Source organism: Staphylococcus sp. HGB0015 (genome assembly GCF_000411275.1).
In the GTDB taxonomy this organism is placed as follows: Bacteria; Bacillota; Bacilli; order Staphylococcales; family Staphylococcaceae; genus Staphylococcus; species Staphylococcus schleiferi.
Window position 1 is genome coordinate 658,491 of record NZ_KE150418.1, and the last position, 57,671, is coordinate 716,161.

50 protein-coding genes and 2 pseudogenes are annotated in these 57,671 nt (G+C 37.1%); 39 read left to right on the forward strand and 13 right to left on the reverse strand.

Features of this window, described 5'->3' with window-relative positions:
• Window positions 1–658 precede the first annotated feature (658 nt).
• From HMPREF1208_RS09500 to HMPREF1208_RS09535, 8 genes are all read left to right on the forward strand, one after another.
• The gene (locus HMPREF1208_RS09500) at window positions 659–1,318 is read left to right on the forward strand and encodes an NAD(P)-binding oxidoreductase (protein ID WP_016426167.1); all 660 of its coding nucleotides are present in this window, start codon (window positions 659–661) and stop codon (window positions 1,316–1,318) included.
• A 274-nt stretch (window positions 1,319–1,592) separates the two neighbouring features.
• Window positions 1,593–3,314, forward strand: coding sequence for an oligopeptide ABC transporter substrate-binding protein (opp4A, locus tag HMPREF1208_RS09505; RefSeq protein ID WP_016426168.1), 1,722 nt, complete (start codon window positions 1,593–1,595; stop codon window positions 3,312–3,314).
• A 174-nt stretch (window positions 3,315–3,488) separates the two neighbouring features.
• Window positions 3,489–4,502 carry an ABC transporter ATP-binding protein gene (locus HMPREF1208_RS09510; protein WP_016426169.1) on the forward strand — a complete coding sequence of 338 codons (1,014 nt, stop codon included), beginning with the start codon at window positions 3,489–3,491 and terminating at the stop codon, window positions 4,500–4,502.
• Complete coding sequence (locus HMPREF1208_RS09515; protein WP_016426170.1) at window positions 4,492–5,481, forward strand: ABC transporter ATP-binding protein; 990 nt, start codon at window positions 4,492–4,494, stop codon at window positions 5,479–5,481. Before HMPREF1208_RS09510 ends, HMPREF1208_RS09515 begins: the two co-directional genes overlap by 11 nt.
• Complete coding sequence (gene opp4B / locus HMPREF1208_RS09520) at window positions 5,478–6,440, forward strand: oligopeptide ABC transporter permease (RefSeq protein WP_016426171.1); 963 nt, start codon at window positions 5,478–5,480, stop codon at window positions 6,438–6,440. The genes HMPREF1208_RS09515 and opp4B overlap by 4 nt, the downstream gene beginning before the upstream one ends.
• A gap of 12 nt (window positions 6,441–6,452) precedes the next feature.
• Window positions 6,453–7,346 (forward strand): oligopeptide ABC transporter permease, encoded by an 894-nt coding sequence (opp4C, locus tag HMPREF1208_RS09525; RefSeq protein WP_016426172.1) that lies wholly within the window; start codon window positions 6,453–6,455, stop codon window positions 7,344–7,346.
• A gap of 219 nt (window positions 7,347–7,565) precedes the next feature.
• A complete protein-coding gene (locus tag HMPREF1208_RS09530) occupies window positions 7,566–7,826 on the forward strand; it encodes a hypothetical protein (protein WP_207554598.1) in 261 nt (86 codons plus the stop codon).
• Window positions 7,827–8,148: 322 nt separating this feature from the next.
• Window positions 8,149–8,892 (forward strand): trypsin-like serine peptidase, encoded by a 744-nt coding sequence (locus HMPREF1208_RS09535; RefSeq protein WP_016426174.1) that lies wholly within the window; start codon window positions 8,149–8,151, stop codon window positions 8,890–8,892.
• 304 nt (window positions 8,893–9,196) lie between these two features.
• Here the strand turns inward: HMPREF1208_RS09535 and sdaAA are convergent, their stop codons facing one another.
• The 3 genes from sdaAA to HMPREF1208_RS09550 are packed head-to-tail and all read right to left on the reverse strand — an operon-like array spanning window position 9,197 to window position 11,835.
• Window positions 9,197–10,096, reverse strand: coding sequence for an L-serine ammonia-lyase, iron-sulfur-dependent, subunit alpha (sdaAA, locus tag HMPREF1208_RS09540; protein ID WP_016426175.1), 900 nt, complete (start codon window positions 10,094–10,096; stop codon window positions 9,197–9,199).
• Window positions 10,097–10,110: 14 nt separating this feature from the next.
• Window positions 10,111–10,788 (reverse strand): L-serine ammonia-lyase, iron-sulfur-dependent subunit beta, encoded by a 678-nt coding sequence (gene sdaAB / locus HMPREF1208_RS09545; protein ID WP_016426176.1) that lies wholly within the window; start codon window positions 10,786–10,788, stop codon window positions 10,111–10,113.
• Between the two features lie 15 nt (window positions 10,789–10,803).
• Window positions 10,804–11,835 carry a PTS sugar transporter subunit IIC gene (locus HMPREF1208_RS09550; protein WP_016426177.1) on the reverse strand — a complete coding sequence of 344 codons (1,032 nt, stop codon included), beginning with the start codon at window positions 11,833–11,835 and terminating at the stop codon, window positions 10,804–10,806.
• A gap of 464 nt (window positions 11,836–12,299) precedes the next feature.
• On the opposite strand from HMPREF1208_RS09550, the gene HMPREF1208_RS09555 reads away from it, so the two are divergent.
• Window positions 12,300–12,479 (forward strand): hypothetical protein, encoded by a 180-nt coding sequence (locus HMPREF1208_RS09555; RefSeq protein WP_016426178.1) that lies wholly within the window; start codon window positions 12,300–12,302, stop codon window positions 12,477–12,479.
• Window positions 12,480–12,705: 226 nt separating this feature from the next.
• Window positions 12,706–13,551, forward strand: a complete 846-nt coding sequence (locus HMPREF1208_RS09560) for a metallophosphoesterase (RefSeq protein ID WP_016426179.1) — start codon at window positions 12,706–12,708, stop codon at window positions 13,549–13,551.
• Between the two features lie 197 nt (window positions 13,552–13,748).
• Here the strand turns inward: HMPREF1208_RS09560 and HMPREF1208_RS09565 are convergent, their stop codons facing one another.
• Entirely contained in the window at window positions 13,749–15,236 is a 1,488-nt protein-coding gene (locus HMPREF1208_RS09565) for an aldehyde dehydrogenase family protein (RefSeq protein ID WP_016426180.1), read from the reverse strand.
• Between the two features lie 719 nt (window positions 15,237–15,955).
• Between HMPREF1208_RS09565 and HMPREF1208_RS09570 the strand changes: the two are divergent.
• From HMPREF1208_RS09570 to nreC, 18 genes and pseudogenes are all read left to right on the forward strand, one after another.
• Window positions 15,956–16,657 (forward strand): annotated as a pseudogene (locus HMPREF1208_RS09570) (PTS transporter subunit IIC); the annotation flags it as partial.
• A 95-nt stretch (window positions 16,658–16,752) separates the two neighbouring features.
• Window positions 16,753–18,284 (forward strand): annotated as a pseudogene (locus HMPREF1208_RS09575) (SLC13 family permease); the annotation flags it as partial.
• A 478-nt stretch (window positions 18,285–18,762) separates the two neighbouring features.
• A complete protein-coding gene (locus HMPREF1208_RS09580; protein ID WP_016426183.1) occupies window positions 18,763–19,338 on the forward strand; it encodes a hypothetical protein in 576 nt (191 codons plus the stop codon).
• 12 nt (window positions 19,339–19,350) lie between these two features.
• Complete coding sequence (locus HMPREF1208_RS12250) at window positions 19,351–19,527, forward strand: hypothetical protein (RefSeq protein WP_016426184.1); 177 nt, start codon at window positions 19,351–19,353, stop codon at window positions 19,525–19,527.
• Between the two features lie 219 nt (window positions 19,528–19,746).
• The gene (locus HMPREF1208_RS09590; RefSeq protein ID WP_016426185.1) at window positions 19,747–20,565 is read left to right on the forward strand and encodes a formate/nitrite transporter family protein; all 819 of its coding nucleotides are present in this window, start codon (window positions 19,747–19,749) and stop codon (window positions 20,563–20,565) included.
• A 171-nt stretch (window positions 20,566–20,736) separates the two neighbouring features.
• Entirely contained in the window at window positions 20,737–21,288 is a 552-nt protein-coding gene (locus tag HMPREF1208_RS09595) for a GNAT family N-acetyltransferase (protein ID WP_016426186.1), read from the forward strand.
• Between the two features lie 343 nt (window positions 21,289–21,631).
• A complete protein-coding gene (locus HMPREF1208_RS09600) occupies window positions 21,632–22,372 on the forward strand; it encodes a sirohydrochlorin chelatase (RefSeq protein WP_016426187.1) in 741 nt (246 codons plus the stop codon).
• Window positions 22,354–22,815: a precorrin-2 dehydrogenase/sirohydrochlorin ferrochelatase family protein gene (locus HMPREF1208_RS09605; protein WP_016426188.1), complete on the forward strand. Its 462-nt coding sequence runs from the start codon at window positions 22,354–22,356 to the stop codon at window positions 22,813–22,815. The genes HMPREF1208_RS09600 and HMPREF1208_RS09605 overlap by 19 nt, the downstream gene beginning before the upstream one ends.
• On the forward strand, window positions 22,808–25,213 hold the full coding sequence (gene nirB, locus HMPREF1208_RS09610) for a nitrite reductase large subunit NirB (RefSeq protein WP_016426189.1): 2,406 nt from the start codon (window positions 22,808–22,810) through the stop codon (window positions 25,211–25,213). Before HMPREF1208_RS09605 ends, nirB begins: the two co-directional genes overlap by 8 nt.
• 5 nt (window positions 25,214–25,218) lie before the next feature.
• A complete protein-coding gene (gene nirD / locus HMPREF1208_RS09615) occupies window positions 25,219–25,533 on the forward strand; it encodes a nitrite reductase small subunit NirD (protein WP_016426190.1) in 315 nt (104 codons plus the stop codon).
• A complete protein-coding gene (gene cobA / locus HMPREF1208_RS09620) occupies window positions 25,521–26,465 on the forward strand; it encodes a uroporphyrinogen-III C-methyltransferase (RefSeq protein ID WP_016426191.1) in 945 nt (314 codons plus the stop codon). The genes nirD and cobA overlap by 13 nt, the downstream gene beginning before the upstream one ends.
• A gap of 516 nt (window positions 26,466–26,981) precedes the next feature.
• Window positions 26,982–30,653, forward strand: coding sequence for a nitrate reductase subunit alpha (locus HMPREF1208_RS09625; protein WP_016426192.1), 3,672 nt, complete (start codon window positions 26,982–26,984; stop codon window positions 30,651–30,653).
• Window positions 30,643–32,199 (forward strand): nitrate reductase subunit beta, encoded by a 1,557-nt coding sequence (narH, locus tag HMPREF1208_RS09630; protein WP_016426193.1) that lies wholly within the window; start codon window positions 30,643–30,645, stop codon window positions 32,197–32,199. The genes HMPREF1208_RS09625 and narH overlap by 11 nt, the downstream gene beginning before the upstream one ends.
• Entirely contained in the window at window positions 32,192–32,767 is a 576-nt protein-coding gene (locus HMPREF1208_RS09635; RefSeq protein ID WP_016426194.1) for a nitrate reductase molybdenum cofactor assembly chaperone, read from the forward strand. The genes narH and HMPREF1208_RS09635 overlap by 8 nt, the downstream gene beginning before the upstream one ends.
• Window positions 32,760–33,437, forward strand: coding sequence for a respiratory nitrate reductase subunit gamma (gene narI, locus HMPREF1208_RS09640; protein ID WP_016426195.1), 678 nt, complete (start codon window positions 32,760–32,762; stop codon window positions 33,435–33,437). Before HMPREF1208_RS09635 ends, narI begins: the two co-directional genes overlap by 8 nt.
• Window positions 33,438–33,452: 15 nt before the next feature.
• Window positions 33,453–33,914 carry a nitrate respiration regulation accessory nitrate sensor NreA gene (gene nreA / locus HMPREF1208_RS09645; RefSeq protein ID WP_016426196.1) on the forward strand — a complete coding sequence of 154 codons (462 nt, stop codon included), beginning with the start codon at window positions 33,453–33,455 and terminating at the stop codon, window positions 33,912–33,914.
• Complete coding sequence (locus HMPREF1208_RS09650) at window positions 33,911–34,954, forward strand: sensor histidine kinase (protein WP_016426197.1); 1,044 nt, start codon at window positions 33,911–33,913, stop codon at window positions 34,952–34,954. The genes nreA and HMPREF1208_RS09650 overlap by 4 nt, the downstream gene beginning before the upstream one ends.
• A gap of 12 nt (window positions 34,955–34,966) precedes the next feature.
• On the forward strand, window positions 34,967–35,617 hold the full coding sequence (nreC, locus tag HMPREF1208_RS09655) for a nitrate respiration regulation response regulator NreC (protein ID WP_016426198.1): 651 nt from the start codon (window positions 34,967–34,969) through the stop codon (window positions 35,615–35,617).
• A gap of 847 nt (window positions 35,618–36,464) precedes the next feature.
• On the opposite strand, the gene lepB is transcribed toward nreC, so the two are convergent.
• A complete protein-coding gene (gene lepB, locus HMPREF1208_RS09660) occupies window positions 36,465–37,037 on the reverse strand; it encodes a signal peptidase I (protein WP_016426199.1) in 573 nt (190 codons plus the stop codon).
• 428 nt (window positions 37,038–37,465) lie between these two features.
• Between lepB and HMPREF1208_RS09665 the strand changes: the two genes are divergently transcribed.
• The gene (locus tag HMPREF1208_RS09665; protein WP_016426201.1) at window positions 37,466–38,635 is read left to right on the forward strand and encodes a nitrate/nitrite transporter; all 1,170 of its coding nucleotides are present in this window, start codon (window positions 37,466–37,468) and stop codon (window positions 38,633–38,635) included.
• Window positions 38,636–38,887: 252 nt separating this feature from the next.
• Window positions 38,888–39,244 carry a DUF3139 domain-containing protein gene (locus HMPREF1208_RS09670; RefSeq protein WP_016426202.1) on the forward strand — a complete coding sequence of 119 codons (357 nt, stop codon included), beginning with the start codon at window positions 38,888–38,890 and terminating at the stop codon, window positions 39,242–39,244.
• A 176-nt stretch (window positions 39,245–39,420) separates the two neighbouring features.
• Here HMPREF1208_RS09670 and HMPREF1208_RS09675 read toward each other — a convergent pair whose 3' ends face one another.
• A complete protein-coding gene (locus HMPREF1208_RS09675) occupies window positions 39,421–40,362 on the reverse strand; it encodes a lactate/malate family dehydrogenase (RefSeq protein WP_016426203.1) in 942 nt (313 codons plus the stop codon).
• 3 nt (window positions 40,363–40,365) lie between these two features.
• On the opposite strand from HMPREF1208_RS09675, the gene HMPREF1208_RS09680 reads away from it, so the two are divergent.
• Both HMPREF1208_RS09680 and HMPREF1208_RS09685 read left to right on the forward strand, forming a co-directional pair.
• Complete coding sequence (locus tag HMPREF1208_RS09680) at window positions 40,366–40,587, forward strand: hypothetical protein (RefSeq protein WP_126496456.1); 222 nt, start codon at window positions 40,366–40,368, stop codon at window positions 40,585–40,587.
• A 188-nt stretch (window positions 40,588–40,775) separates the two neighbouring features.
• Window positions 40,776–41,849 (forward strand): M42 family metallopeptidase, encoded by a 1,074-nt coding sequence (locus tag HMPREF1208_RS09685; protein ID WP_016426205.1) that lies wholly within the window; start codon window positions 40,776–40,778, stop codon window positions 41,847–41,849.
• 89 nt (window positions 41,850–41,938) lie between these two features.
• On the opposite strand, the gene HMPREF1208_RS09690 is transcribed toward HMPREF1208_RS09685, so the two are convergent.
• Entirely contained in the window at window positions 41,939–42,295 is a 357-nt protein-coding gene (locus tag HMPREF1208_RS09690) for a DUF4889 domain-containing protein (RefSeq protein ID WP_016426206.1), read from the reverse strand.
• Window positions 42,296–42,565: 270 nt separating this feature from the next.
• Between HMPREF1208_RS09690 and HMPREF1208_RS09695 the strand changes: the two genes are divergently transcribed.
• Window positions 42,566–42,772 (forward strand): YozE family protein, encoded by a 207-nt coding sequence (locus HMPREF1208_RS09695; protein WP_016426207.1) that lies wholly within the window; start codon window positions 42,566–42,568, stop codon window positions 42,770–42,772.
• A gap of 158 nt (window positions 42,773–42,930) precedes the next feature.
• Window positions 42,931–44,124: a CynX/NimT family MFS transporter gene (locus tag HMPREF1208_RS09700; RefSeq protein WP_016426208.1), complete on the forward strand. Its 1,194-nt coding sequence runs from the start codon at window positions 42,931–42,933 to the stop codon at window positions 44,122–44,124.
• Between the two features lie 82 nt (window positions 44,125–44,206).
• Here the strand turns inward: HMPREF1208_RS09700 and HMPREF1208_RS09705 are convergent, their stop codons facing one another.
• The 3 genes from HMPREF1208_RS09705 to HMPREF1208_RS09715 form a co-directional block, all read right to left on the reverse strand.
• The gene (locus HMPREF1208_RS09705; RefSeq protein WP_016426209.1) at window positions 44,207–46,300 is read right to left on the reverse strand and encodes a helix-turn-helix transcriptional regulator; all 2,094 of its coding nucleotides are present in this window, start codon (window positions 46,298–46,300) and stop codon (window positions 44,207–44,209) included.
• Window positions 46,301–46,757: 457 nt separating this feature from the next.
• Complete coding sequence (locus HMPREF1208_RS09710) at window positions 46,758–47,696, reverse strand: magnesium transporter CorA family protein (protein WP_016426210.1); 939 nt, start codon at window positions 47,694–47,696, stop codon at window positions 46,758–46,760.
• A 23-nt stretch (window positions 47,697–47,719) separates the two neighbouring features.
• On the reverse strand, window positions 47,720–48,157 hold the full coding sequence (locus HMPREF1208_RS09715; RefSeq protein WP_016426211.1) for a MarR family winged helix-turn-helix transcriptional regulator: 438 nt from the start codon (window positions 48,155–48,157) through the stop codon (window positions 47,720–47,722).
• Between the two features lie 476 nt (window positions 48,158–48,633).
• Between HMPREF1208_RS09715 and HMPREF1208_RS09720 the strand changes: the two genes are divergently transcribed.
• The 4 genes from HMPREF1208_RS09720 to HMPREF1208_RS09735 all read left to right on the forward strand — a co-directional run bounded on the left by HMPREF1208_RS09720 (window position 48,634) and on the right by HMPREF1208_RS09735 (window position 53,168).
• Window positions 48,634–50,289, forward strand: coding sequence for a Na/Pi cotransporter family protein (locus HMPREF1208_RS09720; protein WP_126496461.1), 1,656 nt, complete (start codon window positions 48,634–48,636; stop codon window positions 50,287–50,289).
• 369 nt (window positions 50,290–50,658) lie between these two features.
• Window positions 50,659–51,906 carry a copper resistance CopC/CopD family protein gene (locus HMPREF1208_RS09725; RefSeq protein ID WP_016426213.1) on the forward strand — a complete coding sequence of 416 codons (1,248 nt, stop codon included), beginning with the start codon at window positions 50,659–50,661 and terminating at the stop codon, window positions 51,904–51,906.
• A gap of 18 nt (window positions 51,907–51,924) precedes the next feature.
• Window positions 51,925–52,536, forward strand: a complete 612-nt coding sequence (locus HMPREF1208_RS09730) for a YcnI family protein (RefSeq protein ID WP_016426214.1) — start codon at window positions 51,925–51,927, stop codon at window positions 52,534–52,536.
• 161 nt (window positions 52,537–52,697) lie between these two features.
• Window positions 52,698–53,168, forward strand: a complete 471-nt coding sequence (locus tag HMPREF1208_RS09735) for a DUF2871 domain-containing protein (protein WP_016426215.1) — start codon at window positions 52,698–52,700, stop codon at window positions 53,166–53,168.
• Between the two features lie 162 nt (window positions 53,169–53,330).
• Here the strand turns inward: HMPREF1208_RS09735 and HMPREF1208_RS09740 are convergent, their stop codons facing one another.
• From HMPREF1208_RS09740 to HMPREF1208_RS09750, 3 genes are all read right to left on the reverse strand, one after another.
• Window positions 53,331–53,747 carry a GNAT family N-acetyltransferase gene (locus HMPREF1208_RS09740; protein ID WP_016426216.1) on the reverse strand — a complete coding sequence of 139 codons (417 nt, stop codon included), beginning with the start codon at window positions 53,745–53,747 and terminating at the stop codon, window positions 53,331–53,333.
• A gap of 228 nt (window positions 53,748–53,975) precedes the next feature.
• Window positions 53,976–55,328: a sugar porter family MFS transporter gene (locus HMPREF1208_RS09745; protein WP_016426217.1), complete on the reverse strand. Its 1,353-nt coding sequence runs from the start codon at window positions 55,326–55,328 to the stop codon at window positions 53,976–53,978.
• A gap of 322 nt (window positions 55,329–55,650) precedes the next feature.
• Window positions 55,651–56,652, reverse strand: coding sequence for an oxidoreductase (locus HMPREF1208_RS09750; RefSeq protein WP_016426218.1), 1,002 nt, complete (start codon window positions 56,650–56,652; stop codon window positions 55,651–55,653).
• 286 nt (window positions 56,653–56,938) lie between these two features.
• Here HMPREF1208_RS09750 and HMPREF1208_RS09755 point away from each other — a divergent pair, with 286 nt between their 5' ends.
• Window positions 56,939–57,628 carry a hypothetical protein gene (locus tag HMPREF1208_RS09755; RefSeq protein ID WP_016426219.1) on the forward strand — a complete coding sequence of 230 codons (690 nt, stop codon included), beginning with the start codon at window positions 56,939–56,941 and terminating at the stop codon, window positions 57,626–57,628.
• The last annotated feature ends 43 nt before the right edge of the window (window positions 57,629–57,671 follow it).

Below are 57,671 nucleotides of genomic sequence, written 5' to 3' on the forward strand. Positions count from 1 at the left end.
GAGTCGAGACTCCCGAGGCATAGAGCCGAAACCGAAAATCCATTTTGGCTTCTTATGAGCTACAATAAAAGCCAAAATTAGTTGAGGTAAGGCGCCTGGGAAAGCGAGACTCGAAGAAGCAATCGGAAGTTTGCGACTTAATTATTATAGACACATAACCACCATATAAAGTGTACAGCCTTTTAATGATTAAAAAGGGAAGAATATTAATGATACGATGTATTTAAATGTTACTATCCGTTTCAGTGTGATTGAAGGGAGGGATTTAATTGACACGTTTTGTAAACCGGTATTATTTTACTTTAATCTTTTTTACTCTTTTAACTATTTTCTCTTTCCCACTGACACAAAAATTTTCTCAAAATACAAAATTATACTTTCTTATGTATATTGTAGTTATCTTTTTCATATTGGGAATGGAATATTTTTTAAATAGGACTCATGATATTAAGAATAAAAACAAGTGGATGCTATTTACTGTCTATCCACTAGCTTTGATTTTAATATTTGCTTACATGTTGTACGCGCTAATTTAATTGATTGAAAGAGGATGTGATAAGTTAGATCTTATACACGCTTTATTGAGCAGAATCAAAGGCGTGTGTATTGATTTGTACTATCATGAAAAGTGAGATGAACAGATAGAGGAGGAATCTTTATGACAAAGACTTTACTTTTAGGTGCTAATGGTGGCGTAGGTCAACATTTAGTGACGTTATTCCAATCAACCGGTACAGATTTTACAGCGAGTGTGCGTGACCATGCACAAAAAGAAGCGTTAGAATCAAAAGGTATTGCCACAGTTTATATTGATATTGAAAAAGAATCTATCGAATCGTTAGCAAAGTTGTTTCAAGATTATAATCAGGTCATTTTTTCAGTCGGTTCTGGAGGACATACAGGGGCAGATAAAACAATCATTATTGATTTAGATGGTGCTGTCAAAGCGATTAAAGCAAGTGAAGCGGCAAAAGTGGAAAACTTTATTATGGTTTCAACCTACGACTCTCGACGTGAAGCGTTTGATGCGAACGGAGATTTAAAACCTTATACTATCGCAAAGCATTATGCGGATGACTATTTAAGACGAAGTGCACTAACAGCGACTATCGTACATCCAGGTGCATTAACAAATGGTTCGGGTACAGGGAAAATCCGTGCTGCGCAGTATTTTGATCAACCGAATGATAGAAAAATTCCACGAGAAGATGTCGCAGCCGTTTTATTTGAAGTCGCGACGAACCCTCAACACTGGGGGAAAGAATTTCAAATTTTAACAGGTGAAACGCCGATTGCCGAAGCATTATCAACATTGTAAATAACTGTTTTTGTTAGTTGATATTGCGCTACGGTATCACTTTTTTAGAACAATAATGTCTTATATGAATAGAGGTATTATTGTTCTTTTTTTGTGTAAAATATTCTATTTATTGATGATTGAGACTTAATTTATAAGAAAAATATTTACATATGTTGCTATAAATCAATTTCAAAAATTAATTTTAAAAATAGCTATTGACAAAAAATTCAGAAAAATATAATAATAGTAAGGAAAAGACATTTTCTAATTATTATATTAAGGGGGAACGCCAATGAAAAAGGCTTATCGTTACGTGTTGTTTTTAGCACTAAGTGTCGTTTTAATATTATCAGCTTGTGGAAAAGGCGGGGATACGACTAAGAGCGATAATAATAAAACTGCAAAAAGTGATGCTAAAGGAGGAACTTTAAATGTAGGTATCGCTGAAGCACCTGAAGGTAATTTTCAATCTATTTTTGCAGGTTCAACTGGTGACTCAGGGGTGATTGACTATTTCAATGATTCACTGATTGAGGTGGATGACCACTTACAAATCAAACCTAAAATTTTGTCATGGGAAAAGCATAAAGATAATGATCTTACTTATACATTCAAGATTAAAAAAGGAATTAAGTGGCAAGATGGTAATCCTTTAACGATTAATGACTGGATCTTCACTTTAGAAACAATTGCAGATCCTGATTATGATGGTCCAAGATACAGTAGCGTTGATATCATTAAAGGGGCAGAAGAAAAGCATAAAGGTCAAGCACAGAACATCAGCGGAATTAAGAAAATTGATGATTATACTGCTGAATTAACATTTAAAGAACATAAAGCTAATAATTTGTTAGCACTATGGACGTCAGCGCCAATTAGTGAAAAAATATTTAAAAATATTCCAGTGAAAGATATGGCAAAATCTGATGCGGCTCGTAAGCATCCTATCGGTATTGGTCCATATAAAGTTAAAAACATTGTTGATGGAGAGTCTATAGAATTAGTTAAAAATAAAGACTACTGGCAAGGCGAACCAAAACTCAACAAAATCAATTTACGTGTAGTAGAACAAACGTCTATGACGCAAGCACTTGAAAAAGGCGATATTGATATGGCTTCCATTACGGCTCCGATTGCTAAAGAAATCAAAGATAGTGGTTCAAGTAACTTGAAATTGTTAGAGTCACCATCAACATCATATGCGATTATCGGTTTCGTATTAAACGATTATGACAAGAAAAGTCAGAAAATTGGCAAAGAAAGACCGAAATACCAAAATAAAAAATTACGTCAAGCGATGGCTTATGCAATCAATCGTAAAGAATGGATCGATGCGTTCTTTTATGGTTATGGTAAACCATTAAATGGTCTCATCCCATCAGCGCACTGGAGTGGTGCTAAAAAAGGTGACGTGAAGGAATATGAGTATAACGTTAAGAAAGCGAAAAAGTTATTAGATGAAGCAGGTTATAAAGACAAAGATGGCGACGGTTGGCGTGAAGATCCAGATGGTAAACCATTTGTCGTTAAATTGAAACATTATTCGGGCTCTAACCCTACATTTGAACCACGCTCATCAGCACTTAAAGGTTATTGGGAAAAGGTAGGACTTAAAACAAAAGTTGAAATGGAAGAGTTTGGTAAGTATTCTTCTGACTTAGAAAAAGCTGACAAAGATATAGAAGTTTATTTCAGATCATGGTCACAAGGTGCGGATCCAGACCCATCAGATCTATATAAATCTACAGCGTTATGGAATGAATCACGCTATAACAATCCTAAAGCAGATAAACTATTAAATGAAGCGTTGGATTCGAAAGTCGTTGGAGATAGTAATAAAAAGCGTAAAGAAAAATATTTAGAATGGCAAAAGATTATGGCTGAAGATGTACCTGTTATTCCGCTTGTTGAATTGAAAGATGTGACAGTTGTAAATAACAGAGTGAAAAACTTCGAAGTTTCATTGAAGGGCTCTAACCCTATTTATGAATGGACTGTTGAAGATAAAAAGTAACAGTTCAACTGTTAGGATGAATGTGAGAAGGGTGGGGTGACGAATAACGTCCCTCTCCTTTTCTTATATTCAAGTATAAAAGTTGTGATTAATGCATAGCGTTTTGTTTTTAAAGGATCATTTTACGTTTTAATATATGACGAACATTTAAATGGGCAAATTAGGGGTGAAAAAATGAATAATAGCAATTTGTTAGAAGTGAAAAATTTATCAACCGCATTTTACATAGAAGGCGAACCGCATCAAGCGATTTCTAATGTGAATTTGGAAGTAAAGAAAGGTGAAATTTTAGGCATTGTAGGCGAATCGGGATCGGGGAAATCTGTTTTGAGCTTATCGATTTTAAAGCTTCTGCCCGAAAAAATTGCGACAATTGCATCAGGTGAAGTGACATACAAAGGGGAACGTATCGATGATATTCAAGCCGATCAATTTAATCGTGTTCGAGGTAAAGAAGTTGCGATGATTTTCCAAGAGCCTATGACATCTTTAAATCCAGTTTTTACCATTGGAAACCAACTTATGGAAATGTTGACGTTACATTTAAAAATTTCTAAAAAAGAAGCAAAAGCGAAGGCGGTTCAATTATTGAAAGACGTGGGTATCCCACGACCAGATAAAGTGATAGATGAATATCCACATCAATTATCCGGAGGGATGCGTCAGCGTGTGATGATTGCAATGGCAATTTCATGTTCACCGCAGTTGCTCATTGCTGACGAACCTACGACTGCATTGGATGTGACGGTCCAAGCACAAATATTAGAACTCCTTAAACGTATTCAGCAAGAAACGCAAATGGGTGTCATTTTTATTTCTCATGATTTAGGGGTGATTTCTGAAATTTGTGATCGTGTGGCCGTCATGTATGCAGGTAAAGTTGTTGAAACTGCTCCAGTAGAGGAGATTTTCCGCCATCCTAAACATCCATATACAAAATTACTCCTCAGAGCTATCCCGCGTTTAGATGTTCAACAAGATAAGCTAGAAACGATTAAAGGTTCTGTTCCGAGTTTAAGTGAACTCCCCCAAGTCGGTTGTCGTTTTGCGAATAGGTGTCCGAATGTGATGCCAATATGTTCAAAACAAAATGTCAATGCTATTTCAATAGCCGAAGAACACCAAGTGTTTTGCCATTTATACGATGATGACGGACAACTAAAGGAGGGGAATGTCCATGGTAAGTGAAAATATTTTGGAAGTGAAGAATCTGAAACAATATTATCCGATTAAAGGTGGCGTGTTCCAACGAAAAGTGGGTGAAGTGAAAGCCGTCGATGATATTTCATTTTCTATAAAAAAAGGGCAGACAGTAGGCTTGGTTGGAGAATCAGGTTGCGGAAAATCGTCAGCAGGTCGCACAATTTTATGTTTACAAAAAGCGGATGAAGGCGAGATTCTATTTTGTGGCCAAGATTTAACAAAGCTTAAAGGTAAAGCTTTGAGAGAGGCACGCAAAGGATTTCAAATGGTGTTTCAAGATCCATATGCATCACTCAATCCTATGCAAATGGTCGGTGACATTGTAGGAGAACCAATTAGAAACTATTATAAGAAAAAACAAAGAGAGATTGAAGATGAAGTGAAAGGCCTGTTAAGACGCGTTGGCTTAAATGATGCTGATTATTATAAATATGCGCATGAATTTTCAGGTGGACAACGTCAGCGTGTCGGTATTGCACGGGCATTAGCACTTAAACCTAAGCTGATTATTGCCGATGAACCGGTCAGTGCATTGGATGTGTCAGTCCAATCACAAGTATTAAATATCATGGATGAATTACAAGAAGAATTCGGTCTTAGTTATCTTTTTATTGCGCATGATTTAAGTGTTGTAAAGCATGTCAGTGATTATATTTGTGTGATGTATTTAGGACATATTTTAGAGCAAGGACCAGCTGAAGAAATTTATAAAAATCCTTCGCATCCTTATACACAGTCTTTAATTTCCGCAATACCAGAAATCAATCCAGACCATAGAAAAAAACGTATTTTACTTGAAGGTGATTTGCCTTCGCCGAGTCATCCCCCTAAAGGGTGTCCATTTCATACAAGGTGCCCTGTGGCAGAGCCAAGATGTGCTGAAATGAAACCAGCCCATGTCGAAGTGAGCGAAGACCATTATGCGGCATGTATATTATTAAATGATGGAGGGATGACAAAATGACAACATTGATTACAAGACGTATTTTATTAATGATTCCAATGCTTTTATTGATGTCTATCGTGATTTTTACAATTGCTAAGTTACAGCCAGGTGACGCATTTTCTGGCAACATGGATCCGAAAGCAGGACCTAAATACTATGAAGAGGAACGGGAAAAATTAGGCTTAAATAAACCAATCCATGTCCAATATCTCAAGTGGGGTGAGCGCGTCTTACAAGGTGACTTAGGTGATTCCATCCGTTATAAGCGTCCAGTTATGGACTTAGTTAAAGAAAGAATGCCGAACACGATTTTACTTGGCGTAATCAGTCTTGTGATTACATATTTGATTGCCTTTCCTTTAGGGATTTTATCAGGTCGAAAACCGTACAGTTTGTATGACTATAGTATTCAATTATTGAATTATTTAATGCTTGCCATTCCATCATTTGTTGCAGGTGTGTTTGCAATTTATATTTTTTCATTTCAATTGGGCCTTTTCCCATTTTCAGGTTCAGTTGAAATTGGGTTAGAGCCAGGTACGGCACCTTATTATGTAAGTAAAATTTATCATGCCATTTTACCTGGTACTGTGTTAGGCCTGTTGTCTACAGCGAGTTATGTTCAGTTTTTAAGAAATGACATTATTGAAAACTCTCGAAAAGATTACATCCGCACAGCACGTGCTAAAGGTTTATCAGAATCTAAAATCTACAATAAACATATTTTAAGAAACTCGATTATCCCTATCGTTACGTTTTTTGGTGCCGACGTTTTATCTGTTTTTGGGGGTGCGGTGATTACAGAAACCATCTTTTCTTATCCGGGTGTCGGTAAGTTACTTATTGATGCGATTAGTGGTAAAGATTATCCATTAATGATGGCGTTGCTCTTATTCTTTTCATTTTTAGGCTTATTAGCCAATTTGATATCGGATGTCACATACAGCATCGTTGATCCGAGAATTAAGAGTAACTAGGAGGGAAAAGAGATGGATAAATTAAAAAAAGTAAAAAGTAAATCACCTTTAGCGATAGCACGCAAAAAATTCTTGAAAAATAAACCTGCGATGATTGCAACGATGATATTAGCCCTTATTGTAATTATTTCATTTTTAGCGCCTTTATTAGCGCCATATAATCCAAATGAACAAAACCTTGTATTAATTAAAGGGGATATGTCGTCAGAACATTGGTTAGGGACAGACTCAGGGGGACGTGATATTTTAAGTCGCTTGCTCTATTCTGGACGCGTTTCATTAATGTTTGGTTTCTTCACTTCTGTAGGATTGATGACATTAGGCATTATTATCGGTATGATATCTGGATATTATGGCGGATGGGTAGATACGATCTTAATGCGTTTCACTGAATTTGTAATGCTATTCCCTTTCATCCCATTTGCAGTTGTATTAAATGCGACTTTCAGTGGTAAAATTGAAAATCAATATGGCTCAGCTATCGTTTTAGGTGCGGTATTGATTGCTTTGTCTTGGGTTGGGATTGCCCGAATTGTGCGCGGTAAAGTGATGCAAGAAAAAGAAAATGAATACTTTTTGGCAGCTAAATCCATCGGGACGCCGGTTTATAAAATATTGCTCAAACACCTACTGCCGAATATTTTAAGTGTAATCATTGTTCAAGCGACCCTCGTATTTGCGGTACAAATTGTAGCTGAAGCGGGTCTTAGCTTCCTTGGATTCGGTATTAGTAAAAGTGTCCCAACATGGGGTAATATGTTGACAGATGCACAAGAAGGCGATATTTTAAGAAGCAAACCATGGATATGGATGCCACCTGCAATTATCATTACAACAACTATTTTATGTATCAACTTTATTGGAGAAGGGCTTAAAGATGCACTGAATCCTAAATCGAATCGCTAATTGAAAGTGATGGAGATAACAATCTAATAGTTAATGATTAAGCACATACAAGACTTTTCTTTTAGTCATTTCACATATGGATTAAAACACGATACAATAAAGAAAACGATTTAAAAACAGCTTTTAGTTTATAGATTGCGCAAGTCATGATAAACAATACGTCTGAGTAGGGTGCTATGGCTTGTGTCATTGGGATATCACGTTTAAACAAAGGGAGTGATGAAAGTGCTTAAAAAGTTAGTCATTCTATTTTTCGCAATGGTCATTACGACAACAATTAAAGAAACTTATTTTGTGGCAGGAACTTGGCAGTATTTACTGTTACAATCACTTTCATTAAGTTTAATTCTATTCTTTATTTATCATTTCATTGTATTTCAATTAGGGTCAAAGCGTGATGCAACACACCATGAGCATCATCATGCAGTACAAGAACGAGAAGAACATGAGCAAGTGACCCAACGTGTAGTACGCAAATAAGTGAAGTTTTAGTAGTTGCATTATGTATCACTGTGCTTTAATTTGTATCATTGATAATGAGGTAGGACGATGGAATCTAATCCATTTCAGTCCTACCTTTTTTATCGACAAGTTCGCGCTATCTGACTAGCTTTGAATTCTTTATAGATAGCGGTTTATATTTTTATCTTTATGTGTAAGTTATCTTCTTTTGTTTTAAAATACGTGTGTACAAAAAACTTTTCCAATAAATAAGTTAAATGATAAATAACTTAAAAAGTTGTTGATTATTAATTATAAAAATATTATACTATAATCATCAAATAGAAAAGGAAGTGTCCGAATGGAAAAGTTTAAAAAAGTTTTTATGCTTGTCGTACTTCTTTTAGCCATGGTTCCTGTTATTTTCTCACAGGGCAGTTTTACAGCAAAGGCCAATAGTGGAATCTATCCGATTAACGGCTCTGATAAGGCACCTCATAATATTGTGGGAAGACTTGATTTTAAAAATGGTCACTCTGGTACAGGCTTTGTCATTGGTAAAAATACTGTCGCTACAAATAGACATGTTGCGAATAATTTTAAAGGTAAAGATAGTGGCACGTTTAAGTTAGCGTTCAATCAAAAGAATAATGGCCCTAAGTCATTAGGTGATTTTAGTGTAGTAAGTGTTAAATTTGCGCCAAATCAAAATGATGATGTTGCGATTTTAACAGTTGTTCCTAAAAATGGTAATAAAAATGTTGGTGAAGTCGTTAAACCAGCGAATATTGTTGATGCAGATTTTATCGATAAAAACTGGCTTGGAACAGCAAACAACCAATTACATATTGCAGGTTATCCAAATTTAGGAGATCGAAACATTATGTGGGGTTCAGACGGAAAAATTTTAGATTTCGCTTTTAATAGTAATCGTACTTATAAATCTGATATTCTTGCAAGTCCAGGTGCATCAGGTTCACCGTTATTTAATAAAAATAACCAAGTTGTGGGTATTAACAGTAGTTTTTATGCAGATGATCCTAAAGTAAGCGGTGGCTTTTTATTTAAAGAAGATCTATTGCAATTTGTATTAGATAACAGATAGAATCCTTATAAACAATGAGAATCGTAATGACATATCATACAAAGTCGATGGTATGAAAAAGTCGGGACATCAATCCTCAAAAATAGCGCTAAGATGATTTTTAATCGAAAATCGTCTCAGCGCTTCTTTTTTATGATAAAAACTCGCTTACCGAGGGGACAGCCTCATCGCGTTTCTGTTTCAATTAAGCCAAATTGAGATGAGGCTTCAGTCCCTAAGCAAGCGAATCTATGGGGGAGAGTGGATTAAAAATTTTTGTCTCGTCCCATTTGATTTTTAGGTTGTTGTTCAACCTGCAAATAAATTAAGAGAATATTTCTTTTTTCTGTGCATGTCCAAAGATCTTTTCTTTGATTGCTTGTCCAGTCGGTGTTCCAGCTAGACCGCCGATTCCTGTTTCGCGTAATGAAGCTGGTAAGTTTCGGCCCACTTTGTCCATTGCCATAATGACTTCGTCCACAGGAATACGGCTTTCAACGCCTGCTAAAGCTAAATCTGCAGAAATGAGCCCGTTACCTGAACCAATCGCATTACGCATAACACAAGGGATTTCAACTAAGCCAGCAACTGGATCACAAACAAGTCCAAGTAAGTTACTAAGACTGATAGCAATTGCATGACCTGCTTGTTGAGGTGTACCTCCGAACACTTCGACTTCAGCGGCTGCAGCAATGGCTGAAGCTGTACCCACTTCAGCTTGGCATCCACCAGTAGCACCTGCTACCGAGGCATTGTTTGCAATAATCATACCGCACATCGAGGCAGCAAATAGAAATTGGAGCATTTGTTCATTGCTTAACTCATGAGAAGCTTCTAATTTGAAGAGCACACCCGGTATTGTTCCTGAAGAACCCGCTGTAGGGGTCGCACAAATAATTCCCATTGCTGCATTGACTTCATTTGTAGCAATCGCTCCTTTGACCGCCGTCATCATATCGTAACCTGATAACGCTTGATGAGTTTGATTATATTCATGAACTTTAATGGCATCTTGACCAGTATAGCCTGTGACACTTTTAACGCCTTTACTCGTTGTTCCTTTTTCAACAGCATCTCGCATTGTATCTAAATTTTGTTGCATCATATCGAGGACTTCTTCTCTAGACATGCCGCGTGTAGACATCTCCTGCGCAATCATAATTTCTGCAAAAGTTGTGTCGTGTTGTTCAGCATACGTAATTAATTCTTCCATAGTATCAAACATAGAAATCCCTCCATTTATTGTATATATGAAAAGTTTAAGCAAGGATAAGCCGTTTTTAATGAAGTTAATAATGATTCATCAATGGGCTTATTTAAATGTAGTGCTAGAAGACAACGACCTGCATTCATCGTTTTAATTTCTTCATTAATATCTACTTCTTTTTCGACAAGTTGATTGATCAAATGATTCACTTCAGATATCGTACATTCGCCATCAATAACGAGAATATTCGGTGTATGTGACATGAGAATACACATTTGATTGACGTGGATACTTTTCACTTTAAATGCGCCACCACCAATAGAAATTCCATTTAATTCGACGTGACGCGAGCCGTGATCTAATTGAATTAAGGCGCAATTCGGATGTTCCCCTAAACTCGTTCCAGGTTCTTCAATAAATTCAAAGTCAATACCCTGTTCTTTAGCAATTTTTGTAGAGGATTTAATACGTGGGTCAGATGTATTGAAATTAAGTAAGCCTCCGATGATTGCTAAATCTGTCCCATGACCACGGTGTGTTTCTGCGAAAGATTCGTAATAATGTACTTTAATTTTTTCAGGTGTATCACCTAGAATTGCGCGTGCAGCTTTTCCGATTTTAACGGCGCCTGCTGTATGTGAACTTGAAGGGCCCATCATTACTGGACCAATAATATCGAATGCACTTTGATAATCTTTTGTACGAGCCATAATGCGTTTCACTCCTTAACTAGTTTGTTGTTTTAATTGAGGTGTATGCACATTGAATGTAAGTCGTTTTTTGCTAATAAATGTACTGATGATATAACTTAAAAGGATGCTAATGATTGCGACAACAACAATCGTAATGGCTGTGCGCAATGCATCATTAAAGCCTAGGGCAACAATCGGACCTGCAATTGGCGTTGCCATACCTGGTTGATTGACGACAATACCCATATAAGTGATGAATAAGCCGTTGACCATGCCTACAATTGCGTTCGTACCATATAGCTGAATGGGATATTTTGCAATGATATCAATTTGTGTGAGGGGTTCAATAGCGACTGCAAATGCTTTACCAGAGTTACCAATTTTTAATTTTTTAAACAGTACAAAGTTTGCAAACGAGCTACCCATACATCCTAGGGCTCCGATTGCCATTGGAATACCTGTTAAACCGAGTAAACTTGTGAAAACCATCGAACTGAGCGGTGTCATACCTACAACAGGTACAATCGCACCTATAACAAGTGCAAGCGCATAAGGGTTATTATCACCAACAGCAGTTACCGCAGAACCAATTTGTTTAAGAACAGCGATCACGCTTGGTGAAACGAGAGATGCAACCCCATAAGCTAAAGCAGGGGAGACTAAAATAACGACAATCAAATCTAAACCTTCCGGAACATATTTTTCTATAGCTTTAATTCCAAAACCGACGATATAAGCTGCGATAAATGCAGGTAAAAGTTTAAAATCATATAACACCAAACCGGTTAATACCGCAAAGACAGGGTTGATACCAAACTTTAAGCAAGTCAAAATACCTACTGCAACCCCGCTTAAGCTACCCGCAATTTCTCCTAATTTGATAAAGTATTCCAAGTGTAATACACCACCGATGGCATACTTTAAAAACGCTTCAGGTAAAAATGATGCACATGCTGCACCCGATAAGGCTTGTAAGCTGACTTTACCGTTTGGTGCAAATTTTAAGAATAATGTCATCGCCAATAAGACGACCAGTAGTGTTCCAATTCCTAAAATAAAATCCATAACTTTTCCTTCTCTCTTAATTTGCTTTTTAAGTTTTGGATAGCTATCAAAACACCCTCATCATAAAGGCATTTTAGATGCTGTGCAAGCCCTTACATTATACTAAAAATGCAATTTTTCATGTTGTTAACATAATTAATTATATATTTATATAGATTGTGAAAATGAATGTAGTGTTTAATTGTTCATAATACTAAAATTTATCTAAGTATTTCACATTAAAGTTATAATACGATAAATCAAATTGATTTAATATGACATATTTGTGAATTAATAAAAGTTTAAATATTATTAATTTTCAATCTTATAAAATTACTCAATTTGAATCAAAATACTGCAATAAGTAGTGAGTGATAAATTATGATAATTATGTGAATGGAATCACAAAAATGATGAAATTAAGTTGGATTAGGTGTATAATACAAATAGGGAAAGGAAAGCAATAATTAAAGGATGTGTTAAAAATGAGAAAAGCAATTTTAGAACTAATCCGTTCTAACCAAAGTTGTTACGAAATTTACATTCATACTGGTGTAAGCCAAGGTATTATTTCAGACATCCGCTCTGGCTATCGTACATTAGATGATATTAGTTTACGTGACGCTGAACGCCTTTACGATTATGCGCAACTCGTTGCTGCATAATATTTAAAATATGAGAATACTAACCGAGAGAGAATAAGAGAATAGATGGAAAAGCATATACTCATAAAACCATAGACCTTTCAAACTGGTACGTTTCAAATGTTCCGTTTAGAAAGGTCTTTTAATTTTGTCTATATCGAATATAAGAAGATAAGGTAATGGAAAAAGCAAGATATTACACGTTTGTCATGCCATTCTGGGATAATACTTATAAGGGGGAAGCATGATGAAAATCGGTACTTTATCAGATATCCATTTTGATCGACATCAACAATTACGGATGGAAGATTATATTGAAGCGCTAGCGCAGTTGACGCGTCAAAAAGCGTTAGACATGCTGATTATTGCAGGTGATATTTCCAATCACCATAGCACTACATTGCGCTTTATCGCACAGTTGACTGATAAAGTTGAGTGTAGCGTGTATTTTATTCCAGGCAATCACGATATTTGGCGTCAAGCTGATGAAACAATCACTTCGGAAGAAATTTTAGCTTTATATACAGCGCATCCCCAGTGCCTCATCAATCAACCGCTTGAATTAGGACAATATGTCATCGTTGGCCATATGGGTTGGTATGATTATCGCTATGCAAGTGACAAATATACTTTGGAGAAATTGGAAAAAGGGAAGCATTACGGGGCGACATGGCAAGATAAAGTCCATACGAATTTTGAACAATCTGATCAGATGCTATCCAAACGTTTTGCAGAATCAGTGTTCCATCAATTAGAGCCTTATCAACATCATAAAGTTATTTTAGTCACACATGTTGTAACACATCCGAAATTCGTTGTCCCTTTACCGCATCGGATTTTCGATTTTTTCAACGGTTTTATTGGGACACAAGATTTTGATTGTATTTATGAAAACTATGACGTGGCGTACAGTGTGATGGGGCATGTTCATTTTAGAAAAAGATACACCGAAAATGGCACGACGTATCTTTGTCCTTGTCTTGGCTATCCGCGAGAATGGAGAGGTGGCGATCTCTACACAGAACTCAAAGACGCATTGCAAATGATTGAGCTTCCAGATAGTGATAATCAACACGATTCCAAGCATGTGTAATATAAAAGTATGTCATTGGCCTTGTCACAGCATTTAAATTATAGTAATAAATAGATTGCAAAAGCGTAAGCGTATGTAAAATACAGTGGATAACGATAAAAAAACGACGGAATCAAGTGCACTACAAGATTCCGTCGTTCTATTTATTTTAGGAGAGCGTTATTAAATTATTATTCACACAAGTTGTTTCAAGTTATTTAGTAAAGACCTTTTGTTTCGTTGCTAATGTCTATATAAATATTTTTAACTTGTTGATAGTTTGCAATGGCATCTTTATAAGTTTCACGACCAATACCTGATTTTTTGTAGCCTCCGAATGGCGCACCTTCAGGAACTTGGTTATACGTGTTGACCCATACACGACCTGTACGGACATTTTTAGCTACATTTAATGCACGGTTGATATTTGTTGAGAAAACACCACCAGCTAAGCCGTATTCAGAGTCATTAGCGATTTGAATCGCTTCTTCATCGTCTTTCACTTTAATAATTGTTAATACAGGACCAAAGATTTCTTCTTGCGCTAATTTATTTTTATTATCTTTCACTTCGATTAGTGTAGGTTCAAAGAAATGACCTTTATCTAATCCGTTATCAGTTAAACGGTGACCGCCGACAAGAATATTGGCATCATTTTCTTTCGCATAGTCGATATAACCTTGAATTTTATCGATTTGTGCTTGGCCTGTTTGAGAACCCATTTGTGTTGCACTATCAAGTGGATCGCCAACTCGAATTTGTTTAAATGCTTCAACAAGTCGTGGTACAAGTGTGTCATAAATTTTTTCATGCACAAGTAAACGAGAACCTGCACTACATACTTCACCTTGGTTGAATAAGATACCGAGTTGGATGCCTTCTAAAGCTAAATCTAGGTTTGCGTCATCTAAAATAATATTGGCACTTTTACCACCAAGTTCAAGTGTTGCGGGTACGATACGTTTTGCACCTGCTTCTGCAACTTGATAACCCACATCAGTAGAACCAGTGAATGATAATTTGTCGACACCTTCATGATTGAAAATCGCGTTACCAGATTCTGAACCTTTACCTGTTACGACGTTGACAACACCTGCTGGTAAAACTTCTTGGAAGATTTTAGCCAGTTCAATTAAACTTAGCGGTGTCGAAGAAGAAGGTTGAATAACGACTGTGTTACCAGCAGCTAAAGCTGGACCTAATTTCCATGAAGCAAGTAACATTGGGAAGTTCCATGCAACGACAGCACCGACAACACCAATGGGTTCGTGTTGAATAATGCTCATAACATTGTCTTCAATATTGTTGAGAGAACCTTCATCCGTATCCACAACACTTGCGAAATATTGGTAATGGCGTGCTGCAGAAGGAATGTCGATATTTGCAGACTCACGAATTGCTTTACCTGTATTCAATGTTTCAATTGTCGCAAAATGATCTTTTTTCTCCATTAATTTATCATGGATTTGACGTAATAAATTTGAACGTTCTTGTTTTGATTTGCGGCTCCATTCTGGAAATGCGTCTTGCGCTGCTTTAACAGCTTTATCGACGTCTTGTTCATTGGCTTTAGCGACTTTTGCTAAAACTTCGCCTGTTGCTGGATTGCTGACATCTAAGTACTCGCCAGATTCTGGCTTTACAAATTCTCCGCCAATAAACAGTTCATATTGATCAGAAACATAATCCTTAACATTGATACCCATAATATTGCCTCCTTTTAGTTCAACATTATAAAAAGCGTTATATTTTTGTGTTGTGAATTCATTGGTGAGCGACTTTTTAAAATGTTCCAAAACAAATCTTTCATAGTCTTATTTTAAATCGATATGTCTAAAAGGTAAATTAATCTGACTCATTAAGAAAAATGTGCCTTTCGAAAGGCGGTAAAATGATTGATGCGTAAGACGGGGTAATAAAAAAACAAGCCTCCATAAAAGGAGGCTTGCATACTGGGGAAAGAGAAGTTAAACCGTATCAACGGCTCATGCTTCTAAACATTGTAGTCATGAGTTTTTTATGGAAGACTCATGTTAGAAAATGACTGACACCTTAGTTAGGTAATGAATTCAATTGTTTAATATGATTACTCTTGAGGAAAAATGAACAATCAAATTTACCTGTGACACTTCATCTTATCAGAGATGTGTGAGAAGTATCTGCAAGCAATTATAGCTGAGTTCCAAACTTTTGTAAATAGGAAACATTTCGATTTGTAAAAATTTATCATTCTCGAGTCTGAGAAAAAGTCCGTACTCTTGTCGGATGTGTCATGAAAAATCAAGGGGTATACTGTACATAGAACAGTAAATCAATATTCCCATTAGATAAACTGTTCACACTCATCTCAGTGTAAGTATACTTGATCACCCCGATAAAAAATCAAGTATCCTAAACCTCCTTTAAAGATAAGATAAGTTAAGCCTTAGTCGCCGTTGAAGTGAGTCGATTATATGCATCTAAAACAAAAATCGATATCATTGTCTCTCCATTTTTAACATTAGTGATAGGTGGCGTTGTGGCAAAGTTTTTAGGCCCTTTTCTAAATCAAATGATGCGTGCCATTGGAAGAGTGATTGTTATCTCTACAGAGCAGCAAACATTTTTAATGGGAATTTTAGTTGCGGTTATCTTTGGATTGTGTCTGACTGCACCGATTTCCAGCGCTGCGTTAGTCTTGATGCTTGATTTATCAGGATTAGCAGCAGGTGCAGCAACAATCGGATGTGTCTGTCAGATGGTTGGTTTTGCTGTTACAGGCTATAAAGATAACGGCATCAGTGGTTTGATTTCAATTGGGATTGGAACAAGTATGTTGCAGGTACCAAATATTTTATTAAAACCATTCATTCTTATCCCACCTACACTCGCAAGCGCAATCATTGCACCGATTATGACAACAATGTTTCCGATGACCAATAATGCGGCAGGTGCAGGAATGGGAACGAGTGGCTTTGTTGGTCAAATTATGACGATACATACGATGGGAAGTCAATTAGATACATGGATACGTATTGCTGTCTTCCACTTTATTTTACCTATCGCAGTGACTTATGTGATTTATCATTTTATGCGTAAGCGTCAATGGATTCACGATGGGGATCAAAAGTTAAATGTAAGTGAGTAAAATATCTTTAAAATTTTGTGAATGTTAAAACACGTATATCTTTTTAAAGCGCTTTCTTGTTACAATAAGGTTAAAGATCTCAACAAAGGGGGCGCCATGTATGGCAACATCTTCAAAGAAGAAAGAGGGAACAACATTTAAGCCTTTATGGTTTATCTTAAGTTTTGTAGCACTTTTTATAGTGCTTTTATTACCGACATCAGACCAGCTTCCAGTGATGGGAAAATGTGCGTTAGCTATTTTAGCGTTTGCAGTCATTTTATGGGTCACTGAAGCGGTCACTTATCCGGTATCAGCGACAATGATTGTCGGTTTGATTATTTTACTTCTTGGCTTTAGTCCAATTCAACATCTTACTGAGTCGCTTGGAAATCCTAAAGTTGGGGGCCAAGTCTTAAAAGGGGCAGATGTATTTGGCACAGGAAACGCGTTAAAACTAGCCTTCAGTGGTTTTTCATCTAGTGCTGTTGCGTTAGTTGCTGCCGCACTGTTTCTCGCCACAGCAATGCAAGTCACAAATTTACATAAACGACTCGCTTTATTAGTTCTATCACTTGTAGGTAATAAAACGAAGCGCATCGTCATTGGGGCCATTTTAGTTTCAATTATTTTAGCCTTTTTCGTACCTTCTGCAACTGCACGTGCAGGCGCGGTTGTGCCTATTTTACTCGGTATGGTCGCTGCATTTGGTGCTGCAAAAGAAAGTAAACTCGCAGCTTTACTAATCATTACAGCGGTTCAAGCTGTTTCGATATGGAATGTTGGGATTAAAACTGCAGCGGCACAAAATATTGTGGCAGTTAACTTTATCAATGATCAGTTAGGTCATGATGTCTCATGGGGCGAGTGGTTTTTATATGCAGCACCATGGTCTATCGTCATGTCGATTGTGCTTTACTTTGTCATGCTCAAAGTCGTACCGCCAGAAAAAAATGAAATTGAAGGTGGCACAGAGCTCGTTAAACAACAACTCGCTGAACTCGGTCCTGTAAAACCTAAAGAGTGGCGTTTAATCATCATCTCTGTCTTATTATTAGTATTATGGTCAACGGAAAAAGTATTACATCCAATTGATTCATCATCAATCACATTATTAGCTTTAGCCGTGATGTTAACGCCAAAAATTGGTGTTATGAGTTGGAAAGAAGCAGAACAGCGTATCCCTTGGGGAACGATTATTGTTTTTGGAGTAGGGATTTCATTAGGAAATGTACTATTACAAACACATGCCGCGCAATGGTTGAGCGATGCAACATTCGGATTGTTAGGCTTAAAAGGAATGCCAATCGTTGCGACAATCGCGTTGATTTCTTTATTTAATATTTTAATCCATCTCGGATTTGCAAGTGCGACAAGTTTAGCTTCAGCATTAATTCCAGTATTCATCTCATTGACTTCAACTTTAAGTCTAGGAGATCATGCGATTGGCTTTGTACTTATCCAACAGTTTGTGATTAGCTTTGGTTTCTTATTGCCTGTCAGTTCACCACAAAGTATGCTCGCATACGGTACAGAAACATTTACAGTTAAAGATTTCTTGAAAGCAGGTATTCCGATTACTGTGATTGGCTACTTGCTCGTTGTGTTATTCAGTATGACTTATTGGCAATGGCTTGGCCTATTGTAAAGTCACCTTAGTATCAATGAATAAAAGGTGAAAGGATATGCCGTTGCTTTAACTATATGATGCCAGGTGTTGAGACATCAATCCCAAAATAACTAGCGCTCAGATGATTTTTAATAGAAATTCGTCTGAGGGCTTACTTTTATGTATATCATTATTTACGATTAGAGTTAAAAACAAGTCACTTTCGTCTCATATCATTAATCACGACAAAAATTAAAAAAACGACAAATTGATATGGGTTTATCGCGCTTCTATTTCAATTAAGCCAAATTGAGTTGAGACTTTAACCCCTAAACAAGCGTCTTCATGAATGTAGGGTAATCAAGAATATTATGTTCCAGACCTTTATACGACTTACCATAAAATATAAATGAGTTGTGGGTGTAGTTTCTTTTACTGATATTGTCAAAATATTAAAAATTAATATTATGAATAAGTGATAAAATGAGAATGGGGCAAACAAAGTGGGGTTGATACCATGAATTTATATAGAAAATTAAGGCAGTTTGGTGTTGAAGATTTAAAAATATTAGAGAATGTGACTTTTCAAACCGTCACGAATCTAATGGAACTCAATAAAGAAGAGGCGAAGCAACTAGAAGTCGACATGCAAATCGCTGGCTATACATTTCAGCAGCCCGTTGCTTTAGATGCACACCATGTAGAATTACCCGTTCAGATTGAATGTGATTTAGACTGTGAAAACGCACCAAAAATGAAAAAAATGCGTGATTTCATTATCGGTTGTATCACTTATGATACACTCATGCTTGATCGTGTGATGACGCACACGCAACTACAAATCATCTTGAATGAAACACGTATTTTTGAAGACTTAACCCAATTCAAATTATTTTTATGGAACCATCGTGAAATGTTAACGCATGTGCAAATTTCACATTTGCTGTCGCATGGATATAAGGGCGCGGCACGCGTAGATATTGAAGATGTGTATCATCAAAAATATGTTTTGGTGCTATTTGTGGAGTTTGACAGTCATAAAAAAGAGGCGGGTATACGTCAAGTTAAAGCAAACTTATTATCTATTACGTAGGAGGACGATGTCATGAACGAACGTTATTTGAAAGTTTTAGGTCTTTATTTTGTCAGTGCAGCAATTCCTGCTTTACTCGATAAAATCAATTCATCAAACTGTTTCTTTAAGTGGTTTACAAAAACAGTGATTGGCTACGGTATTTTTGCGAGTGGCTTAAAAATAATGAAAAAGTATAAACATTCCTAATTATATTGATTTGAAAAGTCACCTAGAATGTGGCAATCACCTCTTTTAAGGAAAGGGAAGCAATAGAAAGTAAAGCTTGTATCACACATTTTATTTTCTATTCCCTTTCCTTTTTTTATTCGCTGATGATGATGTACAACATTGTAGGGCGTCATGTAAAATGGAAGCAGCAAGGTTAAAACAAAACATCAACTTAAAAATTAAAATGGAGGCTTTGAAATGGGGATTCAAAAACCGTCAAAAACAATTGAGGATACCTATGCGTCGCGTCATACAATTAATGACATTATCCATGCGGTAGCGATGAAAGAGGTCATGCTTGATCGCGTAATGCCACGTTATATGGTTAAATCTATGATGTCTGGATTTTTATTAGCGATTGTAACGGTCTTTATGTTAGCTATTAAAACGCAAATGGCCGGTGCTTTACCCGGGGTGGTCAACTTAATGGGCGCCATCGCATTCAGCATTGCCTTAGTCTTAATCGTCTTGACACATTCTGAATTATTAACGAGTAACTTTATGTATATGACAGTTGGGATGTACTATCGAACAATTTCTATCACAAAGGCGATGTGGTTGTTTATTGTTTGTTTTATTGGCAATATTTTAGGTGCTTTTGTGTTATTTATTTTAATGTATTTTACAAAAGTAATGACGCCAGAGATGGTACATGCATTAACCGCAACTGTTACAGCCAAAACGGTTGAACCCACGTGGCATGCGATACTCGTTAAAGCCATTTTTGCAAACTTTTTTATTAATATTGGGATTTATGTCTCTATGCAATTTAAAGAAGGTCTCTCAAAAGCTTTCTTTATTGCAGTTGGCGTTATTATTTTCGTATTTATGGCTTATGAACACGTCGTATATAACGCAGGTTTATTTGTAGGTATGATTTTCTACAATTTCGATGGCCTTTCAGGGTTAGGCGTATTAAAAAACATCGTCTTTGCTTTTATTGGTAACTATATTGGTGGAGGCTTGATGGTCGGCTTGCTTTACGCTTATCTTAACGGTTCACGTCGCGTGGAATAAGGTCTATGCTTATTCTGAAAAAGCTTTATTAATACAGAGAACGCTCATTTTTAAATAGAATGGTCATATAATGACCCGCGGTGAATACGCTTCGGTTGGAGCGTATTCTTTTCTATCCTACTTTATATTTGATAATCTACTTATGAATCTTATGGGAAAAGGGGAGAGAAAATGTCTCAAATCAATATCCGGTTGGCGACATTGGATGATGCTGAGAGATTGCAACAACTGATGTATCGCGCATTTACACCGTTAAGAGAAGTGGGCATCGATTGGCCGTCTGTGAATGTCGATTTAGAAATGATCGAAAAAATTATTAAGTACAATGCTGCGTATGTATTGGAGAAAGATGGAGAAGTGATTTCAACGTTAAGTATTCGCTTTCCTTGGGAGCCTAAAAATCCAGTGTCGAAATATCCGTTTGTTTGGTGGTTTGCAACGGATCCTGATTATAGCGGACAAGGCTACGGACATCAAATGATGTCTTATGTCGAAAATACGATTTTGCGTTATACGCTTAAAGCGCCCGCCGTTGTGTTAGGGACATCTGCACGTAAAATGAGCTGGTTAAAAGATGTATATGAAAGACGTGGCTATGAAACATTTTTTACGCTTGAAGAACCGAGTGGTGATCAAGGTGCCATGATGGTTAAAGTATTAATACCCGAATGTTTTAATCGTTCATTATTAGCACCACCTCCATGGTTTGAAGGTGAGTCTTAAACACCGTACTAGGATAACATTTAATTAGCGTGTTAAATGAACTTAATCATTTATAAAAACCCGAGATTTTCATGAAAGTCCGATAATATCTCGGGTTTTGTCTTGCTTAAAGACGAGGTTAAAATGAGATACGTTGAGATGGATAAGTTACGAGTAATCACTTGGTCAAATAGGTTGTGGTAGTGGCAACTCAAACGTTAAAGCATACGAAATAAAGGTATGATCGAACTAGGGAATTCCCTCAAATTCAGCTGGAGGGGATTCCCTAGTTTTTATGTTTTCTGTGAATTTTATCACATAAACAAACGGATTTCGTCTACAATAAAAGCGTGGGGGTGAAGTGATGGAAAAAGTCATATTAATTGTACACGGTATGAGAAAAGGCGAGCTCAACCAAAAATTAATTCAATTTGTTGACCAATTGTTTGAAGGTGACAAGTTAGATTATGATATTGCGTTTTTAGAGAGTGAAACGAAAGATTTGAACACGACGCTTACAAAGCATATTCGTCAAGGTGCCGACACTTTATATCTTGTGCCATTGTTACTTTTCTCAGCGTCTCATTATTATGAAGATATTGTCGTGGCTTTAGAGGAATGGCAAGCGCAATATCCGAATGTTGTCTTTCATTTAACGAAACCACTCGGTACACATCTTAAGATGGAGACATGGGCGCGTTATCGTATTGAAGCAATGGAACGAACACCAGGTCAAAATGTAGGGGTGGTCCTTCTTGCTCACGGGAGTGAAAGATTCGATGAACCAGATTTGGCCTTAACCCGTATTGCCAATCAACTTTCGACCGCGCAGGAAACTTGCTATCCCAGCATGGTTTATGGGGCATTAGATTTTAAAAAGCGCCTACTACAAATTGCACGACAACATGACACTTTGTGTATTGTTCCGTTTTTCTTATTTGATGGTTTTTTAGTACAACGGACAAAAGCGCAAATTAGAATGATGCAGTTACCTTGTGAAGTGACATTTACAAATGCCATCAACTTTCACCCGATATTAAAAGAAATCATCTTAAGTCGTTTATCTGAATGTCGAGGAGGTGTCCCGTGTATCCAATACAGTTAAATTTATCGAATAAAACGGTCGTCATCATTGGTGGTGGAAAAATCGCTTGGCGGAAATTTAAAAAGGTCATGCATGAAGCGAAGACGGTTAAAGTGGTCAGTCCTGAATTTAATCCGGCGTTTTACACAAGGACGTGGGCACCCCATATCACTTTGGATAAAAAAACTTATGATTCAAAAGACATTGCGGATGCCAATCTCATCATCATCGCAACGAATGACGCAAAGGTGAACCAGCAAGTACGTGATGATGCGCGTCCTGAACAGTGGGTAAATCACACCGGAGATCGACGACAATCTGATTTTTATAATTCATTCGATTTTGTACACAACGAAATGACAATTAGTGTGAGTTCTGAAGGGCAATCTATTCAACGCACACAAGCATACGGCGCAAAAATAAAAGCGTATTTAGAAACGCTTGAGGAGGATTTCCATGAGTAAAACAAGATTATTAATGGTGGGTAACGGAATGGCAGGTGTCCGTACAATAGAAGAAATATTAGAGCGAGATCCTGAGCGCTTTGATATCACAATTATTGGTAAAGAACCGTATCCTAACTATAACCGAATCATGTTATCTAACATTTTACAAAATAAAATGACTGTAAAAGAAACCATAATGAATCCTTATGAATGGTATGAAGAAAATCATATTCAGCTCATTACAGGGGATAAGGTTGTTCAAATTGATCGCGAAAAACAACAAGTTGAAACAGAACAAGGTCAAATTGTGGGCTATGATCAAATGATTATCGCAACGGGGTCAGATTCTTTTATTTTACCGATTGATGGTTCACGTTTAGAAGGTGTTGTCGGTTTTAGAACCATTGATGACACAGAGAAAATGTTAGAGATTGCGAAAACGAAACAAAAAGCAATCGTCATTGGTGGGGGACTTTTAGGACTAGAGTGTGCAAGAGGTCTCGTTGATCAAGGGATGGATGTTACAGTTGTTCATTTAGCAGAGTGGCTCATGGAGGTTCAATTAGATCGTAAAGCCGGTGAACTCCTTAAAAAAGATTTAGAAAAACAAGGTATTAAATTTGAACTTCAAGCCAATACACAAGAAATCTTAGGCGAGAAAAATGTAGAAGGCATCCGCTTATCTGATGGTCGTGTATTAGATGCAGATATGGTTGTAATGGCTGTCGGTATTCGACCTGTCACAAAAGAAGCACGTGCAGCAGGATTAGAAATTGGACGCGGTATCATTGTCGATGATTTTATGAAAACGAGTGATCCTAATATTTATGCGGTAGGTGAATGTGCTGAGCACCGTTCAAAAGTGTATGGTTTAGTTGCGCCATTATATGAACAAGGCAAAATTTTAGCGGACCATATAACAGGACGTCCAACTGAAGGGTATCAAGGTTCAACGACTTTCACTTCATTAAAAGTTTCGGGATGTGATCTTTTTAGTGCAGGTCAAATTACTGAAAACAATGAAGTTCATGGTATTGAGACGTTTAATGGTGTCGATAATATTTATAAAAAAGTCTTCGTTAAAGATAAAGCGATTGTCGGCGCAGTGCTTTATGGAGACACAGAAGAAGGTAATCGCTTCTACAATATGATGAAAAAAGGCGAAACCATTGATGATTATACATTAGTATCCATCTTGCATAAAGCGGGTGAAGTTGACGCCATTAGTGTGGCAGAAATGGATGACGATGAGACGATTTGTGGTTGTAACGGAGTCTCTAAAGGTACAATTGTCAACGCGATTACAGAACAAGGTTTAACATCAGTTGCCGATGTCACACGTGTGACAAAGGCCGGTAATTCTTGCGGTAAGTGTAAAGGACAAATTGCAGAATTACTTGAATATACACTTGGTGATGACTTTGAAGCAAGTGCACCAACGGGTATTTGTGGCTGTACAGATTTATCAAGAGATCAAATTGTGACACAAATTCGCGCAAAAGGATTAAAAACGTCAAAAGAAGTACGTCATGTATTGGACTTTAAAGATAAAGGCGGTTGTCCAAAATGTCGACCTGCACTGAACTATTATTTAAATATGGTCTATCCGGAAGATCATGAAGATGAAAGAGCATCACGCTTTGCCAATGAACGCTACCATGCCAATATTCAAAATGATGGTACGTTCTCTGTGATTCCTCAAATGCGTGGTGGTGTGACGGATGCAGATCAATTGATTCGTCTCGGTGAAGTAGCCAAAAAATATGATGTACCGCTCGTTAAAGTGACAGGTTCTCAGCGTATTGGTTTATATGGTGTGAAAAAAGAAGAATTACCAAAAGTATGGGAAGATTTAGATATGCGCTCAGCTTCTGCATACGGTAAGAAAACACGTTCTGTTAAAAGTTGTGTAGGTAAAGAATTCTGTCGATTTGGTACACAATATACAACAAAATTAGGTATACGTTTAGAAAAAACATTCGAATATATTGATACACCACATAAATTTAAAATGGGTGTCTCTGGATGCCCAAGAAGTTGTGTAGAATCAGGAGTCAAAGATTTTGGCGTAATCGGTGTTGAAAATGGCTTCCAAATATACGTAGGTGGTAATGGCGGTACAACTGTGGAAATCGCTGAACATTTAACAACGGTTGAAACAGAAGATGAAGTGGTTAAACTTTGTGGTGCTTATATGCAGTATTATCGTGAAACAGCGATTTATGCTGAGCGGACAGCACCATGGTTAAGACGTATAGGCTTTGATCAAGTCAAATCGGTTGTCTTGGACCCTGAAAAACAAGAAGCACTCTATGAACGTATTATGGAAGCAAAAGCGGCCGTTTCCAAAGAACCATGGAATGAGATTGTTCAAGATGAAATGAAACAGAAAATATTTGAAGTTGAGAAGGTGTGAGGCATATGTTAAAGGAAAAAGTTAAAGTTGCTAAAGTTTCAGAATTAGAACCTTTAATTGGTAAAAAAGTCATTGTCGGAGATTTAGAAATAGGTTTGTTTCTAACTGAAGCGGGCGAAATTAAAGCTATTCATAACGTTTGTCCTCATAAACAAGGCCCTTTATCAGAAGGAACAGTGAGCGGAGACTATGTCTTTTGTCCATTACATGATCAGAAAATTGATTTGAATACCGGTGAAGTTCAAGCGCCTGATGAGGGATGTGTTGCGACTTATCCTGTTGAAATTGTAGATGGAGATATTTACGTATGTCTGCCTTAAACGCGTCTCCACCTAAAGTTTATCTTATTGGCGCAGGGCCAGGACATCCCTGTTTACTAACTAAAAAAGCAGAGCGTTGCCTTCAAAAGGCAGATGTCATTTTATATGATCAGTTAGTTCATCCCTTTTTACTTCATTTGTCTTCACCAGAGACAGAATGGATTCACGTAGGTAAGACGCCTTATACGAAATATATTAAGCAAGAGCGTATTAATCAGTTAATCGTCGAAAAAGCACAAACCGCACAAACCATTGTAAGACTCAAAGGAGGCGATCCTGCTATTTTTGGGCGGGTCGCTGAAGAAGTTGAAACGTTACGTGCACACCATATTGATTATGAGATTGTTCCGGGGATTACGGCCGCGAGTGCTGCAGTAAGTCAACTAGGAAAAGGCTTAACAGAACGAAATGTATCGACGAATATTACTTTTACGACGGGCCACTTTAAAAACAACGAAGAAAATGAAATTGATATGACGACATTGGAACATGGGGGGACGTTAGCTATTTATATGGGGATTAAACGTTTGCCTCGATTAATGCATGATATTAAAAATAAAATGGGCATCGATTTTCCAGTAGCGATTGTCTTTAATGCGACACATCCTAACCAACGCGTGATAAGTGGAACAGTGAATACCATTGTTGAACAAATTGAAATGTTGCCTGAACGTCTAGGGCCAGGTGTTACCATTGTGGGACAAGTCGTCAGGGATGTGCAAACAGACGTCGCGAACACCTCAAGAAACTACGAAACAGTGTTAATTAGAGGGGAGCGATTGGAAGCGATAGCGCGTGCTTTTGACTATTTCGAAGCGGGGCATCAGGTCGTGATTGATGATCGCCACTATTCTGATTTACATGCTTCTCAAATTGAAAAAATCACCCAACTCATTCAAGATACGACTTTTACACAGGTCGTTGATTTGTAAAAAATTTAAATATCTCGTTAATTAAGTAGAGCTAAGATGATTTATCATAAAAATTGTCTTAGCGCTTTCTTCTTATGATAAAAACTTCGTATTGTATGACGTTGCTTTCCGAGGGGACAGCCTCAGCCTGTAGTCTTCGGTTCGTCCTGTTCCCTCAGGCGTCTCGTCATCCATACTTCGTTTATGCATATAATCATTCACTATTAGAGTTAAGAACAAGTCGATTTTGTGAAGTCTAGTCAGCTTTGCGGGGGCAATACAACGAAATATTTGTTGCACATGATATTTCTGTATTGCGCTCAAAATCCAATTTACTTTCACCAAGTTACTGCCGCATCTCAGCCAAATTGAGTTGAGCATTTAGCCGTTAAGCAAGCGATTTAGAACCACGTGTGAGGTATGAAAAAGCATAGGGATTCCAGTTAATGAAATAGGTAAATCCCTAATAGGATACGCTTGTGAATAAATGTACAATATGGGTGATGACTGAAGTCTATGTGTAAGAGGAGGATGACAATGGCTAGATTTGGACTGAATTTTTTTAAGCCTACTGAAAAATTTAACGGGAATTGGTCGGTATTAGAACACAAAAGTCGTGAATGGGAAAAAATGTATCGAGAAAGATGGAGTCATGACAAAGTAGTCCGCACAACGCATGGCGTGAACTGTACAGGCTCATGCTCATGGAAAGTCTTTGTGAAAAATGGTGTGATTACTTGGGAGAATCAACAAATTGACTATCCAAGTTGCGGACCAGATATGCCAGAATTTGAACCACGAGGTTGTCCACGTGGCGCTTCATTCTCCTGGTATGAATATAGTCCACTCCGTGTAAAGTATCCTTACGTTCGTGGAAAGTTATGGGAATTATGGACAGAAGCGTTGGAAACGTATCAAGATCCAATTAAAGCATGGGCCTCAATTGTAGAAAACGAAGAAAAAGCACGTATATATAAGTCAGCACGCGGTAAAGGTGGACATGTCCGTGCGAGCTGGAAAGATGTGGCACAACTTATTTCAGCTCAATTGATTTATACAATCAAAAAAGATGGACCTGACAGAATCGCAGGATTTACGCCAATTCCAGCGATGTCTATGATTAGTTACGCGGCAGGTGCACGTTTTATTTCGCTATTAGGTGGAGAAATGTTGAGTTTCTATGATTGGTATGCGGATTTACCGCCAGCATCACCGCAAATTTGGGGTGAACAAACAGATGTACCAGAATCGAGCGACTGGTACAATGCGAGCTATATTATGATGTGGGGTTCAAACGTCCCACTCACTCGGACACCAGACGCACACTTTATGACTGAAGTTCGATATAAAGGGGCTAAAGTCGTTTCTGTCGCGCCAGACTATGCTGAAAATGTAAAGTTTGCCGATAACTGGTTGGCTCCTAATCCAGGTACAGATGCAGCGTTGGCACAAGCAATGACGCATGTTATTTTACAAACTTACTACGAAGATGAACCTTCAGAAATGTTTATCAACTATGCCAAACAATATACAGATATGCCGTTTATAATTCGATTAGATCAAGATGATAAAGGTTACAAAGCGGGACGTTTCCTCCGTTCAAGTGACTTTGGCAGTCAGTCTGAGAATAGTGAATGGAAACCGGTTGTTTTAGATTCTTTGACAGACACGATTCAAGTTCCAAATGGGACAATGGGTCAACGTTGGGAAGATGGCAAACAATGGAACTTAAAACTAGAAAATGAAGCGGGCGCTAAAATTGATCCTGCAATGACAGTTGCAACGGGTGACTTTGAGTACATCATAATTCAATTCCCATATTTTGATAATGCGGGCAATGGCGTATTTGAGCGTGTGATTCCAGTGCGTAAAGTAACGTTAGCGAACGGTGAAGAAACGTACATCGCAACCGTTTATGATTTAATGGCAAGTCAATACGGTGTGAAACGTTTTAATCATGAACTAGAATCAAAAGGTTTTGATGATGCGGCTTCTTTCTATACACCTGCTTGGCAAGAGAAGATTACAGGTGTCAAAGCGAATGTTGTGACACAAGTGGCAAAAGAATTTGCGCAAAATGCCATCGATACAGGTGGACGTTCCATGATTATTATGGGCGCAGGAATTAACCATTGGTTTAATTCAGACACCATTTATCGTTCTGTATTAAACTTAGTCGTTTTATGTGGCTGTCAAGGCGTGAATGGTGGCGGATGGGCGCATTATGTTGGACAAGAAAAGTGTCGTCCGATTGAAGGTTGGAATACGATTGCTTTCGCTAAAGACTGGCAAGGGCCACCGCGTTTACAAAATGGAACAAGCTGGTTTTACTTTGCGACAGACAAATGGAAATATGAAGAGTCAGGTGTAGATCGCTTAGCTTCGCCACTTGCAGAGAATATCAAATTACAACATCCTGCTGATTATAATGTTTTAGCTGCACGCAATGGCTGGTTACCTTCTTATCCGCAGTTTGACCGCAATAGTCTTTTATGGGGAGAAGAAGCACGCGATGCGGGAGAATTTAATAATGAAGCCATTTTAAAACGTGCCATTGAAGATGTGAAATCACGTAAAACAAAATTTGCGGTTGAAAATCCAGATTTACGTAAAAATCATCCGAAGACTTTATTTGTTTGGCGCTCGAATTTGATTTCAAGTTCTGCTAAAGGTCAAGAATACTTTATGAAACATTTACTAGGTGCAAAATCAGCATTAATGGCTGAGCCAAATGAAACGGATCGACCTGAAGAGATTGAGTGGGGAGAAGATACAGTAGGTAAACTTGATCTCCTTGTTTCTTTAGACTTCCGTATGACGGCAACGCCTTTATATTCTGACATTGTTTTACCAGCGGCCACTTGGTATGAAAAACATGATATCTCTTCAACAGATATGCATCCTTTCATTCACCCATTCAATCCGGCAATCGACCCTTTATGGGAATCACGTTCAGACTGGGATATTTTCAAAACGATTAGCCGAACATTCTCTGAAATGGCTCGTGTTCACCTTACTGGTACTTATAAAGATGTTGTAACATCACCGCTCGCACACGACTCTAAGCAAGAAATCTCACTTGCTTACGGTAAAGTGCACGACTGGACAAAAGGTGAAATTGAACCAATTCCGGGTCAAACGATGCCAGGCTTTGCAGTGGTTGATCGTACTTATACTGACGTTTATGACAAATTTATTTCTGTAGGACCTTTACTAGAAAACGGTAAAGTGGGTGCTCATGGCGTGAGCTTTTCGGTCAAAGAACAATACGATGAACTTCGAAGCATGGTAGGGACATGGGAAGATGATTCGATTAAAAATAATAAACCGCGGATTGATACAGCGCGTAAAGTAGCAGATGTGATTTTAAATGTTTCATCCGCATCAAATGGACGGGTCTCACAAAAATCTTATCAAGACTTAGAACGACAAACAGGGATGCCATTGAAAGATATTTCAGCAGAACGTGCATCTGAGAAAATTTCATTCTTAAATATCACATCACAACCGCGTGAAGTGATTCCAACAGCAGTCTTCCCGGGTTCGAACAAACAAGGTAGACGTTATTCTCCGTTTACAACGAATATTGAGCGACTCGTGCCATTTAGAACGTTAACAGGACGCCAAAGTTTCTATATTGATCATGAAGTTTTCCAACAATTTGGTGAAGCGTTACCTGTTTATAAACCAACATTACCACCAATGGTATTTGGAACGAAGGATAAGCCTGTTAAAGGTGGCGTCGATACGCTCGTACTTCGCTATTTAACACCACATGGAAAATGGAATATCCATTCAACATACCAAGATAACCAACATATGTTGACGTTGTTCCGTGGGGGGCCGACGGTATGGATTTCAAATGAAGACGCAGCACAACATGACATTAATGATAATGATTGGTTAGAAGTGTATAACCGTAATGGTGTAGTCACAGCGCGTGCAGTTGTGTCACATCGGATGCCTCGAGGCACAATGTATATGTATCATGCACAGGATAAACATATTGAAACACCGGGATCTGAAATTTCGGGAACACGTGGTGGATCGCACAATGCGCCAACGCGTATTCACTTAAAACCGACACAATTAATGGGGGGCTATGCCCAAATCAGTTATTCATTCAATTATTATGGTCCAATTGGGAACCAACGGGATGTATACGTGGCAGTGAGAAAGATGAAAGAGGTGGATTGGCTTGAAGATTAAGGCGCAAGTGGCAATGGTTCTGAACTTAGACAAATGTATCGGATGTCATACATGTAGTGTGACGTGTAAAAGTACTTGGACAAATCGACCTGGCGCAGAATATATGTGGTTTAACAATGTAGAAACAAAACCGGGTATCGGCTATCCAAAACGATGGGAAGATCAAGAACAATACAAAGGGGGATGGACATTAAACAAAAAAGGTAAGCTGGAGTTAAAGTCAGGAACACGCTTGAACAAAATAGCACTTGGTAAAATTTTCTATAACCCAGATATGCCAGTGATTAAAGATTACTATGAACCTTGGACATATAACTATGAGCACTTAACAACAGCTAAACCTGCCCAACATTCTCCAGTCGCAAAAGCCCATTCATTGATGACAGGACAGCGCATGGACTTAGACTGGGGTCCTAACTGGGAAGACGACTTAGCAGGCGGACATATTACGGGCCCTCAAGATCCTAACATTCAAAAAATTGAAGAAGAAATTAAATTTAACTTTGATCAAACGTTTATGATGTATTTACCTCGCCTTTGTGAACATTGCTTAAACCCAAGCTGTGTCGCATCTTGTCCATCTGGGGCAATGTACAAGCGTGATGAAGACGGTATCGTCTTAGTTGATCAAGAAGCGTGTCGTGGTTGGCGTTACTGTATGACAGGTTGTCCTTATAAAAAAGTATACTTCAACTGGAAAACAAATAAAGCAGAAAAATGTACATTTTGTTTCCCTCGTGTGGAAGCAGGAATTCCGACAGTTTGTTCTGAAACATGTACAGGTCGTATGCGTTATTTAGGGGTCCTATTATACGATGCGGATCGCGTTCAAGAAGCAGCTTCTGCTGAAAATGAACAAGACTTATATGAAAAACAATTGGATTTATTTTTGAATCCTTATGACGAAGCGGTTATTGAACAAGCTGAGAAAGATGGTATTTCTCAAGAATGGATTGAAGCAGCTCAAAATTCACCGATTTATAAATTGGCAATCGAATATAAGTTAGCGTTTCCATTACATCCAGAATATCGTACAATGCCGATGGTTTGGTATTGTCCGCCATTAAGTCCAATAATGAATTATTTTGAAGGACAAAATGCCGGAAACAATCCTGATGCTATCTTCCCAGCAATTGAAGAAATGCGCTTGCCTGTTCAATATTTAGCAGAACTTTTCACAGCTGGCGATACAAAAGCTGTGAAAGGATCACTTCAACGTATGGCTATGATGAGAAGTTATATGCGTGCACAAAATACAGGTCGTGAGTTTGACATGTCTCGCTTAGAACGTGTCGGTCTCACAGAAAGACAAGCAAAAGACATGTACCGTTTGTTGGCGATTGCGAAACATGAAGATCGCTTTGTGATTCCAACGTCACATAAAGAGCAATACATGGACACTTATGCAGCGCAAGGCAGTCAAGGCTATGGTGGTGAACATTTCGGCGCGAACTGTGATGGTTGTGGTGTGCCTGTAGGTGCAGGTGGTAAAACAGGACGTGAAATTTATAACGACAATTTCTATGGAGGGATTTTCCGTGATTAATCTTGATCGGCTGAACAGCTATAAAGAGACGCTCGGTTACATGAGCCAGCAGTTAATTTTTCCAGAAAAGTTAACCTTCCATCCTAAAGTCTTTGAAGAAATTTTTCATGAAGCGCACCCTGCCTATCCCTATGTCAAACAATATCGAGAAGAAATGTATGAAAAGAGTTTATCTGAAATTCAAATGCTTTATACCGATACGTTTGATTTTAATAAAAAAGCGACACTCTACATGACATTTAATCAATTTGATACACAAAAAGAACGCGGACAAATGTTAGCAAAATTAAAAGTGCTTTATGAAATGTTTGGCCTAGAGATGCCTTCATCTGAGCTGTCAGATTATTTACCATTGATGTTGGAGTTCTTATACGCTGCCCAATTTGACGGGGATGACAGGGCACAAGAAAATGCACAATTATTAGTGATGATTATTGAAGATGGCACGTATCCGATGATGAAATATCTTGAAGAAAAAGGCAATCCTTATCGTCACTTAATTAAAGGTCTTAGAGAAACGTTAAAGCAATGCATTGTACAAGTCGAAGAGGTGAGACATCATGTTTAATCAATTTTTATGGGTGATTTTCCCGTACCTCTGTCTTGCAATCTTTGTGATTGGTCATATTGTTCGCTACCAATATGATCAGTTTTCATGGACTGCAAAATCGAGTGAATTTATTGAAAAGAAGCAACTTAAATGGGGCAGTCTCATGTTTCATTTAGGGATTATTCCTGTATTTTTCGGTCATGTCGTTGGATTGTTGATTCCAGCACATTGGTTAACGGCAATCGGTGTGAACAATCATATCTACCATATCGGAGCGGTGTATATCGGAAGTATTTTTGGTATAATAACGTTAATCGGTATGTTGTTGTTAACTGCAAGACGCGTGACTAAACAAAATGTGCGCCGTTTAAGCTCTGCATCAGACATTTTTGTCAATTTCTTATTGTTATTAATTGTTTTTATTGGATGTTATGCCACATTAGTGACAAATGCAACGACACCTGACTTTGATTATCGACAAACGATTTCAATATGGTTTAGAGGTTTATTTACGTTGCGCCCTGATGCAAGTCTCATGGTAAGTGTTCCGTTAACATTTAAATTGCATATTTTACTTGGCTTTACGATTATGGCATGTTGGCCGTTCACACGTCTTGTGCACGTGTGGAGTGTCCCTTTATCTTACGCGAGTCGCAGTTATATTATTTATCGTAAACACAAAATTTAAATTGGAGTGATGACCGTGAACCAGATTGATTTTTCTCAACATGATTATCAAGATGAAATAGATAGAATACGTCATGAATATGAGTTTGACTTTGCCGGTATCGCATTACCTTCAGAAGATCATGTTGGCACAAAGATCAAATGGCGTTACGTGTCAGGCAACTTAAATGAGCGTTATCAACGCATCGTCTTACGTCATGGTCATGGTGTGGCGGGTAATGTGATGAAGACAGGGAAGCCTATGGTAATTCCAGATACGACACATCATGAAATTCAAAGTTCACTTTTTAACTTTCCAATCTTAATGAGTGAACAGATTACCGCATTAATTGCCATACCTCTATGGCATAATCACCGTGTGAAAGGTGTGCTCTTATTAGGCCAACGTAATCAAAAACCGTTGCCTCAGATTGCACGTGACTTGTCGTTAATTAAAGGTATTGGTGGTTTAACGAGTGAAGATAAGGTGATGTTATGATGACAGAAAAGACACATGATTTATTGTCGTTCTTATTGTCGTATTACCATAAGACGTCAGAAATGATTATTTTTATTGACCGCAATGGTAAAGTGATTTATATGAATGAAGCAGCGAAACGTATCATCTCGCCAGATAATGATATGAGCGGCATTTCTAATACAATATGTGGCCGATGTGAAGGCTATACCAATGAACATGATTTACGTACATGTCAAAACTGTTTTTTACATTCAGAAACGTTAGGGAATACGACTTTTCAAGTTTTTATGAAGACGACCGACAATAAAATCGAGCCTTTTACAGCCACATATCAAACGATTGATGAAGCACAACAGATTAAGGCGTTTACGTTACAAAATGTCACAGCACAACTGCAAAGACAAGAAGAACTTTATCAACGTAACATGATTCAAAAGACGATTGCAGCACAAGAAAATGAGCGGAAACGTATCTCTAGAGAACTGCATGATGGTGTAGTTCAAGAGTTGATTAATGTGAATGTTGAAATGCGCTTGCTCAAATATCAGCAAGATATGGATTCATTATTAGCAAACTCTAGAAATATTGAAGGCTTAATGACGAAATTAATTGATGATATTCGAAATTTATCATCAGAGTTGCGTCCTTCCTCTTTAGATGATTTAGGGTTAGATGCCGCATTCAAGTCTTACTTTAAGCAGCTTGAAAATAATTATGGATTAGTTGTGAATTATCACTTTGATATAGAACCAGAACGTTTTGATACTGAAATCGAAACCGTTGTCTATCGTATCGTTCAAGAAGCGGTTTTCAATGCGATGAAATATGCAGATGTTGATGATGTCGATGTCATCTTACGAAAAGACCAAAATTATCTCTATGCTGAAGTTTCAGATCAAGGTTTAGGTTTTGAACCGAGCGATTCGCCTAAAGGTTCTGGATTAGGCTTATATGGGATGTATGAACGTGCTGAGTTGGTCAACGGGCATTTGAATATTGAAACGCAGAAAGGTAAAGGCACCATCGTATCGCTCGAAGTACCAATTAGTCAAAAGTGAGGGGAATAAAGCATGAGAATCGTAATTGCTGATGATCACGCCGTTGTACGTACAGGCTTTTCTATGATACTCAACTTTCAAGAGGATATGGAAGTGGTAGGGACGGCTGCCGATGGCGTAGAGGCGTATCAAAAAGTGATGAAATATGAGCCGGACGTACTCATTATGGATCTCAGTATGCCGCCGGGTGAATCAGGATTAATTGCGACGAGTAAAATCTTAGATAGTTTTCCGAATACTAAAATTCTGATATTGACGATGTACGATGACGAAGAATATTTATTCCACGTCTTGCGAAGCGGGGCGAGTGGCTATATTTTAAAGAATGCGCCAGATGAACAATTATTGTTAGCGATTCGCACGGTCTATCAAGGTCAAACTTATATTGATCCTAAAATGACGACGTCTTTAGTTAAAGAATTTGTTCAATCTTCACAAGATGAATCGTACTCAAATGACCCATTCAAGATTTTATCGAAACGTGAACTTGAAATTTTACCGTTAATTGCTAAAGGATATGGGAATAAAGATATTGCTGAAAAGCTATTTGTCTCTGTTAAAACAGTAGAAGCGCATAAAACGCGTATTATGGATAAACTTAATTTAAAATCAAAGCCAGAGCTCGTGGAGTATGCATTAAAGAAAAAGCTATTAGATTTCTAGTCGACGAAAATGAAGTGTTTTTTGAAGCATAAACAATTCCAATATACGGAGGGTTTTGAATAATCAAAAGGTGTGTGTAAAAAAGTTCGGCACATCAATTACAAAATAAAAAGCGCTAAGATGATTTTTAATAGAAAATTGTCTTAGCGCTTTTTATATGATGAAACTTCGTATTATATGACTTCGCTTTCCGAGGGGACAGCCTCAGCCTGTAATCTTCGGCTCGTCCTGTTCCCTCAGGAGTCTCGTCATAAATACTTCGTTTCTGCAAGTCACCATTCACTATTATAATTTTAAAAAAATAAGTCACTTTCGTATCATTTAATTAATAAAGATAAAAAATCCACGATATTTGTCCATATCATAAACGTTTAGAATTTAAAAGGTACACATATCAAAATAAGCGATATTTAATTGATAATACCTTTACTTTGATACATCGCTCTAATTTTTACAGTTTTGACTTTCTAAAAAGCTTTCATCGTCTCCTAAAATTGTCCTCTATACCTTTATGATTATGGCATGATTGCCACAATGAACGAGACGCTTGAGGGAAGAGTGAAAAAATTAAACTTGTCTACCTATTCTAATAGTGATTCATTGTTTTACGCAGTGGCTGTCTGACTTCACACGAGTTCAAACTTGCTTTTGTGAAGTCTAGTCAGCTTTGCGGGGGCAATACAACGAAATATTTGTTGCACATGATATTTCTGTAATGCGCCCAAAATCCAATTTGGCTTCATCAATTTTCATCTTCAATTAAGCCAAATTTAGTTGAGACTTCAGCCCCTAAGCAAGCGAGTTCATGAAGGCAAGATTATCAAAAATTGAAATGTTGGCTCTTTTGTTATTTAAAAGTATCGGGGTTAAAGCCAAATTGGATTCGGATGAAAGGCCAAACTCTTACGGTCACTTTACCGACAATCTGTCGTTCTGAAATCAGACCCACTTCAGGACGTCGACTATCAATACTATTTTGGCGATTATCCCCTAATACTAAATAGCGATGTGCAGGGATTTTAGACTGACCTTGCGCATTTTTTAAATCTTCCACATTAAAATCTTCGGTCAGAAAGTCCCCGATTTTGTACTTTTTATTAGAATTCAAATAGGGCTCTTTTATTTTTTTACCGTTAACGTAAAGTTGATCGTCTTTATACACCACAGTGTCTCCTGGACGACCAATCAATCGCTTAATAAAATCTTTATGCTGATTTTCATGAAAGACAATGACATCTCCCCGATTGAGATGGTTCAATGACTTTGAAATCTTGCTGACAATGACCCGATCTTTATCGTGAAAAGTGGGGAACATAGATTGCCCTTTAACGGTATAGGGTGTTCCAATAAAAGTTCTAATCAGTAACACAATCGCAATGGCACTGACAATTGCGATGAGCCACTCAACTGTTTTTTTCAAGCAATGCACCTTCTTTTTTAAATATAATTGCATGTTGATGATTGTAGTCATTCTCTATTATAAATGAGTATAACATAATCCTCCGCATGTCCCTATTGGCTGTCCTTTATATTATGAATATTCTGTCTTTGCGCATTGATTTAGGCAGGTGGAAAAGCGATTTATGAGATGTCTGATTGTTAAATATAAAGTGTTGTCAATCCCGTCTTTATCCCGATTTTGTCTAATTTTTAACAATGTTTATACATCAATTTCAGGTTAGGGGATACCCCACACTGCGTATAGGGGAAGTCCTTATGTTATAAATTTCACAATAAAGTTAAACTGTATTTGAGTTGGAAATGTTTAAATTATCATTTTATCAACGCGTAGAGAAAATTTAGTGAATTTGATCCGAAATGGAGTCAAACGAGAAAGGTGAATGATCAATGAATAAGTCAAAAGCGGGTTTACAATTAGGGCTTCAAACATTGAGTTTAGTGGCAGGGTTTATGGCATGGAGTATTATCGCACCATTGATTCCTTTTATTTCGCAAGATGTTCAAATCTCGAGTGGTCAACTTTCAATTATTTTAGCCATTCCAGTTATATTAGGCTCCGTCTTGCGTGTACCGTTTGGTTATTTAACGAATATTGTCGGTGCCAAATGGGTATTCTTTACAAGCTTTTTAGTGCTACTCGTGCCTATATTCTTATTAAGCCAAGCGACATCTCCAGGGGCGCTCATGTTTGCAGGCTTTTTCCTCGGTGTGGGTGGGGCAATCTTCTCAGTAGGGGTAACCTCATTACCTAAATATTTTTCTAAAGATAAAGTGGGTCTTGCGAATGGGATATATGGTATGGGTAACCTCGGTACTGCAGTGTCTTCATTTTTAGCACCTCCAATTGCAGGTGTGATTGGTTGGCAAAATACAGTGCGTAGCTATTTAATTATTATGGCTGTGTTTGCGGTTATCATGTTTTTCTTAGGTGACGGCAATGAACCTAAAGTCAAAGTGCCTTTAGTCGAACAATCAAGAAAGTTAATGCGTAATTACAAACTTTATTATTTAAGTTTTTGGTATTTTATTACATTTGGTGCATTCGTGGCTTTCGGTCTTTTCTTACCGAACTTCCTTGTTCAAAACTTTGGCATTGATAAAGTAGATGCAGGGATTCTTACGGGAGTTTTCATTGCTTTAGCGACATGTTTACGACCACTTGGTGGTATTTTAGGGGATAAGTTTAACGCTGTCTCTATGCTTAAAATTTTCTTTTCAATTATGATTATAGGTGCACTCATTTTAGGTGTTTCCAGTCAAATTTTCTTATTTACAATTGGATGTTTAACAGTGAGTATCTGTGTCGGTATCGGTAATGGCTTAGTGTTTAAGCTCGTTCCACTTTATTTCACAACAGAAGCTGGTGTTGCAAATGGTATTGTCTCAATGATGGGCGGTCTTGGAGGTTTCTTCCCACCATTAGTGATTACAGCAGTGACATCGCTCACAGGGTCAAGCCATCTTGCCTTTATATTCTTAAGTATTTTTGGGATTGTGGCATTATTAACAATGTTTAATTTATCTAAACGCGAACAAGCGGTGTCCACAGTCGAATAATCTCACTTTTAAAATGATCATCGAATGATAAAAAAAGTCTTTGAAACGGGTGACCGCTCGTCTTTAAAGACGTTTTTATATGTGTAACATAGTGATTTTTAAGTTTTACTTTTTGATGGTTCGCTGTGAAATCGCAATTTAGATACCGATTGGATTATGACTTTTATGTGACGACAAATACTGAAAGTAATGTAAGAAAAAGATTTATGATAAGATGTATAATAAGATTGTAATAAGGTGGAGGCACATGAAATGGCAAAGAAAATTTTAAAACTCGTTTTGGCTTTAGTGTTGTTATTTGTAATTGTTGCGGCTGGCTTTTTTGCGTATAAGGGTTATCAAAAAAGTCAAAACCTAAAGTTAATCGATCAGTATTTAACTGAACATCATTTGAGTGATAAAGTTATTAAAGAAAAGTCTGAGTATGATCCAAGAAAAGGTGTGTTTTATAAAGAATTAACCTTAAAAGGTGACGAAAAAAATACATATATTGCTCAGCCTATTCATCTCAAACGCGGCTTTTTCTTACAAGGCTTCGATTCAAAAACGAAAAAGCATGATAAAAAAGCGAAATACAATTATTTCAATGAAAATTATAAAATGAAATAATGGCAATTCAAGGTCGTTGATTAAGTAAAGCACTGAAATCGGTTATGGATTTCAGTGCTTTTTTAATGGAGACATGAATTAAAGTGGATATTTTAAATTTGCATCGTCTGTGTCATCTCTGCCAAAATAAATGAATTTCAAATGGCAAGTAGTGCCGTCTAAAATGATTGCGTGACTTAATCTGTGACAGACGCAATTGTTGATTGAATGTATTGAACCGCATGATCAAGTGCTTGTTTTTCTTCAGCATCTAGTGCAAACGGGAAGACAGTGTGATGCCCTTCTTTATTAACAAGTGTTGGAAGACTAAATGCGACATTTTGATAATCATAAACGTGCTGATGGACTGTCGAAATAGGTAAAATACGATTTTCATCATAAAGAATGGCTTCTACAAGATCGATTGTTGCGCGAGAGATAGCAGAATTCGTCCAACCTTTATTGCGCATCACGTCAAATGACACTTTGTCAATTTCATCGCGAATCTTTTGTTTCGAGATAGCTTGCGCATGGCTCAGTTGTTCATATTCATCGAGAGGCATGCCTGCAATACGGACACGGCTCCATACCGGTACAGTCGTTTTGCCGTGCTCTCCAATAACGAAAGCTTCGACACTTTTCGGATCAACGTCATAGTGGTCTGCAATCAATGTACGGAAGCGAGATGATTCTAATAATGTGCCTGTTCCCATAATTTTTTCATGTGGATAATCATGTTGTATCTCTGCTAAATAAGTCATCGTATCTACAGGATTTGAAATCATAATAATATGTGGTGAGGTTGTTACCGCAGTAATGTTTGACATAATCTCTTGGATAATCGCAGCATTACCGAATGTTAACGTTGTGCGATCAGCCATATCTGCTGTAGAAGGGATGCTTGCAGAGATGATAATCATGTCAACATCTGCTAAATCTGTGTAGTTGCCTGCTTTTATTTTCGTATGATGTGTCCCACTGTAAGATTGGAAATGGCGATGGTCCATTGCCTCTCCTTCCGCACGGTTCAGATTGGTATCAATTAAGATGATTTCTTGAAATAGGCCTGTGTATTGAATGTCCGTTAGTACTTGGCTTCCTACACGACCGAGTCCAATTAAAGCGACTTTATGTGTCATGATGTGACCTCCTTATCGATCTATCATATTGATGATGAGCATGACGCTGAAGAAAGTGAGGATGTCATGGATGAGCAAAATATTAGTGTGTGCCATCCAAAATTTGACATCGTGTATATGTGCGATTGCGCGCATGCTAAAAAGTTAGACATGGCTCTTATTGTTGAAAAGCGTTGGATTTCCATTGATGATTCATTAAGTGAGAATGAAGATGATATCAACTGAATCCGATTCGCAAAAGGCATGTCAACAATTTGTCTTTTATTTCAGAATTTTCTAGATACCTCTAGTATATACTTTCAAAATTCTTCTATGCAATGAAAAACAAAAGTTGCACAATGCTTAAATCATACTTTTGTCAGAAAAGTTTGTTAAAATTAAATAGAATTTAATCGGAAAGGGGTTTAACTTAGATGAAAAATACAAAAGCCTTATTAAAAAAATTAACAGATCTTAATGGAATCGCTGGACATGAACATCAGGTTAAAAAAGCGATGGTTGAATTATTAGAACCCAATAGTGATGAAATGATCTATGATAATCTCGGTGGTGTCTTTGGCAAGAAAAAGAGCCAATCTGGTCAGCGTACGATTATGATAGCGGGACACCTTGATGAAATTGGCTTTATGGTGACTAAAATCGAAGCGCAAGGCTTTATTCGATTTACACCAATAGGGGGATGGTGGAACCAAGTGATGTTATCCCAAAAAGTGACAATCACAACGGATGAAGGTCGCGAAATACGCGGCATCATAGGTTCTAAACCGCCACACGTTTTAGGTGCAGAAGAACGTAATAAACCTGTCGATATGAAACATATGTTCATCGATGTCGGTGCAAAAGATAAAGCAGAAGTTGAAGCAGCGGGAATTGAAGTAGGTAACATGATTACACCTTATTCAGAATTTGAAACGCTCTTGAATGAAGATTATGTAACCTCAAAAGCGTTTGATAACCGTTTTGGATGTGCTTTAGCAGTCGATGTATTAGATGAATTGAAAAATGAAGCACTCGATATTAACTTAGTTGCAGGCGCTAATGTCCAAGAAGAAGTGGGGCTTCGCGGTGCTAAAGTAGCAGCACATAAAGTGAAACCTGATTTAGCCATTGCGGTTGATGTCGGTGTTGCATATGATACACCAGGACTTGAAAGTGATGGCGATGTGAAAATAGGTCAAGGACCAATCGTCTTAACATTAGATGCTACAAATGTGGGTCATGTAGGGCTTATTCGCCATGTTAAAAAGGTCGCAAAAGCGCATAACATTGAATTACAATGGGATTCAATGCCGGGTGGCGGAACAGATGCTGGGAATATGCATACCGCATTAGATGGTATTCCTTCTATTGCGCTATCAATTCCGTTACGTTATATGCACTCAAATGTATCTGTTATTGACCAAAAAGATTATCAAAAAGCAGTTCAACTGGTGACAGAAATCATTCGTGCACTCAATGATGATGTTGTTGATGAAATCATCTGGTAATTAAATCGTGATACTAAAGTAAAAAGCAATGAAGGAAATGGCTGAGAACATTTTCTTCATTGCTTATTAATGATACGAAAAATATTAAATTAATGGTGATGCATGTCCATGTTATGCATGTCATGAATTTTCATCATTAAGCCATGTGGAACATCATCATGTGATACGATTTGTTTTTTAACGAAATGATCTGGATCATCTTTTTTAGCTGTTAATTTAACAAAGTCGCCTTTTTTAGGTTGGAAATTATTATCCGTAGGGATTTTAACGTTTTCTTTAACCGTCTTATCAGATTCACTGATTACTTTTTCAGCTGTTGTGCTGTCTTTCATATATCCGTAATATATTTCTTTTTGACCAGAAAGCATCATCGCAACAACGACACCTACCGTCACAATTAGCATCGCAATAATGATGATAATACCAAGAGATTGTTTTTGCTTCATTATTTCTCGCTCCTTTATATAAAATGTGAACTCTAAGTGTTGTATGAGGTGACTCAAAATAACAATCGTCAAATCTTTGTCACACTCTTATATTCCATTGTAGCGAATTCGTTTTAAGACAGAAAGTAAAAGTTAGAGTAAAATATGTCGTTTTTGTGTCTTGCATTTATTTTGAAAAATTATATAATTAGGCTGTAAAAGAAATATATTTGATTATACGTTCTAAAAGTGTATTATTCATTTTAACCTCAAAAAAGTAGAGGTGTTGTTATGAGTTTTTATGATTTTATGTTAGATTTTTTAGGCGATGATACACCTCTTGGGACGTTGGCCGCACATCTTGAAGAAGATCCATCTTACCCTAGAGAATTAATTCAGCCTGAAGAAATTTTATTTTACTTTAATCAACTCAATACTGTAGATAATGAATTGATTGAAACAGTGAAACGTGCGATTCAATTGTATGGGGCAAAATAACTTGATATACGATTTAATAATGAAAGCATGTAAAAGTCATGTTTACAGTCGAATATGACACGGGAAAGCCTATTTAGGTTTTATCCGTGTTTTGTTTTACAATTAAAAGGCAATCTTAATTTGAAGATGACATTGCATTTCATGTAAGGAGGAATCATATGTCAGAACAATTACTGAATCATAAAATTCAAAATCAATGGCTACGCGTAATTGGCATCGTGTTGATTGCCTCGACGTTACGTGCGCCACTTACGTCTGTTGGACCTGTCATTGACCCAATAAAGCAAGATTTACATATTAATAACGGAATTGCAGGACTGATTACGACAATCCCGCTTATCATTTTCGGTATGGTGTCACCATTTGTAGCACGTATCCTTTCTCGTATTTCAATGTCACAACTTTTATTTATGACGCTGATTTTGACTGTCATCTCATTAGTCGTGAGAGTTTCTGGTGGTGTGAGTGCCTTTTTCATTGGCACACTGTTTTTAGGTATAGCGATTGCTTTAGCGAATGTGACTTTACCCGCATACGCAAAAGCATCTTTTCCATTACAAATTGGCCTCATTACGGGCATTTATAGTGCAACAATGAACTTTACTGCAGGATTGGGAGGCGGATTGAGTTTTCCGCTTGCTTCTTTATCGCCCTTGTCTTATCGCCTTTCACTCTCGTTTTGGATTATTTTCGCAATACTGGCACTCATCGTGTGGCTTCCGCAACTCAAACAAAATCCCCATGTTTCAACACAAACAGGTCATGGATTAAAAAAGCCAATTTATCGCTCTAAAATGGCTTGGGCAGTCGCTTTGACGATGGCCTTTCAATCGATGATGTTTTATAGTATTGTCGCATGGTATCCTTCTATTTTAGTAAGTAAAAGGATTGCACCCGAGACGGCGGGCTACTTTCTGATGCTGAATCAATTCGCACAACTACCGATGACCTTTGTGTTTCCAATTATCGCTGCTAAAATGCAGACACAGAGAAGTCTCGTTATCATTATTACATGCCTCATGGGATTGGGATTTAGTTTATTACTTAGTCAGCAAGTGGTGGTCTTGCTCATTGCGATGATATTGACAGGAATGGGCATTGGCGCATGTTTCAGTTTATGTATGACACTCTTTTCAATTCGTTCGCGCACGACTGCTGGAAGTACGATGTTGTCAGGATTTGGGCAATCTATAGGGTATTGGGTTGCAGCTTTAGGACCCTTTATTTTAGGTGTAGCGCATGATCACTTTCATGGTTGGACCATCGCGATTATATTATTTTTTGTGATGGTCGTCGGTGTCTTCGCTGCCGGGATGTATGCCACACAAAATGCATATATTGAAGATCGATAAAGCAAAAAGGAACGTCGCTAAGAAATCTATCATTGAATGAAGATTTTGTGCGTGCGTTCCTTTTTTATATCGTATGTGAATTTCACAACACGTCTGAGTGACGTGTTGCTTTATTTTTAATAATTTTAATGAGTTTCATGACTCCCTGTGGTAATGTCGTTTCGTATGATGTATGTTCAAAGTGATGTAATTGAATATGAAATAAGAGATGATTTGTCATATGAATAGAAGAGACAAAGTGTCTTGGGACGTAATAATCTTGCGTTTGCACATGCATGATATGGTCTAGGTTGCTGTATGTGGGGTGGTAAGTATATTCAACCACAAAATGACGATGCAATTGGTTGGTACCATATAAATCAAAAGAAACATTTTTGGGCGCTTGATCTGCATGAAATAACAAAATTTCATATGCATACGCGGTTTCATGAATGAGATAGGTAGATGTTCGAACACTAAACGTATGGCTAAAAGGTTGCAATAAATTAAATACATGTTGAATGGCATTATGATGACCGAAACGATTATAAAAGCCGTTATTTTGGCTGTCCTTGGAAATCAGTGGTAAGCATAGCGCATCTACATTCAGCCAAAGCTTAAGAAGTTGCTCTTCACGTGGCATCGCATGTTGTTTCGCTGTGAAAAGTTGTGGCACTGATTTGATAATCATCGGTGTTTGCGCAAGTTGATATTCTTGTCGCAACGTTTGTATCACTTGCGCAAATTTTGACTCAAATTGCGTATGTAAATCAAGGTGATACATATAAATTTGGTTGAGTTGTAAAGCATCCAACATATAATAATCAAAAACGATGCGTTGTTGAAGTAATAACTTTAATTGCGCTTTTTTACTTGGTGTTAAAGGTAGCGCAATATCAAGTGTGAACTGACTATCCGAATGTAAAGCTTTCACTTTTTCAATGATAGATTGAATTTCATGAACAGATAGAGATTCATGGTCTAATATGATATTGAGCTTGAATTTATGCTGATTAAAATCATTAGGCTGCTGTTCTATGATACGTATTAACGGATAATAGAATTGATTTTTAAAGATTTCATACGCTTGTAATGAATGGATTCGATATGCCACTTTATAACCGTATTCACATAGCAATTGACTGAGTAATTCAATATGATGTGTATGTCCAAAATGAAATGTTTCAAGATCTGATGGATTAAAAAACAACTGAATGGCATGTGCATGATGATGTGCCTCTAATTGATTTTGACTACCAAATATTTGACTGATGTCGTCTAAGTTAACGATTTCAAGTAATACTTCTTTCTTTTCAATCCATTGAGGTGGAGTGAGTTGATCTAAAAATATGTCCACCTTATGTGGTGAAGGAATTGTACTGGATTTTCTCAAATGGGTATCAAAATATTGTGTATCGAAAGGGACGACCGTGACTTGATGACTTCTTTTTTGGCTTTGTTTGCGAAATTCTATCGGACTGATACCTACAAAACGCTTAAACTGCTTAGAATAATGGTTGTAGTTTGTAAAACTGTATTGTGTCGCAATTTGATTAATCGAATCATGCGATGTGGCTAGGTTGTACATAGACAATGCGATTTTCATTGAAGCGTAGTATTTTTTAAAATTATAGTCTAAGTATTTGCCAAAAAGGATAGACACATAGGATTGGGAAACAAAGAAATGTTCACTTAATTCTTGTAACGATAGGCGATATTTGGCGTGTTGATGTACATAATCAATCATATTATTAAATAAAATACTATTCACGTGTATATGCGGGATATAAATTCGACCCAATTCAATGAATGTTTCATTGTAGAGTAATTTAATCAAAGTTTGAATGTTTTCATAGTACATATCACTGTTTTCTTCAACGATGAGATGTTTTATGATTTCTTTAATTTTATTATGAGAAGAGAGTTTATTAGGATTAAAATAACCTAGGAAATAATCAGCATTAAATTCAGAAAAATACTGTAGAGGCACTGTCAATTTGACGATGGCTTGCGCTTGGGTCACTTTGACTAAGTCATTGTGATTCACGATGGCAATTTGATGATGAAAGTGAGTCACTTTACCGTTGAGCTCGAGTGTCAGAACGCCTTCAAACGAAACAAATAATTCTACATGATTAAAAACACGATAAGCAGAAGACGTATATTGTTTCATTAGTTCAATATTAATGCCTTGCATAGTTGACCTCTTTCAAGTTTCTCAAGTCCGGAGAAACTAGTTGATAAATATACATCATTATAAAAATATCGATTCCTTTTCTACAATAATATTGTGTACATTGTATAAGGAATGACGCATATTAGAAAATAACGGCATAATTAATGTGTCATAAGTGTTAAAGAAATGGAATAAAGTTAAATTAAATGCTTAAATAAGTAAAAAATACGGCATATATTTATAGGGAGTTATATGAGTAGTGTGTATAAAGCTTAAACAAGGTGTTAAAAAAGTCTGACGTTGTTTATAGAGGGTTAAAAAATCAGTTAAAGTATGATGGTGCGAAGAAAAGTGAATTAAAGAATAAAATGATAATCAATGATGGGCATGTGAAGATGTAGCAAAAGCATTTTCTCATGCCCATCATTGATATAGAGGATAGGCAAGTCCTGTATGGATAAACGATTACGGAATCACGTCAAAGTTTGTCGTTGCGCCATAAAAATGTAAACATGACTACGACGAGAATAATTGAAATTACAATAATAATAATCCATGAAAGCGCGCTTTCGGTATTAATAGGTAAAGGTACATTCATACCGAAAAAACTAAATACAAGCGTAGGTAAAGTGAGCAGCACGGTAAAAATAGTCAATGTTTTCATAGTGGTATTCAGTTGGTTTGATAACAAAGACGCATATGAATTCGACATACTTTCAACAATACGTAAATATAATTCAGTCGTTTCAACCGCTTGTTGGTGCTCATTTTGTAAGTCTTCTAATAATTCTTCGTCATCGTCAAAGCGTTTAATGGCAGGCAAACGAAATAGAGTTCGAATCGTAGAAGAGTTAGTTTTAAGTGATCCTAAAAAGTAAACTAAACTTTTCTCAATGTCGCTTAATAAATAAAGACGTTGATTTGTGACACGTTGTTGCAAGTTATATTCAACTTGACGGAGCTCTTTATTTAATAAGCGTAAGCCTCTATTGTATTGCGCAGTCATATCGTACATTAATTTTAAAGCAAATTGACTTTTGTATTTTAAGTTAATAGGTTTTTTGACGATGTGGTCAAAATAATGAAAAGGTTTCGCACAAACCGTAACAATAATGTTTTTACCGATGATGATCCCTAACGGTAACGTCATGAAACTTTTTAATTGATGCTTTCCAGTTTCAGTAATAGGTAAGTCGCTGATTATTAAAGAGTAGCCGCTATCATCATCATATTCAATACGTGAACTTTCTTCACTATCTAATGCATCTTCCAAAAAGTCTTGTGGAAAACCATATGTTTCAATGAGTTGTTGTAATTCGTCTTGTGTCGGTTTGACAACGTTTAGCCATTGCGCTTGTTGCCATTCTTCTGTTTCTAGGACATGCAAATTTGCATCATTGTAGTACGCTTTAATCATAGCGAATCACCTTCTTCATTCTCTTATTTCAAATGCTGTATATCTTTGTAGCCTTGTCTATAAGACGCAAAACCCTCCATAATCGCATACCAATCATCACCTTGCTCGGCTTTGATTCGATTAAATAGGTCATTTTGTGCTTGGTTGAGTTCTTCTATGAGCGCTTTCCCTTCTTCAGTTGGAAACAAACATTTTAAACGGCGATCAGTCAAATCAGGGCGCTCAAAGATGAGACCTTTTTCTTTCAATAATTTCAAAGTGGCATGTGAGCCTTGTTTAGAAATTTCAAGATTTTCTAATAATTTTTTCGTTGTAATACCTGGAAGCTTATTGATAAAAAATAGGAATCGATGATGCTGTCGACTCATACCATATTCAGTAATGATATCATCAGCCGTTTTTGTAAATGTTTGATAAGCATAATAAAACAGAAGTAAAGCGTAATCATTATTTTGTGTCATTTTCGGACTTCCTTTTCTAAAAACTCTTCTATATTATAGTAAAGATTTGTCCATCTGTCATGGTCATAGCGAATGAGTCAAGGAGATAATTTTTAAATCATAAGAGGATTGGCTTAACTTTTAATGGAAATAAATGAGATGAAAAAACTGTAATTGTCGTATTCATGTTCGGATTGAAATCTTATAAAGGATATAGTAAGATTTGAGGACTGTTGTTTGTGTGCGGAGGTGGAAAGCAACGATAAAGAGACGACGAAAATAGTAAAGAATATGTAGTCAATATTAAGGAGATAATGTAACATAAATAAAGAAAAAAGTGGGTTATGTCTTAATAAAAGTCGCATAAATAGAAATGTTAAGTCAGAATTAATAAAATCTTAACATTAAATTTACAATTATAAGAGATAATCGAGATGAATCATTCGACAATGATGTGTATATGAACAGAAATTTAATACTGAGGTGAAAGAATGGAAATGTCGGTAACTGAAGTCATCTTTTCTTTTTTAGGTGGCCTAGGTATTTTCCTTTATGGTTTGAAAGTAATGGGGGACGGTTTACAAGCAGCAGCAGGAGATCGATTGCGAAATATTTTAAATAAATTTACCGCCAATCCAGTACTGGGTGTATTAGCCGGTATGATTGTTACAATCTTAATACAAAGTAGTTCTGGGACAACTGTTATAACAATAGGGCTTGTGACTGCGGGGTTTATGACTTTAAAACAAGCGATTGGTGTTATTATGGGCGCCAATATTGGAACGACAGTGACTGCTTTTATAATTGGGATTGATTTAGGAGAATATGCAATGCCAATCTTGGCATTGGGGGCATTTCTTATTTTCTTCTTTAAGCGTTCCAATATTAACAATGTTGGACGAATTTTATTTGGATTTGGCTCACTCTTTTTTGGTTTAGAATTCATGGGAGATGCGGTTAAGCCGCTTGCCCAATTAGAAGGGTTTAGACAAATCATTTTAGATATGTCATCGCATCCGGTGTACGGTATTTTAGCCGGCGTAGGTTTAACTGCGTTAGTTCAAAGTTCGAGTGCAACAATTGGGATACTGCAAGAATTTTACAGTCAAGGTTTAGTTGACTTGAAAGGTGCGATTCCAGTTTTACTAGGAGATAATATCGGAACAACGATTACTGCAGTGTTAGCAAGTTTAGCGGGTTCATTAGCAGCTAAGCGTGCGGCATTTGTGCACGTTATTTTTAATGTGATTGGTGTAATCATCTTCGCGCTATTTTTACCGGTTGTAACGCATTTGATAGGGATGTTACAAGAAGCATGGCACCTTAAACCAGCAATGGCGATTGCATTTGCTCACGGTGCATTTAATGTAACGAATACACTTATTCAACTTCCATTTGTAGGTGCGCTTGCTTGGCTAGTAACTAAGATTGTACCGGGTAAAGACATTACAGAAGATTATAAACCTCAACATCTTAATAAAGATTTAGTGTATCATGCGCCTGGTGTCGCATTACAAGAAACTCAAAAAGAGCTACAAAACATTGGGCATATTGTTCAATCAATGTTAGACGATGTCCGTAATCCTGCGACGATGGATAAGAAAATGATTAAAACTGTGCAACAGAAACATCAAGCAGTGATTACCATTAGCGACAGTATTCGAAATTACTTGGTGCGCATTTCTACAAAAAATATTAATAAAAGTGATGTTGAACGTCTTGCCGTGATGTTTGATGTCAATCGCTCGATTGTGAAAGTGTCAGAACTAACAGAATCATACATTGCGCAAATCGAAAGACAAAAAAGTAAAAATATTATTTTAACTGAAGATGCTGAACGAGGCATTGAAAAATTGTTCAACTTTGTTGATGAGTCCTTCCACAAAGCAATTGATACTTTAAACGTCTATGATACGACTAAAAAAGATGAAGTGGTGGAGCGGAGTAGAGAAGCATTTAACATTGAACATAAATTAAGAAAAGGTCATATTAAAAGATTGAACAGAGGTGAATGTTCAACTGACGGTGGCTTGCTATATGTTGATATTATTGCGATTCTTGAACGAATTGGCTATAACTCTAGAAATATCACTGAAGCAATGGTGGGATTGAACAATGATGTACCGACCGAAGAAGAAATCGCGACGGTATAAGTTAATCACCTCACTCTGAATAGATCGATGATAAAAGTCGAAAAGTAACGATGTTATCTCGTTGCTTTTCGGCTTTTTGCATTTCTAGTGGATTGATTAAATATAAAATAGCTATCAAAAACAGATGACGTCATTATTTTGACAAATCAGTGACAAAAAAGGCGGTTCAAGTCTAAATACATTGTATTCACATATAAGTTTGATAAAATCTTATAGGATGAGCCATGGAGGGAAGAAAGTATTGGGTATTGGCCAAAAGTTGTCGTCATCCAAGCGATTCAACTTGTTAATGCATGTCACATATGAGGGAAGTGATGTGCAACCATGTCTTAAAATCTACATTTTATAATCACTTGAGGGGGTGTTAAATTGCGTACGTTTAATAAATTTTGGGCAGCCACGCTCATTGCATTTATCATGATGATCTGTGTGAGTATACCATTCAATCAAGCCTCTGCACATGCCACTTTAGAAAAACAACAACCCGCTGAGAATGAAGTCGTACAATCCAAACCAGAAGTGATTCAACTTGAGTTCAATGAGCCTGTTCATACGCAATATACTAAAGTCAAAATTTATAATGACAAGGGCAAAGAAGTAGGTGTATTGAAGCCTAAAGAGCAAGAGGATTCAAAAAAAGTGACTTTTGATACGTCAAAAGTTGAACATGGCACATATGCCGTTCGATGGGAGACTGTCTCATTAGATGGTCATGAGATAAGTGGACAGTATTATTTTTCAATCGGAGAAAAAACAGCTCATACAATAGAAACAGCGAAGCCTTTTTACACCGATGCTTTTTTCTGGTTAGGCTTAGTACGATTTGTTTTACAAGCTGTGTTACTTATTTTTACGGGCTTATATATGATTAATCTTCTTATGAAACGTCAAGAAGTACCTACATATGATATGATTCCACGTCATCGCAGTGCGATTTTATTATTGATTATGGTTGCTTTTACAACGGGTATCGTTTATTTAATGACGTTACCTAAAGATGCCATTCATTCTATATTGACGCTTGATTTCAGCGTTTGGATGCAATTTCCATTTGTTTTATCAATGGTCAGTTTAATCATCATGTTAATCCTATTTTCATTACGGCGAATGGAGTCTATATGGTATAAAGTGATGCCGCTCTTTTTGATGCTGAGTCTTGCGATTTCAGGTCATGCATGGGCGCAAGCAGTGCCGTTGTATTCTATCATTTTACGGACGTTACACTTAATGGGGATTGCCATTTGGCTGGGCAGTTTTGCTTATTTAATCGCATACATGTCTGCCAAGCACAAGCATTCTTACATTTTAATAATTAAAGATGTGCTGTTAAAAGCAAATGTGACCGCAGTGATTATCGTTATACTGACAGGTATTTTAATGTCCATTGATGCCACATCGTTAAAAGTGATTGTCACCCAACCTACGTTATATAGTAGCTTATGGTTTATGAAAGTGGGATTCACCATCATTATGATGATTTTAGGTGGTTTACAAACATTTAAAGCGATGCAAAAGCGCCGTCGTGTGAATCGACCACTGTTATATCTTGAATTCGCCTTAGGTATTTGTTTGATTTTAGCGGGCGTCATCATGAGTCAAATCGAAATTCCATTATAATTGAAAGGATCAATATATATGAAAATTACAAAGTTTTTATTAAGTGCTGTGTCATTTCTTGTGCTATTAGGTATGACATCTGTAGCAGATGCTCACGTAACGCTTAATCCAAAAGTGAGTGAACCCGGTTCATACGAAGAATATCAAGTCAGAGTTCCAGTTGAACGTGATCAAAATACGGTAAAACTTGAATTAGAAGTTCCAGATGGTGTAACTTTATCAACTGTTGAGCCTGTTCCAGGATTTAAACATGAATTTAAAGAAGACAAGTCTGGAAAAATCACTAAAATCACTTGGAAAGCAACAGATAAAGGAATTGGCAAACACGAACATATGGACTTTCCAATTGTAGTCGCAAATCCAGAAAAAGAAGGTCAATTCAAATGGAAAGCCATGCAAACATATAAAGATGGTAAAACAGTGAAATGGACAAGCGATGATGAAAAAAGTGAAACGCCCGCACCTACAACAGAAGTGAAAAAAAGTGAACCTGTTAAAGCAGATCACCATGATGACGCACAATCATCACATACATCACCATTTGTATGGATTATTTCTATCTTAGCACTCATTATTTCAATTGTAGCGCTCTTTAAACGTAAAAACTTTACGAAATCTGACAACGAATAAGTATTGACATCGTCTTTCGAGATTACGATAATCGAAAGTGTGAAGCTGAGTGAAGTGAGATTGGTAAAGGGCCTCGAATGAAAATTTGAATGAGCTAGAAATGAAAAATTCAGCCGTGTTTAATGGCGTGACGGTGTGAAATAAGATGGAGTGTGAAAAGGATGAAACGTATATTATACGCGTTTATGACCTATACAATGTTAGGGTTGTTCAGTGGCTTTACATATAGAGAACTCACTGTACATTATGAATTCACAGGTTCAACACAAATGAGTGTCATGCACACGCATTTGTTAACGTTAGGGATGTTTATGTTTTTAATGTTGATACCTATTGAAAAGCTTTTTAAACTTAGCAGCTATTATTTATTTAATTGGTATTTCATTATTTATAACATCGGTGTTATTGTGACAGTAACGATGCAATTTTTAAAAGGTTTTAAACAAATTGCACGTCAACCGATACCTGATTCGTTTGCTGGTTTTGCCGGTATTGGTCACGTGACGATTACAGTCGGCTTCATTTTGCTATTCTTTTTATTGAGACAGGCCATTATTACAGAGCCTAGAGACGGAGAACCGTTAACCCGAAAACATCGAAAACGCGCAAATCAAGAACAAATTGAGAAGTAAGTCATCAAGTGAGGATAAACGCGTGCGAGGTCATGAGGTAGCGCAAATTTCATAGCGCTAAGATTTAATTCAAGTTTTCTTATATTTAAGCATCGTGATAGAGCGGTGGCGACATCTTTTATTGGATGTTTGGCCACCGCTTCTTTGATAGACGTCCCTTTTTTATGGTGTAACAGGAAAATGTAAAAACATACCGCCAGAATGAGGTTCAGTTGATTTGAATCCAAACTGTTTGTAAAGTTGATCAGCCGGGTAGTCGGCGATTAGACTGACATAAGTTCCAGGTAAACGAACGGAATCAATATAATTCATAATATGCGTCATGACAGTTTTACCATATCCTTGTCCTTGATAGTTTGGATGGACAGCGATATCAATAATTTGGAAAGCTGTGCCACCATCACCGATAACTCGCCCTAAACCGATAAGTCGGTCAGCATCATAAAGCGTTACGGTAAAACAAGCCCCGTTTAAGCCCTTTTGTGCAGCACTTCTAGACTTTTCACTTAAGCCACAAACTTTTCTCAAATTACAATAATCCTCAACATTAGGAATTGTAAATTGAACATCAATGGTCATAAAGACTCTCCTTTCTTAGACATTGAAATACATATATTCCTAATCATACAGCACAATGTAATTTTATAATAGAAAGGGAGCAGGACAGAAATCTACATGATTTCGTTGTCCTGCCCCGGCAAGGATGAGTAGGGCTATTCGAGCTAAAAAAGCGAAGAAGAGCCCAGTCATCAATTGTTTTGATTTTTCATATAAACAAATTGGAGATCTATACTGTCTCTTTATCCATTATTTTTTTACATCCGCAACAGTTGCGTTTGTACGTTGACGTAAATCTGCCTCTATTTGTTCTAAGCTACGTCCACGTGTTTCTGGTAAAAATTTAACAACAAAGAAGAGTGCAATTACACCGATAACCGCAAAAATTAAAAATACTTCTTGAATTTCAAGTACTTCCGTTAGAAGTGGAAACAGTTGGGCTACGAGTAAACTACCAATTGAAAGAACGAGTGCCGCAATACCTGTTGCTGCACCACGTGCACGCATTGGGAATAATTCTGGAAGCATAACCCATAAAATAGGGCCCCAAGAGATACCAAAGAAAATAATGAATGTAGTTAAACAAATCATCATAATCCACGCGGCACTGTTCACACCCATGATCCAAATAAGGATACTCATAATTAATAATGAAGCCACCATACCAATGTTACCGATAACGAGCAGTTTTTTACGATCGACTTTATCAATAATAAATATCGCAACAATCGTAACTAATACGTTGACAACACCAATGCCAACTGTACTTAAAATTGCGGTAGAGTCACCTAATCCTGCTTTCGCAAAAATTTTAGGTGCGTAGTAAATAATCGCATTAATACCAATCAATTGTTGTAATAATGCAAACACACTACCAATAATAATAGTAGATAACAGCCATGGAGATTTTAAAACAGTCCATGTACTGTCAGAGATGGCATTAATTTTTTTCATATTTTCAATTTCACCGTCAATTTCAGAAGCGGGATATGTTAATTTCATTACATCTCTTGCTGCTTTCTCGCCACGTTTTTCTAATAACCAACGCGGACTTTCTGGCATGAAGATAACGCCAATCATTAATATTAATGAAGGAACAACAGCAAGGCCGAGCATCCAGCGCCAACCTTCAATTGGTGCAAATGCATAATTGACAAGATAAGAAGATAAAATACCAATGGTAATCATAAGTTGGTTTAAAGAACTTAAAGAACCCCGAGCCTCTGTTGGTGCGAGTTCAGAAAGGTAAACAGGCACGATCGCTGTAGAACCCCCTACCGCAAAGCCAATGACTAAACGTCCAATCACGAGCACTTCCATCGATGGTGCTGAAGCTAGAATGAGTGCACCTATAATAAAGACGATAGAAATAATAAAAACTAAACGGCGACGTCCAAGTTTTTCTGAGAGGGGACCACTAAAACCTGAACCAAATATTGCCCCGACAAGCATAGATGAAACGACTAATCCTTCAGTGAAAGGATTTAAATGAATATCATTTTTCAAATAAAGGAGCGCCCCAGAAATAACACCCATATCGTACCCGTATAAGAGTCCACCGAGTGCGCCAATGAAGAAAATAAGCTTTTTATTAATTTTCATTATGTAACCTCCCGTACTGTTATGCAATACAAGTATACGCTTTCATAAGATATTAGTAAATTGTAAATATTGAATTTATGAGAATAAAATAATTTATATTAATTATCGACAAAAGAAAATTTAGGAGAAGACAACAAAATTTTTTATGGCTTATTTTCAGTTGGGAACGACGAAAAAAGGGAAGTTTTGAGTTTGTTGGAATTTGGATTAAAACATTAATGGGTTGGAACAGAAATCAAATCGATTTCGTGTTTCCAACCCATTAATGTAGCATCAAGCAATCGCTGATGTAGTTTGATTTTTTTATTGTCATTCCAACATTTTAGTTGTTTGCATCAGGACGTAAATCTACAACAATGCGTCCGATAAAATCATGATTTTGTACACAATCTAAACCGTCTTGGAGGTAATCAAAAGGAATCACATTTTTTACATCATGCAAATGACGTGGTTTTAGATCTTTTGATAGACGACGCCATAAATGTTGTCTACGTTTCATAGGGAATGAAACAGAATCAACACCGATGAGACGGATACCGCGTAAAATAAATGGAAATACAGTACTTGAGAAAGTATTACCGCTAACGTTTCCGCTTAAAGCAACAGCACCATGTGGGTGGATGCGTTTTAAAACTTCTGATACAGTTTCGCCACCTACAGGATCAATTGCTGCTTGCCATTGCGTATGTGCCAGTGCTTTTTCAGTTACGTCTTCCACTCTAGAAATAACTTCTCTCGCACCTAATTCTAAAAGTTTTTCGTGGTAATCTTTGTGACCAGAACTTGCAACGACCTTGTAACCAATTTCGTTCAACATCATTACAGCCATTGAACCTACACCGCCAGTTGCACCACGAACAAGTACTGGACCGTTAGTTGAAGTGATTTTATTATCTTCTAGCAATTGGATTGACAATGCAGCAGTAAAACCGGCAGTCCCGATAATCATTGCTTCTTCAAGTGTTAAATCATCAGGGAGATGAACTAGCCAATCGCCATTCACACGTGCGACTTCACTAAATCCACCGTAATGAGAAACACCTAAGTCATAGCCAGTTGCGATAACTTTATCTCCTTCTTTAAATGATGGGTGTTCAGATTCCATCACTACACCAGCTAAATCAATACCCGGTATCATTGGGTATTTTCGTATGATTTTGTTGTGAGCACGTGTGGCTAACATATCTTTAAAATTGATACTTGAATAATGCACACGAATTGTCACATCACCGTCAGGTAAATGGTCTAGTGTTATTTCTTTAAAATCTCCTACGAATTGATCCTCGTGTTGATCAACAAGAAATGCTCTAAAAGCTTGAGCCATGGTTCTAATCCTCCTCAGTTTTTATTCGTACACACTTTATCAAAAAGTCAATCAAATAACAATAAAGTTGCTCTTTTTAAAATAATGATAACTTTATTATTTTTTATTAAAAATACGAACAAAAAATAAAGGAATCTCCTCTACTATAAAAATAGATATCAAGAAACAATTGGAAAAATAATTTAGAAAAAATTTAACAAAAAAAGTGTTTGTCGTTTAAAATAATAGTGTATAAAAAAGTGATAGACGATTTTATACTATAGAATAGAATTTGGAGGGAATCATCATGAAAAAGGTACTTGCTAGTTTGTTTGCATTATCAATTGTTTTAGCCGCATGTTCTAATGATGAGGATAAAGAACCGAAGAAAGATGACCATGCTAAACAAGAGCAGTCTACTAAACAGGACAAAAATGATCACAAAGAACAAGCATCGTCCAAATCAAAAGATGAATCCAATTCATCTGATCAAGCAAAAACGTCAAAATCAGATGCCAATGATCAAAACAACGATCAGCAATCAGAAATGAACAACCAAAACACAGAAGGCAAGCAGCAAAAAGCACAGCAGAATGATCAAAGCTCAAGTACACAAGCCAACGGACAAGCTTCAAATCAACAACAAAATAACAGCCAAAATGAACAAACATCACAAACAAAATCGCAATATGTAGCACCTTACCAAGGTGAAAATGTTGTACCAGTCGCTCAAAATATTGCGAGAGAAAAGGTCAATCGTCAACAAGCACTTCAAAACTTACCGAACTTCCAAGTCGCATTAGATTCAGCACGTCAAGAAGTCGGCCAATTGAATGGTCAACAGAACCCATATAATGACTATGCATTACAAGGTGCTGGTGGCCAATATAGTTACCTATTTAGTTTTATTAATCAATCACAACCTGGCACATATGTCATTGTCACAGTGGATTATACAGGTACTGCAAAAATTATTGACCCAACATACCGTCAATAATAGGGCTATTTTGCAAACAATGTGATTCTATCATTTAAAAGTT

Bases quoted from the DNA above. Each gene is read 5' to 3' on its own strand.
- opp4C (WP_016426172.1), top strand. From the start codon at position 6,453: ATGGATAAATTAAAAAAAGTAAAAAGTAAATCACCTTTAGCGATAGCA.
- HMPREF1208_RS09715 (WP_016426211.1), bottom strand. From the start codon at position 48,157: ATGACACAAAATAATGATTACGCTTTACTTCTGTTTTATTATGCTTAT.
- HMPREF1208_RS09720 (WP_126496461.1), top strand. From the start codon at position 48,634: ATGTCGGTAACTGAAGTCATCTTTTCTTTTTTAGGTGGCCTAGGTATT.
- HMPREF1208_RS09670 (WP_016426202.1), top strand. From the start codon at position 38,888: ATGGCAAAGAAAATTTTAAAACTCGTTTTGGCTTTAGTGTTGTTATTT.
- HMPREF1208_RS09730 (WP_016426214.1), top strand. From the start codon at position 51,925: ATGAAAATTACAAAGTTTTTATTAAGTGCTGTGTCATTTCTTGTGCTA.
- HMPREF1208_RS09755 (WP_016426219.1), top strand. From the start codon at position 56,939: ATGAAAAAGGTACTTGCTAGTTTGTTTGCATTATCAATTGTTTTAGCC.
- HMPREF1208_RS09555 (WP_016426178.1), top strand. From the start codon at position 12,300: ATGAGAAAAGCAATTTTAGAACTAATCCGTTCTAACCAAAGTTGTTAC.
- narI (WP_016426195.1), top strand. From the start codon at position 32,760: ATGTTTAATCAATTTTTATGGGTGATTTTCCCGTACCTCTGTCTTGCA.
- HMPREF1208_RS09500 (WP_016426167.1), top strand. From the start codon at position 659: ATGACAAAGACTTTACTTTTAGGTGCTAATGGTGGCGTAGGTCAACAT.
- HMPREF1208_RS09735 (WP_016426215.1), top strand. From the start codon at position 52,698: ATGAAACGTATATTATACGCGTTTATGACCTATACAATGTTAGGGTTG.
- HMPREF1208_RS09700 (WP_016426208.1), top strand. From the start codon at position 42,931: ATGTCAGAACAATTACTGAATCATAAAATTCAAAATCAATGGCTACGC.
- HMPREF1208_RS09740 (WP_016426216.1), bottom strand. From the start codon at position 53,747: ATGACCATTGATGTTCAATTTACAATTCCTAATGTTGAGGATTATTGT.
- HMPREF1208_RS09675 (WP_016426203.1), bottom strand. From the start codon at position 40,362: ATGACACATAAAGTCGCTTTAATTGGACTCGGTCGTGTAGGAAGCCAA.
- HMPREF1208_RS09510 (WP_016426169.1), top strand. From the start codon at position 3,489: ATGAATAATAGCAATTTGTTAGAAGTGAAAAATTTATCAACCGCATTT.
- HMPREF1208_RS09705 (WP_016426209.1), bottom strand. From the start codon at position 46,300: ATGCAAGGCATTAATATTGAACTAATGAAACAATATACGTCTTCTGCT.
- nirB (WP_016426189.1), top strand. From the start codon at position 22,808: ATGAGTAAAACAAGATTATTAATGGTGGGTAACGGAATGGCAGGTGTC.
- opp4A (WP_016426168.1), top strand. From the start codon at position 1,593: ATGAAAAAGGCTTATCGTTACGTGTTGTTTTTAGCACTAAGTGTCGTT.
- HMPREF1208_RS09565 (WP_016426180.1), bottom strand. From the start codon at position 15,236: ATGGGTATCAATGTTAAGGATTATGTTTCTGATCAATATGAACTGTTT.
- HMPREF1208_RS09515 (WP_016426170.1), top strand. From the start codon at position 4,492: ATGGTAAGTGAAAATATTTTGGAAGTGAAGAATCTGAAACAATATTAT.
- HMPREF1208_RS09695 (WP_016426207.1), top strand. From the start codon at position 42,566: ATGAGTTTTTATGATTTTATGTTAGATTTTTTAGGCGATGATACACCT.
- HMPREF1208_RS09665 (WP_016426201.1), top strand. From the start codon at position 37,466: ATGAATAAGTCAAAAGCGGGTTTACAATTAGGGCTTCAAACATTGAGT.
- opp4B (WP_016426171.1), top strand. From the start codon at position 5,478: ATGACAACATTGATTACAAGACGTATTTTATTAATGATTCCAATGCTT.
- HMPREF1208_RS09745 (WP_016426217.1), bottom strand. From the start codon at position 55,328: ATGAAAATTAATAAAAAGCTTATTTTCTTCATTGGCGCACTCGGTGGA.
- HMPREF1208_RS09560 (WP_016426179.1), top strand. From the start codon at position 12,706: ATGAAAATCGGTACTTTATCAGATATCCATTTTGATCGACATCAACAA.
- HMPREF1208_RS09600 (WP_016426187.1), top strand. From the start codon at position 21,632: ATGGAAAAAGTCATATTAATTGTACACGGTATGAGAAAAGGCGAGCTC.
- cobA (WP_016426191.1), top strand. From the start codon at position 25,521: ATGTCTGCCTTAAACGCGTCTCCACCTAAAGTTTATCTTATTGGCGCA.
- HMPREF1208_RS09580 (WP_016426183.1), top strand. From the start codon at position 18,763: ATGAATTTATATAGAAAATTAAGGCAGTTTGGTGTTGAAGATTTAAAA.
- nirD (WP_016426190.1), top strand. From the start codon at position 25,219: ATGTTAAAGGAAAAAGTTAAAGTTGCTAAAGTTTCAGAATTAGAACCT.
- HMPREF1208_RS09625 (WP_016426192.1), top strand. From the start codon at position 26,982: ATGGCTAGATTTGGACTGAATTTTTTTAAGCCTACTGAAAAATTTAAC.
- HMPREF1208_RS09550 (WP_016426177.1), bottom strand. From the start codon at position 11,835: ATGGATTTTATTTTAGGAATTGGAACACTACTGGTCGTCTTATTGGCG.
- HMPREF1208_RS09690 (WP_016426206.1), bottom strand. From the start codon at position 42,295: ATGAAGCAAAAACAATCTCTTGGTATTATCATCATTATTGCGATGCTA.
- HMPREF1208_RS09595 (WP_016426186.1), top strand. From the start codon at position 20,737: ATGTCTCAAATCAATATCCGGTTGGCGACATTGGATGATGCTGAGAGA.
- HMPREF1208_RS09685 (WP_016426205.1), top strand. From the start codon at position 40,776: ATGAAAAATACAAAAGCCTTATTAAAAAAATTAACAGATCTTAATGGA.
- HMPREF1208_RS09710 (WP_016426210.1), bottom strand. From the start codon at position 47,696: ATGATTAAAGCGTACTACAATGATGCAAATTTGCATGTCCTAGAAACA.
- nreC (WP_016426198.1), top strand. From the start codon at position 34,967: ATGAGAATCGTAATTGCTGATGATCACGCCGTTGTACGTACAGGCTTT.
- HMPREF1208_RS09650 (WP_016426197.1), top strand. From the start codon at position 33,911: ATGATGACAGAAAAGACACATGATTTATTGTCGTTCTTATTGTCGTAT.
- HMPREF1208_RS09590 (WP_016426185.1), top strand. From the start codon at position 19,747: ATGGGGATTCAAAAACCGTCAAAAACAATTGAGGATACCTATGCGTCG.
- sdaAA (WP_016426175.1), bottom strand. From the start codon at position 10,096: ATGTTTGATACTATGGAAGAATTAATTACGTATGCTGAACAACACGAC.
- sdaAB (WP_016426176.1), bottom strand. From the start codon at position 10,788: ATGGCTCGTACAAAAGATTATCAAAGTGCATTCGATATTATTGGTCCA.
- HMPREF1208_RS09750 (WP_016426218.1), bottom strand. From the start codon at position 56,652: ATGGCTCAAGCTTTTAGAGCATTTCTTGTTGATCAACACGAGGATCAA.
- HMPREF1208_RS09530 (WP_207554598.1), top strand. From the start codon at position 7,566: ATGAAAGTGCTTAAAAAGTTAGTCATTCTATTTTTCGCAATGGTCATT.
- HMPREF1208_RS09535 (WP_016426174.1), top strand. From the start codon at position 8,149: ATGGAAAAGTTTAAAAAAGTTTTTATGCTTGTCGTACTTCTTTTAGCC.
- HMPREF1208_RS12250 (WP_016426184.1), top strand. From the start codon at position 19,351: ATGAACGAACGTTATTTGAAAGTTTTAGGTCTTTATTTTGTCAGTGCA.